Here is a 57,671-nt window from a genome sequence, read left to right on the forward strand (position 1 = left end):
CCCGCTGTCAGCCATGACAGACAGGAAAAAGATGCGTCCGTAGCTCAGTTGGTTAGAGCACCACCTTGACATGGTGGGGGTCGATGGTTCGAGTCCATTCGGACGCACCAAATTCCTGCAGCCGTTCAGTGCGTCCGTAGCTCAGTTGGTTAGAGCACCACCTTGACATGGTGGGGGTCGATGGTTCGAGTCCATTCGGACGCACCAATTCTTTTCGTTTGCTCTATTTCCACCCACCCTGTGACCTCTAAGCAATGACATCGCAATAGAGCATCGGCTATCATCTGCGCCAACGCGTATTCAAGGCCATTCCCATATGTTGACATTTAAAGCAGAAACCGCATTCGAGCCCCTCGACAATGGCCTTGCTCGCCGTGAAGGGCGTATGAGTGACCAAACGCCAGCAACGGAAGTCAAATTCACTGCGGGTGCCTTTGGCCAACTGCAGAAGCGGCCATACCCGCAGCGGATCCAGATCCTTTCCGGCGAGTTTGAATTCACCATCGGCAATAATATTCATACCGTTTTGGCTGGCGAAATCTTGCTGATCCCTGCTGCCACCCTCTTTGGTTGTTTTTGCCTGGCGGCAGGCAACCTGTTGGAAATTCCGCAGCCAGCTTAAACGGCGCAACCTCCTCATCAATAACATCTCTTTTCCCGCGGCACTCACCGGAATTGTTTACAGTCAGGTTATTTGCGCAACAAACCGCTACCGTAAATTTTCATTTGCGCCACATTTGCCCCTGTTTTAACTAAACCTGCCGCCCACATCGGTTTTTTGTTTTGTTTCCCACCATAGAGCCCTTATAATGCGCAACGTCTTTCAGTTGAATGGTTTCAGCCCTTGATCTGCGAAAACGCAATAACGACAATTTTTCCCCCCAGCAATATGCGCAGCATACCCGCGTCACGACAGCGGCTGAATTTTTCCACCTCATTTCTACTGTGGTCACCTATCCTTAACTATGTTTCACACTACCAGGCACGCTTCAAATCCCTTACCGATGGTTTAACCGCCGGTATCGTTCGTTTTATTATCCATCACAACTTGTAGAAAAAATCGTCATGAAAAAGACAAAAATTGTTTGTACCATCGGTCCTAAAACCGAATCGGAAGAAATGCTGACCCGCCTGCTGAACGCAGGTATGAACGTAATGCGCCTTAACTTTTCCCACGGTGATTACGAAGAACACGGCAACCGCATCAAGAATCTGCGCGCAGTGATGGCAAAAACCGGTAAAACCGCTGGCATCCTGCTGGATACCAAAGGCCCGGAAATCCGCACCATGAAATTGGAAGGCGGTACTGACGCCGCTCTGGTGGCTGGCCAAACGTTCACCTTTACCACCGACCAAAGCGTCATCGGCAACAAAGAACGCGTAGCAGTCACCTACCCTGGCCTCACTGCCGATCTGAAAGTGGGTAACACCGTACTGGTGGATGACGGCCTGATCGGCATGGAAGTCACCGCGGTCACTGAAAAAGAAGTGATCTGTAAAGTGCTGAACAACGGCGATCTGGGCGAAAACAAAGGCGTTAACCTGCCGGGTGTTTCCATCCAACTGCCAGCACTGGCAGAAAAAGACAAACACGATCTGATCTTCGGGTGCGAACAGGGTGTGGACTTCGTTGCGGCTTCATTCATCCGTAAGCGTTCCGATGTGCTGGAAATTCGTGAGCACCTGAAGGCACACGGCGGCGAGAACATCCAGATCATCTCCAAAATTGAGAACCAGGAAGGCCTGAATAACTTCGACGAAATCCTCGAAGCGTCTGACGGCATCATGGTGGCACGGGGTGATTTGGGCGTTGAGATCCCGGTTGAAGAAGTGATCTTCGCGCAGAAGATGATGATCGAAAAATGTAACCGTGCACGTAAAGTGGTGATCACCGCCACCCAGATGCTGGATTCGATGATCAAAAACCCACGCCCTACCCGCGCTGAAGCTGGTGACGTGGCTAACGCCATTCTGGATGGCACCGATGCGGTGATGTTATCCGGCGAAAGCGCCAAGGGTAAATACCCGCTGGAAGCCGTGACCATCATGGCCACCATCTGCGAACGTACCGATCGCGTGATGCCAAGCCGCATTGATACCCAGAACGACAATCGCAAGCTGCGCATCACCGAAGCGGTGTGCCGCGGTGCTGTCGAAACGGCCGAAAAACTGGATGCGCCATTGATCGTGGTAGCCACCAGCGGCGGTAAGTCGGCCAAATCAGTACGTAAATACTTCCCTAACGCCATCATTCTGGCGCTGACCACCAATGAAACCACCGCACATCAGTTAATCCTGAGTAAAGGCGTGGTCACCCAGATGGTGAAAGAGATCGCCTCTACCGATGATTTCTATCGCATCGGTAAAGAAGCGGCCTTGGCCAGCGGGCTGGCACAAAAAGGCGACGTGGTAGTGATGGTTTCCGGTGCCTTGGTGCCGAGCGGAACCACCAATACGGCTTCAGTTCACGTGCTGTAATTAATAAACGTGACAAAAGTGCTGTGACCCAAACGCCGCTTTGCGGCGTTTTTTTATCCTTCGCCAACTGTTTTCTAAAAAACGCAACCCCTAACTGCTCATTATTTAGCTAATTTCAATTAAGAGTAGTCCCGTGAAATGGGGCTGTTTTCCCTCGTTTTTTTAACTATTTTGTAAAACCAGATGCAAGTTTGAGCGAACGATCAAAATAAAGGGCCTCAATACAAAAAAATTATTCTCTTTCGAAAAAAGTTTGTGTAATACTTGTAACGCTACATGGAGATTAACTCAATCTAGAGGGTGTTATAATGAATCGTACTAAACTGGTACTGGGCGCGGTAATCCTGGCTTCTACTATGCTGGCTGGTTGCTCTAGCAATGCTAAAATCGATCAACTGTCTTCTGACGTTCAGACTCTGAACGCTAAAGTTGATCAGCTGAGCAACGACGTGAACGCAATCCGTTCTGACGTTCAAGCAGCTAAAGATGACGCAGCGCGCGCTAACCAGCGTCTGGACAACCAAGCTCACGCTTACAAAAAGTAAGTTAGCTTTGGTAATTAAAAACGGTGCACTTTGTGCGCCGTTTTTTTTACCTGCGATTCAGGATCTGCTCTTTTGATCGCTACCGCCTTTTCTACAGACAAAAAAAGAGGCCCAGCATGCTAGACCTCTCCATTCCCTACCCTAAACCCGATTTAATTTACTGAGCTGATCGGCGCCCCTGCTGGAGTGTCGCTATTTGCGCTCTGAGGTGCCTCAGGCGTCGCAGGAACCTCAGAAGGGTCCTGACCTACACTCACCAGCACCGGCATGCCAGAACGCCGTACAACGGCGCTGTCGAACACCGCTTTGTCAGTCTGCTGATCGCTGGCAAAGGCTTTCTGGTTTTTAGAAAGCGGGATTGGCATAGTCTGCGGATCGTCACTAGCGACCTTCGACAACGGCTGATGCACTTCCACATAGCGCTTACCGTCCGGTTCGACGGAAACCTTCACCGGCTCGTTGATGATTTGCACCCGCGTGCCTTGGGGGATCATATTGAACAAGGCTTCGATGTCGTCTGGACGCAAGCGGATACAGCCGGAACTGACGCGCATGCCGATGCCAAAGTTGGCATTAGTACCGTGGATCAGGTATTGGCCATGCCCCATCGACAGGCGCAAGGCAAACAGCCCCATCGGATTCTCTGGCCCAGCCGGGATCACCGCCGGAAGTATTTCGCCTTTAGCCGCATAGCGTTTACGGATGTTGGCCGTTGGCGTCCAGGTTGGGTTCGGGATCTTCTGGCTGACCGACGTCACCTGCAGCGGGGTGTTCATTCCGGTCTGGCCAATGCCGATCGGATAGACGATAACCTTGTCTTCCCCTTTCGGGTAGTAGTACAAACGCAGCTCTGCCAGGTTAACCACAATCCCTTCGCGTGGCGTATCCGGCAGCAGCATTTGGGTTGGGATCGTCAGCGTTGAACCCGGCGTCGGCAGATAGGGATCGGTACCCGGGTTAGCTTCCAACATTCCCAGCAGGCCTATCTTGTATTCAGCGGCAATCATCTCAAGCGAGCGCCCATCGTTCGGCACCTGATAAATAATATTTTCACCAATCAGGCGGCTACCTGCTGGCGGCAATGGATATTCGTTCGCGCTGGCAGCCTGGATGCCTGTCAGCGCGGTGGCGAAAAACATGCCTAGTAGAGTCAACGTACGTTTCATTCTCATCCCTATTCTTAATTACACCTTCGAATCTGCGGCCACAAGGCAGCAAAAGCTTTAGGTATACAGTTCAATCACAAGAGTATCTGGCGCTTGCCGGTGGGTAAATCGGATAAATGCTCGAACAATACTAGCAAGAACGGGGGCAAAGGCAATAAGTTGTCTAAAAATCAACACGTTATAACATAATCAATACGTCAGATTGTCAACGAAACGTCAATGACTAACTTGCTGAAATACCACTGATTTAGCCGAGGTAAACGGAGGATTTATCAGGATTGTAAAGGCTCATTGACATTAATATCTGGTCAATGAGCCTGGATATTAGGCTAACTGCGCGGCGCGGCTGCGAATGGCGCGGATCATCGCCTCAAGCCCCTGAGACCGGGAAGGCGTCAAATGCTGGCTAAGCGCCAGTTCAGCGAAGAATGGCAGCACGTCCAGATCGATAATCTGTTGTACCGTGAGCCGGTGATACAAAATAAAGACCACCGCCAGCAACCCCTTGACGATCGCGGCATCGCTGTCGCCATGGAACTCAACCCGCCCTTCGCCCGCATCGCGCAGCACAATCCATACCTGGCTCTGGCAGCCAGCAATCAGATTACCCGTCTGCCGGTCGGTTTCTGCTAACGGCGGCAATTGATTGCCCAATTCGATCACGTACAGGTACTTCTCTTCCCAATTCAGGCAGCGGGAAAAATTACGCACCAGTTTATCTTTGTCCGGTAAGTTTGCCATACGGCTCCCTTTGTGATGAAAGGCGTTAGCCAAGTAACCGCTGGATCCGTTGCAACCCGGCAACCAACCGATCCACCTCTTCCTGCGTATTGTATAGCGCCAAAGAGGCACGACACATGCTCGGCACGCCATAGAAGGCCATCAGCGGCATCGCACAGTGGTGCCCGGTACGAATGGCAATGCCGTACTGATCGAGAAAACTGCCCACGTCATAGGCATGATGTTCACCCAAATTAAAAGCAATAACGCCCGCCCGCGCCGCTGGGCCATAAATCTTTAGCGCTGGCACCTGCTGCAGCGCCTCCAGCGCGTAGTGCATGAGCGATTGTTCATAATCGTGGATCGCCTCCAGCCCCAGATCGTTCACATATTCAATCGCGGCCCCCAGTCCCATGATGCCCGCGCTGTTGGGCGACCCGGCTTCAAAACGCCACGGTGGTGCGGCAAAGGTGGTGCCTGCCGTCAGACTGACCTGCTGGATCATCGCGCCACCGCCTTCCCACGGCGGCATCTGTTCTAGCAACGCTTGCTTGCCGTATAAAATGCCGATGCCAGAAGGCCCGTAGAGCTTATGGCCGGAGAACGTATAGAAATCACAATCCAGCGCCCGGACGTCAACCCGCTGGTGCATCACCGCCTGCGCACCGTCCACCAATACCTTCAACCCAGCGGCTTTAGCCACAGGAATGATGTCACTCAGCGGATTGACGGTGCCCAGCACATTAGAAATTTGAGCGATCGCCAGCAGGCGGGTAGAAGCGTCGATCAGGTGCGGTAACTGCGCCGGATCCAAGGTGCCATCCGGCTGCAGTGGCCAGACGCGCAGCTCAATACCGCGCTCCTGTGCCAGCATCTGCCAAGGCACAATGTTGGCATGATGCTCCATTTCGGTGATGATGATACTGTCGCCCGCCGCCAGTAAATGGCGGCCAAAGCTGTTAGCCACCAGGTTGATGCCTTCGGTGGTGCCCTTCACAAACAGGATCTCTTCTGCCGATGCCGCATTGATAAAGCTAGCCACCTGCGCGCGCACCGCTTCCATCTGCTGCGTCGCTTCCGCACTCAAGGTATGTATGCCACGGTGCACGGCGGCGTAGCCGTGGCGATAAAAATCCAGTTCGCGGTCAATCACCGTCTGCGGTTTCTGCGCGCTGGCGGCGCTGTCCAGATAGGCCAGCGGTTGCCCGTTCACTTCGCGTGCCAGCAAAGGGAAATCGCTGCGCACCCGCTCCAAGGGGTAACTCATGCGCCCTCCTTTGGCAGGCGTTCAGCAATGCGTGCCAACACCTGGGCACGCACGATCGGGTTGACAATCCCTTCAGTCAGTTCAGCGGCGAAGGCAAAAATGATCATCCGCTGTGCCGCCTGTTGATCAATCCCGCGCGATTGCAGGTAGAACAGTTGTTCGCCATCAATGCGCCCCACGGTAGCACCATGGCTGCACTTGACGTCATCCGCATAGATCTCCAACTGCGGTTTGGTGTCCACCTCTGCCACTTTCCCTAACAACAGGTTATGGTTGGTCATCTGGCCATCGGTTTTTATCGCGTGTGGTGCCACTTTGATCATGCCGTTGAACACCGCCTTGGCGCGATCGCTCACCACCGTTTTATGCAACTGGCGGCTTTCGCCATAGCCGCGGTTGTGTTCCAGATAGGTTCGGGTATCACACACCTCTTTCCCCACCGGCAGCACCAGGCTGTTGATCACCAGATTAGCCCCTTCACCATTCAACTGTGCGCTGGTGTTATGACGAGTCAGCCCCGCGCCAAGCAGGAAGCTGTCACTTTTTACCCGCGCATCGCGGCCAACCTGCAGATCGTTATGCGCAAAGTGAAAACTGGCCTGGTTTTCAAACGCCAGTTTGCAATGCTGTAACACCGCGTTGTCGCCAATCGTCGCGGTCAGGCGTGTGCCGGTAAAATGAGCCGCTGGACCGAGGCTGACATAGTGCTCGATCACTTCCGCCTGCGCGCCCGATGCGATATCCAGGTGGTGCCGGTGATACAGGGTATTCGCTTCTCCTTCATCATCACGCCCAGCGCTGATATGCAGCAAATAGAGCGGTTTGCCGGGCACTTTCCCGGCAGGCAGGCGGATCACGCGGGTTTCCTGCGCCAGGCTTTCGGTCAGATGCAAAAAAATCTCCGGCTGAATCGGCTCCGGCAACCTGTGGGGTGCCTTCTCCAACTGGTAATCCCCCAAATCCTTGTCGCTCAACTGCGGGCAGAAACGCCCATCGATAAATACCAGGCGATAGGCATCAATCTTCAGCGCCAGGGCATCGCGCTGGGCAGAACTAAAGGTTTTCCCCAGAGGTTCCACAAACTGTTGATCCAGCAAAGCGTCCAGCGGGGTATATTTCCAGTTTTCCTGCTTGCGAGTCGGCCAGCCAAGGCACAGAGCCTGCTGCCAATGGGCCTGCGCGTGAGGAGAGAACTCGCCACCACGGGCAACGAACAGGTGGCGCATCTGCTGCAGCACCGGGGAATCATTGTTACTCGGAAAGCCAGCCATAGCCCTGCTCCTCCAGCTGTTTCACCAACGAGAAATCACCCGATTTAACGATGCGCCCTTGAGAAAGAACATGCACATAGTCCGGCTGGATATAATCCAGAATACGCTGGTAGTGGGTGACGATGATAAAAGCGCGCTGGCCGTCGCGCAGCGAGTTAACGCCGTTGGCGACAATCTTTAACGCATCAATATCCAGCCCGGAATCGGTTTCATCCAGGATGCACAAATCCGGCTCCAGCGCCGCCATTTGCAGGATATCGTTACGTTTCTTCTCGCCGCCGGAAAAGCCGACGTTTACCGAGCGGGTCAGCAGATCGGCGGGCATACTCAGCAAGGCGATTTTCTGTTCAATAAAGTCGGCGAAGTCGAAGCGATCGAGCGCCTCTTGCCCACGGTATTTGCGCACCGCATTAACCGAGGTTTGCAGGAAGAAATGATTACTGACGCCGGGGATCTCAACCGGATACTGAAACGCCAGAAAAATCCCTTCTCCGGCGCGTTCTTCAGGCGCCAGCGCCAGCAGATCTTTACCTTTAAAGGCCACTTCACCAGCGCTTACCTGATACTCTTCACGCCCGGCGAGCGTGGCGGCCAGCGTACTTTTGCCCGAGCCGTTCGGGCCCATGATGGCGTGAACCTCACCCGGTTTAATTTCCAGGTTCAGCCCCTTGAGGATCTCATTGCCTTCTGCGCTAACGTGCAAATTCTTGATGCTTAACATGCTGTATCCTCATTGGTGTGCTTAGCCGACGCTATGTTCCAGGCTGATCGCCAGCAGTTTTTGCGCCTCAACGGCAAACTCCAGCGGCAGCTCGGAGAACACGTCCTTGCAGAATCCATTGACGATCATCGAGATAGCATCATCTTCACTGATGCCTCGTTGCAGACAATAAAATAGCTGGTCGTCACCAATCTTCGAGGTGGTCGCTTCATGCTCCAACTGGGCGCTGTTATTGCGCACTTCCACATACGGGAAGGTATGCGCGCCACTATCCGGCCCGATCAGCATGGAGTCGCACTGGGTAAAATTGCGCGCGTTTTCTGCCCCAGGCAGAATCTTCACCAGCCCGCGATAGGTATTCTGGCTGTGCCCGGCGGAGATCCCTTTGGCAATAATGGTGGACTTGGTATTTTTGCCGATATGGATCATCTTGGTGCCGGTATCCGCCTGCTGACGGCCGTTGGTCAGCGCCACAGAGAAAAATTCACCGATGGAGTTGTCACCTTGCAGGATCACGCTGGGGTATTTCCAGGTGATCGCCGAGCCGGTTTCCGACTGCGTCCACGACATTTTGGAACCCGCCCCTTCACACAATGCACGCTTGGTGACAAAGTTCAGAATGCCGCCCTGGCTTTCGCCACCGGCAAACCAGTTCTGCACCGTGGAGTATTTCACCTCGGCGTCTTTATGCAGGATCACCTCCACCACCGCCGCGTGCAGTTGATAGCTGTCGCGCACCGGCGCTGAGCACCCCTCAATGTAGCTGACGTAACTGCCTTCATCGGCGATCAGGATAGTGCGTTCGAATTGGCCGGTTTTGGCCGCGTTGATGCGAAAATACGTGGAGAGTTCCATCGGGCAGCGAACGCCTTTCGGCACATAGACAAAGGTGCCGTCGGAAGCCACCGCAGCGTTAAGCGCGGCAAAAAAGTTGTCATTATGCGGCACCACGCGGCCAAGGTATTTGCGCACCAGATCTGGATGTTGTTGAATCGCCTCACCGAGCGAGCAGAAAATCACGCCGCTTTCCGCCAGCTTGGCTCGATAGGTCGTGGCCACGGAAACCGAGTCAAAGATCGCGTCCACCGCCACCTCGCTGCCTTCGCGCACCGGCACGCCCAGCTGATTGAACGCCAGTTCCACTTCGCTGGTCAGATAACTGTTTTCCACCACCGCACCGGGTTGCTGTTCTGCCCCCGGCTGAGAATCGCAGGTATCATCACAATGGCCGCAGGAAGGGGCCGAATAATAGCTGTAATCCTGATAGTTCAAGGCATCATAGTGGGCTTTCAGCCAATGCGGCTCGTCCATTTGCAGCCAGGCACGGTAAGCCTCCAGGCGGAACGCCAGCATCCACTCGGGCTCATTGCGCTTGGCAGAAATAGCGCGCACCACCTCTTCATTGATGCCCTTAGCTAACTCATCGGTGGCCAACTGGGTGAAAAAACCTTCCTTGTAACGCCCGTCGCTGACCCAAGCCTGTACATCATGAGTAACGTCTACCTTGCTTCGCGTCATGTTGGTTACATCGCTCAAACGCCAAAGCTCTCACCACACCCGCAGGCGTTCTGAGCTTTAGGGTTATTGAATTTGAAGATCTGATTCAGCCCATCACGGACAAAATCCACCGTGGTTCCATCAATAAACGGCATGGCTTTCAGTGGCACATACAGCACCGCGCCATCACGTTCAAAGCGCAGATCGTCCGCGGCGGGCTCACGGGTCAGATCCAGCACATAAGCAAAACCGGCACAACCAGACTGTTTCACCCCAAGCCGCAACCCCAACACCTGTGCGTCCTGCTGCATTAATTTGCTAATCTGCTTCACTGCGCTGTCGCTGAGCGAAATCCCCTGCCAGACCTGATCTGCCAAAGAGAAGGTACCGACATTTTCCGTTTGCATAAATTTGCCTCACCGTTGTGTTTCACCACCGCCAATTGAACATAGATATAAAATACCTATTTATGCATTTTATCTGTCGCAAAAATGCGCTTTTCTGTTTTAAGTTTAGTCGTTACTGAATTTTTTGAGCCGCCGGTGAGCAAATGGGCAACAGGAGGAAGAAAAGCGTGGGCTGAATTGCCCGCAGATCGGCTCTGCGGGCACGAGGATTAATCAATAACTGCCGTTGTGAGGCGAGAGGTGCAGCACAGACGATCGCGCTCGTCGAAAATTTCGATCTGCCAGACCTGATTACGGCGGCCCGCATGCAATGCACGGCAAACACCGCGCACCTGCCCGGCAAACACCGCCCGAATATGGTTGGCGTTGATTTCCAACCCAACCACCTTTTGCTCCCCTTCGGTACAGAGGTAACCGGCCATGGATCCCATCGACTCCGCCAGCACCACCGAAGCCCCACCGTGCAGCAGGCCGAACGGCTGCGTAGTGCGATGATCAACCGGCATCACCGCCTCCAGGTAATCATCCTCAAGGCGGGTAAACAGGATCCCCACATGCCCGACCATGCACCCTTCACCGGTGCGGTTGAGCTGTTCCAGCGTTGCTTCACGTTTCCACAATTTCACGCCATTATCTCCAGAAGAGCCTGTAACGGATGCCGCACGCCATTGCCTTCGATGCGTTTCACCTGGCTGCGGCAGGAATAACCGGTCGCCAAGCAACGTTGCCGTGGCAAACGTTGCAGCGCCTGGTGCCAAGATAGTTCATAAATCCCCAAGGAATTCTGCAGATTCTTGGCCTCATGGCCGTAGGTTCCCGCCATGCCGCAACAGCCGACGCTGACGTTCTCCAGTTTTGCACCAAAACGGCCAAATATCGCAGCCCACTGCTGGGTGCTGGCTGGCAGCGCCGTGGTTTCGGTACAGTGGCCAAACAGATACCAGGCCTCCCCCGTTGCCGCTTGTTCCGGGCGATCGGCCAACAACTGCTGCAACCACTCGTGCACCAACTGCACCTGGAAACTGCCGCGGGCAGCGCCGAGTATTTCTTGGTATTCATCGCGATAGCATAATACCAAGGCCGGATCGACCCCCACCATCGGCATACCGAGCTTCGCTACCCGGTTGAGGAAATCGGCCGTTTTACGCGCCGTCTTGGCAAAGCGAGCCAGGAACCCTTTGATATGCTGTGCCTTACCGTTGGGCGAGAATGGCAGCAATACCGGTTGGTAGCCCAGCTTTTCCACCAGCCGCACAAAGTCTGCCACCACCTGCGCGTCGTAGTAGCTGGTAAAGGGATCCTGGACGATCAGCACATGCTGTTCACGCTGTGCCTCGCTCAAGGCCTCAAGCTGTTCCAGCGTCATGGTAAAAGCACGGTGGCCGGAAAGCTGCTGACGCAAGGTCGGGCTGGAAAGCAGCGGTAAGTCCACCATGCCGATCGTGCTGCGGCTCAGGTTGCGCACCCACGGCTGTTTAAAGAAGAAGTTGAACACCTTCGGCGCTTTGGCCATCAGTGGCGTGTAGCTTTCGACACCGGCGACCATGTAATCGCGCACCGGGCGCAGGTAACGGGTGTGATAAAGCTGCAGGAAACGCGAACGGAACCCCGGTACATCGATCTTGATCGGGCACTGGGTCGAACAGGCTTTACAGGCCAGGCAACCGGACATGGCCTCTTTCACTTCGTGCGAGAAGTCATACTCGCCTTTACCCGCACGCCAGCTATTGCGGGTTTTCTCGATCAGGCTACGCAAGCTCAGGCGCTGCTGCGGCAGTTGCTGCTCCAACGCTACCGGATCGACACCCTGCTCGGCCAGCAACCGCAGCCACTCACGCACCAGCGCCGCACGGCCTTTTGGCGAGTGGATACGGTTACCGGTGATCTTCATCGACGGGCACATCGGGCTGCGCGTATCAAAGTTGAAGCACAGGCCGTTGCCGTTACACTCCAGCGCACCGCGGAACGAGGTGCGAACATCAAGCGGAATGCGGCGATCCAACGTGCCGCGTTTGGCGGCATCCACCTTCATCATCGGCTCATCCACGCCGATTGGCGGGCAGATTTTGCCTGGGTTGAGACGGTTCAGCGGATCAAACGCGGTCTTGATGCGGCGCAACTCCTCATACAGCACGTCACCAAAGAAGGCCGGGCTGTACTCCGCACGGAAGCCTTTACCGTGCTCGCCCCACAGCAACCCGCCGTATTTGGCGGTGAGGGCCACCACCCGATCGGAGATTTCCTTCATCAGCACTTCTTGCTGCGGATCGCACATATCCAACGCCGGGCGCACATGCAGCACCCCAGCATCGACGTGGCCGAACATGCCGTAGCTCAGGTTGTGGCTGTCGAGCAACTGGCGGAATTCGGTAATGTAATCGGCCAGATGCTGCGGCGGCACACAGGTATCTTCGGCAAACGGAATCGGCTTGGCCTGCCCTTTGGCATTGCCCAGCAGCCCGACGGCCTTTTTGCGCATAGTATAGATACGCTCAATGCCGGTGAGGTCGCTGCAGATCTGGTAGCCAATCACCCCAGACTGTTGCCTGGCGATCAAATCATCCAAGCGTTCACACAGCGCCGCCATCTGGCCGTCGATCAGCACTTGATCGTCACCGGCAAACTCAACGATGTTCAGCCCGAGCATCTCTTTATCCGGCACGTTGGTGATCAACTCGCTGACCGAATGCCAGACGATATCCTCACGCGCCAGATTGAGCACCTTGGAATCGATGGTTTCTACCGACAGCGCTTTGGCCTCCACCATCACCGGCGCATTGCGCAGCGCAGAGTCGAAAGAGTCATATTTGATGTTAACCAGGCGTCGCACTTTCGGCAGCGGCGTAATATCCAGCCGCGCTTCGGTGATAAACGCCAGCGTGCCTTCGGCCCCGGTAAGGATGCGCGTCAGATCGAAGGTTTGCAGATCGTCGCTCAGCACATGGCGCAAATCGTAACCGGTGAGGAAGCGGTTAAGCTTAGGGAATTTTTCCAGGATCAGCGCGCGCTGTTCTCGGCAACGGTTGAGCACCGTGGCATAAATACGCCCTTCCGGCGTATCTTCCTGGGCAATCGTTTCCGCCAGCGGCGTCGGCATGGCGCGAGTATCGATCATCTCTCCCCCCAGCAACACCGCCCGCAGCCCGAGCACGTGATCCGAGGTTTTGCCATACACCAGTGAACCCTGGCCGGAGGCGTCGGTATTGATCATCCCGCCAAGCGTGGCGCGGTTGCTGGTGGAAAGCTCTGGCGAGAAGAAATAGCCGAACGGCCGCAGATACTGGTTAAGCTGGTCTTTAATCACCCCGGCTTCAACCCGTACCCAGCCCTGTTCGACATTGATATCCAAAATGCGGTTCATATAGCGCGACATGTCAACCACAATGCCGCTATTCAGCGCTTGGCCGTTAGTGCCGGTGCCGCCACCCCGCGGGGTAAAGGTCAGCGCCTTGAAGCGCTCTTCTGCCGCCAAGCGGGTCAGCAACGCCACATCGCTGGTTGAACGGGGGAACACCACCGCATCGGGCAGGAGCTGATAAATGCTGTTGTCTGTCGCCATGGTCAGGCGATCGGCATAGCTGGTGGCAGTATCGCCGCTGAATCCGTTCTGTTTTAACGCTTCCAAAAAATCGAGCACCCGTTGAACGAGACCGGGTGCCTGAGAAATCTGTGGGATCATTCGCTTTTTTGACCCTGTTTGTCTAATTTTTAACTACCTAACCGGGCCTAGATGCAGACCCACCCCTATCTTTTATCGTCGGTAAAAACTAGCATACTTCGTTTCGTGGAGGCACTCACATTATCACAAACTCACGGCAACAGAAGCGCCGGCGGCAAAACGTGCGCTTGGCTGTGAAAGTTGCTCGAAATGCTCCATGATAACAAGGGATAGAAGATTTCACTGAATAGGATGAAAACGCATTCATGACACAACCGCAACGCCACTATGACTTACCCACGATTATTTTTGGCGTGTTGTTTATTGCCATTATGATCGTCGCCAGTTTTTGGGTGGTTCAACCGTTTATTCTTGGCTTTGCCTGGGCAGGCATGGTGGTGATCGCAACCTGGCCGGTATTGATTAAAGTACAGCGCCTGCTGTGGGGCCGCCGCTCGCTGGCCGTCCTGATCATGACCATTCTGCTGATCCTGCTGTTTGTGCTGCCTATTTCGCTGCTGGTCAGCAGCGTTGTCGATAACAGCGCCCCCATCGTCTCCTGGGTGAATTCACCGGGTAAGATCAGCATTCCCGATCTGGAGTGGTTACGCGCCATCCCGCTGATCGGCGACCGGGTGTATAACAGCTACCACCTGCTGGTGAGCACCGGTGGAGCTGCGCTGATCGCCAAAGTGCAGCCCTACTTCGGCCAGACGGCAACCTGGTTTGTCACGCAGGCCGCGCATATTGGCCGCTTCCTGATGCACTGTATGCTGATGGTGTTGTTCAGCGCACTGTTGTATGCCCGTGGGGAGCAGGTTGGGTTGGCTATCCGGCATTTTGCCGTGCGCTTGGGGGCCGAACGGGGCGATGCCGCTGTGCTGCTGGCCGGGCAGGCGATCCGCGCCGTAGCCCTGGGCGTGGTGGTCACCGCTCTGGTGCAGTCGGTGCTGGGGGGGATTGGTCTGGCGGTTGCCGGTATCCCTGCCGCTACGCTGTTGACGGTACTGATGTTTGTGTTCTGCGTAGCGCAGCTAGGGCCATTGCTGATCCTGATCCCGGCGATTATCTGGCTGTACTGGACCGGCGACACCACCTGGGGCACCGTGTTGCTGATCTGGAGCTGCGTGGTGGGCACCTTGGACAACTTCCTGCGCCCGGCGCTGATCCGCATGGGAGCCGATCTGCCCTTGATTCTGATCTTATCCGGTGTCATCGGCGGCCTGCTGGCATTTGGCATGATTGGGCTGTTTATCGGCCCGGTGGTGCTGGCGGTTTCCTACCGTTTAGTCAGTGCCTGGGTTAATGAAGCACCGCAACCCAATAGCGATATAAAAGAAGTGGTCAAAGATTTAGAACAACTGTAATCCCCCCGGCCTGCCCGACCACGGGCAGGCCATCAATCCCCCCATTGCTGTTTACTCCCCCTGCCTTTATGCCTTGGCACAAAAGCGTTGCACACGGAGATATTGCCAGCCGTTTTTATGCCCCGGCTTTTATTAGGATGAATCTTAATGACGCCTACAGCCTAAGTGCTTAGTGTTATTACTCTATTTGGTGTAAAACCTTGGCTTCTCCGCCACGCATCAAATCCAACATCCCATGTATATAAATTGCTGTGTGTAGTCTTTGCCCGTCACCTTCGATGGGCTTTTTTTTATCCTTTTCACGTGCCGGGCACCCACAGTTCTCACTGCGGGTATCCGGTATTGTTTCAGGATTATTCAACCGTAACGGGTTTTACTACCGGGAGGGGTTGGCTTGTGACGCGATGCTTAAGCACATAACAGGCAACGATGCCAAAACATGCCATCACAACGGTATAGCCAAAATAAAGTTGATAACCAGTTTTCTGATCGGGAGCATAATCCATAATATAGCCATTAATCAGTGGGATAAAGATATCCGGGCAATAGCCCACCGCAGAAATCACCCCGATTGCCAGGCCCAGCTTGGTCTCCGGCACCTTCAGGTTCTCAATAATCGCCCAGTATAGGCCGCGTACTGCATAAGTCAGCAGACCAACAAAGAGGATAAAGAAAACACAGAATCCAACCACCACACCGGAAGGCAAATGAGTAGCCGGGATAGCGATCAGGCCGACCAGGCCAAGCGCACTTAGCATTAACGCGTAGGTTAATACCTTGATATTCCCTAACTTGTCGCCCAGGAAACCACCGACTACCCCCCCGACTGGCCGCAGCCATAGCTTGATCGTGGTGATCGTCCCTGCCATCACGGCGGTAAACCCCCAACCGCCGGCCTGCAGATAGCCTGAAAAGCTGTAGGTAGACCAGAATAAGTGGTAACCGGAAGAGATGATAATTGCGATCAGCCACACCTCGGGCTGGCGCAGGATAAAACCCAGATCCTTAATCACGTTTTTATTGGTGGTTTTAGCCTGCTTTTCTTCTGTCTCATGTGGAGCGTTGGCTTCAAACCAGATACAGACAAAACAGACCACGGCTAAGGCTATGCAGAACCAAGAGTACAGGTGAATCACGTAGACCAGCCCCTGAACCACGTTTGCGTCATTCGGGCCAACCGTTACCGAGAAAATAAACAGCGCAATGCTGGCCAGGATCGATTCAACCAGGCCGCGACCGCCATCGTAAATCCCATAAAAGCGCCCAGCCTCATTTTTTGCCGCCAGCAGCTTGATGCGCTTCATCACCGCACCCCAGAAGGTCAAGCCGGTGGTTATTCCCCAGCCTGAAAAAATGATTAACAGTGCGGTATAGGAAGGCAAGGTGCTGTACCAAAGCCCTAACAGGCCCGTCCCCAATAGAGACAGGGTGATCAGCTTCATCGGTTTCACTCTATCGGCTAACCAACCGCTGGGTGTATAGCAGATAAAGAACAAAAAACCCATGATTGAATACAACTCACCGAGTTGCACATTAGTAATATTAAAGGCTTGGATCATCGTATCCTGATAAATCTGCCTCAAATATAGCATCGGATATATTGCACCGCCGGCGATGGTCAGCAGTAATATCTGTATATATCGGGTGCTATTTTTAATTTGCTCTGTATTTACTCTATTTTCCATAATAGTCATACCTGTATGATATCGTTTACCCTCTTTTATCCAAGCGGCACGGCGGCGCAAACCAGATGTTTATTTAACATCTGGGTGCACAACCGGAAACTTGCTGGAATAGACCAGAGAGATTTTTTATATTGATGGTCTATTAAGAAAATCATAGACCTCTGACAACAGTGGATCCGTATAACTACGTACTTTCATATAGACATTTTTATTGATGCCATCATAGTAAATATGATTTTTTTGATTAGGAATATACTTTTTCTTAATCTGCACCATATCTCTTTTTGCCTGATTAAAGTCCTGCACCACCCCTAACCCAACGGCAGTACACATAGCCGCCCCCAGGCAGGCTGAACTGTTGGCTTGCAGGGTATAGGTCTCTTTACCAAAAAGATCGCAGATAATCTGCACTAAAACATCGCTTTTTGCCCCGCCGCCAATAATACGAATGCTATTGATGGAGGATGCTGTTTCCTGCAGCATGGCATCAATATTGTTCTTTATCGTGTAGGCAATAGCTTCCAAAATAGAGCGATAAATATGGTACTTAGTATGGCGTTGATCAAAACCGAACATCATCCCCTTACGGAACTGATGGCTTGGCGGGCTCAGCCAATCAAGAATAGTGATCAACCCTTCCGAACCCGGGGCAATGGATTCGGCAATACGGTTTAATACATCTTCTTCACTGATGTTTTCCATCTCAGCAATCTTGCTGATATCTTCACCCGCTAAATGTTTAAACCAACTCACCGTCCACATACCCCGCCGGATCCCGGTGGATTCATAGACATATTTGAAAGGTTCACACGCCAGCGTCGGGAAAAAACTCTCGGCATGAGAGAAATAATCATGGCGGTACAGCATGGCCGAAATAAATGTCCCCAGCGAGATCATAATTTCATCAGCGGCGGTAATGCCCGCGCCAAGCACTTCAACAGCCTTGTCATTACCGGTAGCAAATACGCAAATATCCGCATTCAGACCAAAACGCTCGGCGAGTTCTGCCCTGAGCGGCCCGTAGCTCTCGCCGGGTTTGATCAGCTCAAACAGTTGGCTGCGCGTGAGCCCCTGGCGCTGGATCTCAGCATCATCTGCCCATTGCAGGGTCTGCCAATCCATAGGCCAATAAACTTCCTGATTAGAACAACTGTCTTTGAAAGCGCCGGTTAAGCGTAAACCAAGATAACCGGACGTGGTGGTCACATATTTTACCGCGTCATTCTGATGAACATAGGGCTGCGACATACGCATATCCATCCAACTGATGACCGGTTCAACCAGTTCACCCTTCTCATCCAGCAACACCCTGCAACAGCGAATAGTACACAACCCTATTCCCAGGATCTGACGCCGATCGCCGGTAAATTTATCCAGGCAATCTTCTATGGCGCGAACCAGGCTCTCCCAAAGATCTTCTCCGGGGTGGTAAACAACGCCCGGTGCCGGTGTTTCAGTATTCTGCAATAAATCACTGCCATAACAGATTTCATTACCCTGTTGGTCAAAAATACCTACCTTGGTACTTTGCGATCCACTATCAATACCCATAAATAGTTTTTTCATTATTCACTTCCATTATTCTTGATATCTATAGTGGGGATAGAGTGATTTATCCCTCTAGCCTGAGTTGCAGCCTTATTGACCGCAACTCGAAGCTCTTAGGATATTACACCGACCGCTCCCGTTCCCCTTGGGGATTGATCCGTGAAGGTTACTCGAAGAAATGCTCAGTGCCTGGCTGCGGATAAATACAGCCGAAATTCATGATGCCTTTCGGATCATAAACCTGTTTCAGCCCTTGCAGAATATAATAGGCGCTGCCATGCTCCTGCTCGGTCCATTCATTTCGATATTTACCAATGCCGTGATGGTGACACATAGAACCACCCAGTTTCAGCGTCTCTTCTACAATAATGCGCTGAATAGGATGATGATAAATACGCATTTCATCTTTCGGTTCACAGTGGATATTGTAGTTATAAACAAAGTACATATTAGTACCGTTAATATAACTGTGCGATGAGTGCCCCCCCAGCATGGTGAGATCTTCGCTGCGTTCAAATTCACTGCGAATACGCTGGATCACGCGATCGTAGATTTTCGGGATCATTTCCCAACTTGCAGAGATCTCGGTAGTGAAACCATCATGACGATTGTGATTCACCATCTCACTCACTTCTTGCTCGATGCGCGCCTGCGACCAGTTGAGATGATTGAACCAGTCTTCGATCAGTTGGCTTTTAACCGGTTTCAGGATCCCCGCAGCATGTCCCTTGATGATTTCGTTGATGCCATCAATGGTGGCATTCACGATACCGGAAGGCCCTTCCACCATAAAGATCAGAACACACTTGCCTTCATGGAAGGCCGAGAAATGCTGCGCCGCATCCTCTTCTGAATAAACCCGCGCCACCGAAGGGCGATAGCCTGCCACCATGACGTCACGCAGGATCTTGATACCCGAGGCAACATCCTTGATTAAGTGCCCGATAAACCGGTTATTCTCCGGGTAGAACTTGAACAGTTTCACCGTGACTTCGGTAATAAAACACAGGGTGCCTTCGTTACCAATCACCACATGGCGGATGTCCGGGCCGCCGGCGCGGCGTGCGACACTCTTGATGCGTGAAATGTGCCCATCAGGGAAGACACACTCCAGACCAAGCACCATATCTTCAATTCCGCCGTACAGGGTAGAAAACTGGCCGATACTGCGCGTGGCCACTAAGCCACCATATTGTGCAACCGGTTTGGACTGCGGCGAATGGCCGGTTGTCAGCCCCTGCTTGCGCGCTTCATCTTCCAGCGTTTGCAGGCAAACCCCGGCTTGCACCGTGGCTTCCATATTGTAGCTGTCGATCTTGATGATTTTATTCAGGCGTGCCGAGTCAATCACCAGGGTATTTTCTTTCCAGTTTTCCAAGCCACCTTCGGTCGCCGTCTTGCCGCTGCGTGGAATAACGTTAATGGCATTTTCATTACAGAATTTGAGGATCTCAGCCACTTCATCGGCACTTTCTGGCAGCACAATGGCGGTAGGGAGAGGAACATTAAGCTGCTCTTTAGCCTTGGCATATTTTTTATATCTGTCGGCTGCTGCATCATAGAGCTTGGCATGATCGGTCACGATCTGATCCGCTTTCAACAGGCTACGCAATTGCCTTAATGTGTCATGCTTATTCATAATTACCCTTATCATTATTGATTAACGCACTAAAAAACCACCGTCAACGGCTATCACTGAGCCGTTAACATAATTGGATGCATCTGAGGCCAAAAAGACTGCCGTCCCCATCAGATCGGCAATATTTCCCCAACGATTGGCCGCAATATGCGAAAGTACCCGCTTATTAGCATCAGGATCTGATCGTGTTTTTTCAGTTAATGGCGTTGCATAATATCCAGGCGCAATCGCGGTGACCTGAATATTGAATTGTGCCAATTCGTCGCAGTAGGCTTTCGTCAGCCCAACAATCCCGTGCTTACTCGCCGAATACGCCGGTGACCATTGCCCGCCCAAATAAGAGAACATGGAGGCAATATTGATGATCTTTCCACTCTGCTGCGGGATCATGTACTTGGCCACTTCGTGCGACATTTCAAAGGCGGCGCTCAGATTGAGGGCGATCATTTTATCCCACTGCACGCGGGTGAATTTGAGAACATCCGGTTCGTTAATGCACATCCCGGCATTGTTGACCAGTATATCGATGCGGCCAAAGCGAGCGGCGACCTGATCTATGGCCTGTTGGGGTTCCCCCTCACGGGTAATGTCCGCCAGAATAAAGTGATAATCCACCCCGCACTCTTCTACCAGACACCGGGTTTCCCCTTCGTCGTCCGCAATGGCGATAACGGCAACATTAGCCCCAGCTTTGGCAAACGCCAGGCTGTATGCCTGGCCCAGCCCGCTGTTGCCGCCCGTGACGATCGCTGTTCTTCCCTTTAGAGAGAACAGGTTCAAACTGAAGTCTGTGATTTTTTCCAACATGAGCGTTTCCTGATAATTTTTTAACGTTTCACTTTCATCACCTCTAACTCTGGACAACATTTATACCGATAATTTTCCATAAAAACATGCTTTAGATCCAATTTATGGAAAATTATCATCACAAAATTGAATAATTCTTGTTTTTACAATAAAATCGGAATAAATAATAATAAAATTGATTATTTACTGGTTTTTAATTCCAATTAATTTAATTAAATCAACGTTTTATACATTTAATGCGAACGGTTAACGCGCAGTGATCTTGCCGAGATGGTTATCTCTTCAGCAAGTGGGGTACTCATTGGGGGGATTTTCTCGTAACATTGAACGGGGATGTCTGGGCTTAACATCGGAAATAAATCATGATAAAAATTGATTACAAGAGTTTGAATGCGTTGGAAAAGAAACTATTAGACAGCACCAAAGAATGCATTCAGCATAACTCAACGGTTTCTATTACTGAGCTCAGCGCACAGTTTGATGTTTCAACGTCAAAAATCTCCAAGTTTGTCCGAAAACTGGGGTTTGAATCTTTCAAGCAATATAAAAAATTTATTATCAGCGAACATAATGATGCCCCCCCAGCAAAGCCATCAAGTGAATTACAGCGTATAGCAGACTACATCGCCAATTTTGATGATAACCTTGCTCATGACTTTTGGTTAAAGATAAAAGATTGTAATAAGCTGATTATCTATGGGCTAGGCCCCTCTTACATTTGCGCTGATTACTTCGCCTATCGCCTGCGGATTTTTTCGGATGTATTTACGCTAGCCACCAATGAAGTGACTACCGTCAGAAACTCTGACAGCAAGGACACTAAGCTCCTGGTGCTATCAACGACCGGATTATTCAAATCCTTTGATGAAGACCTCTCTGGCTTAAATTACAAAGAGATTATCTTTTTATTTGAAGAGTTCCGTTATTTCCCTAAGCTACAGCAGAACACGCTTTTTTATCTCACCAATAGCGGTGGTAACAGCGAGCTGAAGCCCTATGAAAAATCGCGGACGTTGTTTTTTATTTTCTTGGAAGAGGTGATACAAAAGTTCATGCCAAACAGTAAACTCGGCGAATGAAATTGCCTAGGGACACCTAATGGCGCCCCTAGAGAGAAGAGTTACTTTTTCTGCGCCAGATTCATCCAGGTTTGCACCACGGTATCCGGGTTAAGCGACAGGCTGTCGATCCCCTGCTCCATCAGCCACGCGGCAAAATCCTCATGATCCGATGGGCCTTGGCCACAAATCCCCACGTACTTACCATGACGTTTGGCAGCTTGGATCGCCATGGTCAGCAGCATTTTGACCGCTTCGTTGCGTTCATCGAACAGCTCAGAAACCACGCCGGAATCGCGATCCAGCCCCAAAGTCAGCTGCGTCATGTCGTTGGAGCCAATCGAGAAGCCATCGAAATATTCCAGGAACTGATCGGCCAGCAAGGCGTTGGATGGGATCTCGCACATCATAATCACTTTCAGCCCGTTTTCACCGCGCTTGAGCCCCTGACGCGCCAGCTCCTCTACCACCGCCTCAGCCTGAGCCACGGTGCGCACAAACGGCACCATAACTTCAACGTTGGTCAGCCCCATGTCATTACGCACCCGCTTCATCGCCTCACACTCCATGGCGAAGCAATCGCGGAAACTTTCGGCAACGTAACGGCCAGCCCCACGGAAGCCCAGCATCGGGTTCTCTTCATGTGGTTCGTACTTCTCGCCGCCCACTAAGTTGGCGTATTCATTGGATTTGAAGTCGGAAAGACGCACGATAACGCGCTTAGGCCAGAATGCCGCACCCAGCGTCGCGATCCCTTCGGTTAAGCGGCCAACATAGAACTCGACCGGATCGTCGTAACCCTGCATCAGCGTTCTGATTTCGGCCTGCAGTTCCGCCGGTTGCCGATCAAATTCCAACAACGCACGCGGGTGCACGCCAATCATGCGGTTAATGATAAATTCCAAACGCGCCAGACCTACCCCTTCATTCGGTAGACGGGCAAAATCGAAGGCACGATCCGGGTTGCCCACGTTCATCATGATCTTCAGCGGCAGTTCTGGCAGCTCGGTGACTTCAGAACTTTGTACGCTGAAGTCCAGCATGTCGCTGTAAACAAAGCCGGTATCGCCCTCGGCACAGGAGACCGTGACTTTCTGCCCATCTTTCAGCAGATCGGTGGCATGCCCACAGCCAACCACCGCCGGGATCCCCAGTTCACGGGCGATGATCGCCGCGTGACAGGTCCGCCCGCCACGGTTGGTGACAATCGCCGCCGCCTTTTTCATGATCGGTTCCCAGTCCGGGTCGGTCATGTCAGTCACCAGCACATCCCCTGGCTGAATGCGGTCCATTTCACTGATGTCGTTAATCACTTTCACCGGGCCTGCGCCAATGCGGTGCCCGATGGCGCGCCCTTCCACCAGCACGACGCTATTGCCGTTCAACTGGTAGCGCTCCATCACCTGCTCATTGGAACGCACGGTTTCCGGGCGCGCCTGCACAATCAATAGTTTGCCGGTGTGCCCGTCTTTTGCCCACTCGATATCCATCGGGCGGCCATAATGCTTTTCGATCAGCAAAGCCTGGTGCGCCAAAGCCTGCACTTCATCATCGTTCAGAGAGAAACGATTGCGCTGCGCTTCTGGCACATCTTCAATCCGAACCTGTTTGCCGTGATCCTGCGAAGGCGCGTACACCATGCGGATTTTCTTCGACCCCAGATTACGCCGCACAATGGCAGGTTTGCCTTTCAGCAGCGTCGGCTTGTGCACGTAGAATTCGTCCGGGTTGACCGCCCCCTGCACAACCATTTCACCCAGACCAAACGCCGAAGTGATAAACACCACCTGATCGAAACCAGACTCGGTATCAATGGTGAACATGACTCCTGACGACGCCAGATCGGAGCGCACCATGCGCTGCACACCGGCCGACAATGCCACGCCACGGTGATCGTACCCTTGATGCACCCGGTAGGAGATCGCACGATCGTTGAATAACGAAGCAAATACGTGCTTGATCGCCACCATCACGGCCTCAATGCCCTGCACATTGAGGAAAGTTTCCTGTTGGCCAGCAAAGGAGGCATCCGGCATATCCTCTGCCGTGGCGGAAGAGCGTACGGCGAAGGAGGCATTACTTTCACCGCCAGCCAGTTGCTGATAGGCCAACGTGATTTCACGTTCAAATTCTGCATGGAAAGGTGTGTCGATCACCCATTGGCGAATTTGCGCACCGGCCTTGGCCAGTTGAGCAACGTCGTCAACATCGATTTGATCCAGTAACTGATAGATGCGCTGATTAACACCGCTTTGCTCAAGAAAATCATTGAACGCCTGTGCGGTGGTAGCAAAACCATTCGGCACGGCCACACCTAAATCGGAAAGATTGGTGATCATTTCACCGAGGGAGGCATTTTTTCCCCCAACACGGTCAACGTCGTGCATGCCAAGCTGGTTGTACCAAAGCACATTACGCAAGTCTGGGCCATTGTTAGACATCGAGACAATCCTTATTGCTATCAGTAGGGTCTAAGCGAATTTAATTCGGTAAGCGAAGCGAAATCAGACTAGCACAATGACCCAGAGAAAATGGAAAGGTGAATCGATCAACCCAATGAAGAAAATGAGTTTTAAGAGAAAGACGCAGCGGCTTAATTTAAATGGGGATCGTTCCCTTTGACACTAATGGCTTTAAATTCAACAAATTAAATAAAATTTAAACTTTTTATTAAATAGCCCTCACAAACAAGCTGGGTTTGATCGAAATAGCCTGGTCAACGCGAGCGGATTGGCTAAAATCAGGTGCAATGGTTTTATAAAAAATAAAATTGCGTTTTATTAAGTTAAATAAGCCGTTATTTCTTCACTTATCTGATTAAAACATGACTTTATTTATCGCGTTTGCTCGTGCTATCACAAAATGCTGACCCGTTGCTTTACCCGCCAATCATTCACAGACCATGATATTTTGCTACAACAGGATTATCGTTTTCAGTGAGAGAGTGACGAATGGAAAGAAGCGTTTTTTATATTTCTGATGGTACAGCCATTACTGCCGAAGTGTTGGGACACGCGGTGCTGTCACAGTTTCCGATCGCGGCCACCACCTATACCTTGCCATTCGTAGAAACCGAAGCACGTGCCCGCGGCGTGTGCCAACAGATTAACGATATTTACCAGCAAACCGGGGTGCGCCCGCTGGTGTTCTATTCGATTATTTCCCCGGAAGTCCGCCTGGTGATCACCCAGAGCGAAGGTTTCTGCCAGGATATCGTACAAGCCCTGGTTGGGCCGTTACAGGGGGAACTGGGGGTAGAACCTACGCCCATCGCCAATCGCACCCACGGTTTGACCGAAAGCAATCTCGGCAAATATGATGCCCGTATCGCCGCCATTGATTACACCTTGGCGCATGATGATGGCATTTCGCTACGCAATCTCGATCAGGCGCAGGTGATCCTGCTGGGCGTTTCACGCTGTGGCAAAACCCCCACCAGCCTGTATCTGGCGATGCAGTTTGGCATCCGTGCAGCCAATTACCCGTTCACCGCCGACGATATGGACAATTTGCAACTGCCTGCCGCGCTAAAACCCTTTCAGCACAAGCTGTTTGGCCTGACGATTGATCCGGAACGCTTGGCCGCCATCCGCGAAGAACGGCGAGAGAACAGCCGCTATGCGTCAATCCGCCAGTGCCGGATGGAATTAGCGGAAGTCGAAGCCTTGTTCCGCAAGAATCAAATCCGCTACCTCAATACCACCAACTATTCGGTAGAAGAAATCTCCACCAAAATCCTCGATATTCTCGGCATGAGTCGCCGTATGTTCTGAAGCAAAAATGCGCGTGGCAGGCTTGCCTGCCTGCCACTTAATTTCAGCCTGCGCTGCTTTTTGCAGGTTTGCGCAAAATAACCGGCGCCCTACGGTTGAATTCAGCGATTTTTACGTTATTGTGATCCTCATCACTTCCCGGTATTCCTGCCGTAGCGAAGAACAGTTTTAGAGAAAATCATGCACAAAACAGATGAACTGCGGACCGCGCGCATCGACAACCTCGTTACGCCCCAAGCGTTAGCGGAAAAGTTGCCGATCTCAGACGCCATTGCCGATAATGTGACAGCGTCACGTAAACGTATTGAAAACATCCTGATGGGCGAAGATCGTCGCCTGTTAGTGGTCATTGGCCCCTGCTCCATTCACGATCTGGATGCGGCTACCGACTATGCACACCGCTTGAATGCCCTGCGCGAACGCTACCAGGATCGCCTGGAAATCGTCATGCGTACCTATTTTGAAAAACCGCGCACCGTGGTCGGCTGGAAGGGGTTAATCTCCGATCCCGATCTGGATGGCAGTTTTCAGGTCAACCGTGGGATTGAAATAGCCCGCAAGCTGTTGCTGGCCGTCAACCAGCTTGGCCTGCCTACCGCCACCGAGTTTCTGGATATGGTGATCGGCCAGTATATTGCCGATTTAATCAGTTGGGGAGCAATTGGCGCTCGTACCACCGAAAGCCAGGTTCACCGCGAGATGGCCTCTGCGCTTTCCTGCCCGGTAGGCTTCAAGAACGGTACCGACGGTAATACCCGTATTGCCATCGATGCGATCCGTGCGGCTCGCGCCCGCCATATGTTCCTGTCGCCCGACAAACATGGCCAGATGACCATTTATCAGACCAGCGGTAATCCGTTCGGCCACATCATCATGCGCGGGGGCAAAAAACCAAACTATCATGCCAGTGATGTGGTGGCCGCCTGCGACAGCCTGCGTGAGTTCGATCTCCCAGAACATCTGGTGATCGATTTCAGCCATGGTAATTGCCAGAAGATGCACCGCCGCCAGCTAGAAGTGGCAGAGAACGTCTGCCAGCAGATCCGTGCCGGTTCAATGGCCATCGCCGGCGTGATGGCGGAAAGTTTCCTGGTGGAAGGCACGCAGAAAATCGTCAGCGGCCAGCCGTTAACCTACGGCCAATCGATCACCGATCCTTGCCTGAGTTGGGCCGACAGCGAACAGTTGCTGGCCATGTTGGCAGATGCGGTGGATACTCGTTTCTGATCGCTTTGAGTGGGGTGTTTAGCGCGCCCCACCGGCAACGCGGAGCCTTGGCATGAGCAACTCACTGTTAACCATTCCCTGCGTTACCCTGCAGGGGGAGCACAAAACGCTGGCCGACTTCCCCGCACGGGTTTATCTGGTGGTCAACACCGCCAGCCGCTGTGGTTTTACCCCACAGTACCAGGGATTGGAAACTCTCTGGCAACGCTACCGCGCACGCGGCTTGGTGGTGCTCGGGTTTCCCTGCAATCAATTTGGCAAGCAAGAGCCGGGTGATGCACGCGAGATCGCCGACTTCTGCACCCTGAATTATGGCGTCAGCTTCCCGTTGTTCAGCAAGATCGACGTGAACGGTGCGGGTGCGCATCCGCTGTTCAGCGAACTGAAACGCCGAGCGCCCGGTCTACTGGGCGGTCAGCGCATCAAATGGAATTTCACCAAGTTTCTGTTCACTGCGGAGGGAGCCCGAATCGCGCGCTTTGCTCCGTTCACCAAGCCAGAACGGCTCGGTGAACATATCGAAAAACTGCTCTAACCTCAGCTTGAGCAGGAAATCTCCAGATGCTTACCCCATTCAGGGGGTAAGCCTGCCAGATCGTCATACTGCGGATCATCGGCAAACGGCTGCAGCAATGCCTGGTGCAGCCGCGCAAGTTTGCTGACATCATTCTGTTCGGCCGCTTCGATTGCCTGCTGCGCCAGATAATTGCGCAAAATCAGCTTGGGATTCACCGCCTTCATCGCCTGCTGGCGTTCAGCATCGCTCACCTGCTCTTGCTGTAAACGCAGGCGGTATTGCTGGTACCAACGATCGAACGCAGCACGATCGATAAACTCATCTCGCAAGGGGGAATGCGCCTGCCATTGCTCCACATCGCTCAGCAGGCGGAACGTTCGGGTATAATCCCGCCCTTCCTGCATCATCAGGCTCAACAGACCCGTCAATAGCTCGTTGTCCTGCACTGAGGGGGTAAAGAAACCCAGCTTCGCGCGCATCTGTTCACCATAGGCCTGCATCAACGCGGGTTCATACGCCGCCAGCGCCGCCTGTAACTGCTCAGTGGTCATCAGGCCAGAGAGCGTTTGCGCCAAGCGATGCAGATTCCACAGCCCAACTGCCGGTTGATTGTCAAAGGCGTAACGGCCCTGGTGATCGGAGTGGTTACAGATGTAGTTCGGTTGGTAATCATCAAGGAAACCGTAAGGCCCAAAGTCCAGAGTGAGGCCGAGAATTGACATGTTATCGGTATTCATCACCCCATGGGCAAAACCAACGGTCTGCCAATGGGCCATCAGGTGCGCGGTACGTTCTACCACCTCGGTAAACCACAGCGCGTAACGCTCTGTTTCCTCACGCCACTGCGGCCAGTGGTGCGCAATCACGAAATCTGCCAGTTGCTTCACCTGCTCTGGCTGCCTGCGGTAATAAAAATGTTCAAAGTGACCAAAACGAATATGGCTTTCTGCTACACGCAGCAACATCGCACCGCGCTCGGGCTGCTCGCGAAATACCGGTTGCTCGCTGGTTACGATGGTCAGCGCACGCGTAGTGGGTATTCCCAGGTGATGCAGCGCTTCAGAAGCCAAAAACTCCCGGATCACCGAACGCAATACCGCTCGCCCATCCCCCATGCGTGAATAAGGCGTCAGCCCGGCCCCTTTCAGATGCCAGTCCATGCTGCGCCCGTCGGCTAATTGCTGTTCACCCAGTAAAATTCCACGGCCATCGCCCAACTGCCCGGCCCAGGCACCAAACTGGTGGCCGCTGTAGACCTGTGCCAGGGGTTGCATGCCCGGCAGCAGCCTTTCTCCGGCCCAAACTGGCGTGTTTTCCGGCGTAAACCAGCTTTCATCCAGCCCTAATTCACGCGCCAGAGGCTGGCTGTAGTACAGTAAACGAGCACCGGTAAGGGGCGTGGGGTTCAACTCGGTGTAAAAACCGGGTAACTGCTGGTAATACGTATTGTCAAACTGCGGCATAGGCCCTCCATTACCTTCAGTGTAGAGCTTGCGCATGCGGATTAATACGGAGGAATTGCAGGGATAACGCCCTGCCCGTTAACCGGGCAGAGGCGAATGTGCTACCGGCGACGCCGGGTGATTTTTAATGATTTACTGCGTTGAGATAAAAAATGCTTGGCGAACGAAAAAAATGCGATAAATAACAGTACCGGGAGCGCGAAAACAATCATTCCGTCCATTATTAACCCTATTATATGTGTTAACAATATCAGTTATTGTTGTCGAATTCTGTAGAGGTCCTTCGCAGAGTTCGCAGATTATCCACACTTGTGACAGGCCATAAAAATCCCTGTAGCCCTAAAACACCCGCGTTTCTAAGCTTATTAAAGTATTCTTTTTTCCCTATTCCACAAACGATCACCCCCTTACAGAGCAGATTGATATTTTTCAATAATGAGTCTATGACCACGTCATAACCCGGATGAGTAAACAATTGCCAGTAAAAACGTTTATCTATCTTTACATAGTCAAACAAACCGTCATACAGCGCAGTGAGCGTCGTTTTACCCGAGCCGAAGTTATCCAGCCACAGCGTAAAATACTCACTCAATAACCTGATCTTTTGATTGTGTTTCCCCGCGGATAAATTAGGAAAACCCTCACTAATCTCAAAAGTAATAAACGGTAACTGTTGAATACGCTGGCGTAGCATAAAGTCGCCAAGTAGCAAATCAACCACGGTTTCGTCAATATTAATGGTCAATAATACGTCATTTTCAATAAACCATGTTGCCTGCTGTTCAGCCAGCAACATTTGTTCATTAAATAAATCAATCCGTTGCTCAGGGGATAATAAATTAACCCCAATGTCCATTGGCATGGCCAAATTGCCATCCAGGCTATTGAAACGGCTGAGGATTTCTACCGCCAGCAGTCTTCCCTCCATTGAGTAAACCGGTTGGAAAACAGAGTGACTAATAAAGTCAGCTTCAAATTGAATTTTCATTTTAATGCCAAAGCTTAACGGCGAGTATTTCATCCTATCTGAATATATTTTACCGATCAATCCCCCTAGGATTAATCGGAAACATCAATGTAATTACCAATAAGTTGTGAATTAATCAATAGCTTAAAGCTATGCTAAAAGTACAAATCCCCTCACTAGAAATTAATTTATCTTAAGGCTGGAATAACTAAAAAAAGCGTGTTTTTTATGCTATTCGCATTTATAGTGGCCTGCCACGCAATCCCTGATGGGTTACCGCTGATTTTGTTAGAAAAATCCCAACTGAATAATGCCGAGATGGTAACGTCGTGAACATTAACAGTGCTGAATGCCAACAATAAACATTAATTTTGCTTATGTAAAAATAACATCTGCTGCGCAACAAACCGCAACCACCATACCGTGAACGCCTTGATTTCTGCCATATCTGTACTAGCTATGCGCCTTACTCCATCGGGCAATAGATAACTACTGAGTATGGTATTTGGGAATTATCTTAATTGATAAAAACTGCCCCACAGATCAAGGAGAACGTGAGCCGCGTTTTTTCAGCTAATCATCAATACGATTCTGATTGGATGTTTATAATCGGCAATAACAGATAGAGTTGACTTGTGCGGCCAACAAGCCGCCGGAAGGTTGAACAGCTCCCTCTGCGAGCTGAACCGTGCCAGTGCCGTGTCTGCTATTTTTAGGTCATAAGTACGCTGTCTAGACGTCGCTCTTATGTTTGAAAGGCCAATCCTCACGGTGCCCCAATGGCGGTGATTCCCCCCTTCCAGACCATCAACGCCACCGACGCCCGATGAAACAGCACGCACGAAGTGAACTGCTATTGCGATCCGTTATGCTTCCCTTAATGTCAGGATCATTATTTAGTCATTTTGAATCGGGTTGAGCACTGCATATCCCAGCAAAATCAGTATCGCAAAGTAATATACTAATATGATTGCTAGTGATTTTTTTGTAATGTACAGATTCACCCATTTTTAATCACTAAGAAGTATGAACCAGTTGAGTTAATAGAAAGATAGCAAGTCAGTATGAACGCAGGTGATAAAAACATATCAATGGTTAACCATGAGTCTTTAATTTATTGAATCAAAGCATTTTTTACCTTATTGATGAAAGCTAGGGAATTTTCCTGCAATATTCTCAATTTAAATCCTGTACCAAGATAGAGGATAGCAACATATTTTACCCTGTGGTGCCATCCATGCGCTTGGCCAGCCCAAAAGGCGAATTAACAGGCGTTAACTCCCTGTCAGAAAGAATAAAAAGGGACAGGTTTCCCGATCCCAGTCTTTACGTATGGCTGGCTACGTCTACTTGATCGTTTCCATCAGCCAGTGCCGTAACTCAGCAAGCTCGCCTGACTGTTGTGGGAACTGCACTTGCAGACGATCACAGCAGGCGGCCAGCGCTTCGCTGCGATAAGCACAGCCCACCAGCATCTTGGCCAAGGCTTGCAAGGGGGCAGGATTAAGGCTATCGGTAAAAATCTGCGCCCGGACAAGGGTTCCCTTTTCAACATCAAAGAAAATATCCACCCCGCCCCAGCTAAAACGCTCATTCAGCAGATGGCTGAACGCAGGTGCTTTACCAAAATTCCATTCCCAACTGCTCTGTTTAGCAAACTGTTGTGCAAAGTCCGGCAAGTTGGGGAAAACATCCGGTGAAATCACCTCCGCAGGTGCACTTTCACCATAGTGGGCAAAAAAGGCCTGGCTGATGGCGTCACAAACCTGCTGATGGTTAATCTGTGGCAAGAATTCTGCCAGATTAGCCACGCGCGAGCGCACGGAAGTAATACCTTTAGCCTGCAGTTTTTTAGGATCGGGATTGAGGTAATCGGCCAAGCGATTGAGATCGGCATTCAGTAACAGAGTACCGTGATGGAAACCACGATCTTGTGTCTCACGATAGGCAGAACCGGATATTTTGCGGATCCCGTCGGCCGTATCCACCACCAGATCGTTACGCCCAGAAGCCGTTGCGCTAATCCCCAACTGGGTCAACGCTTGCAGAATAATACCGGTCGATACGGTTTTATCATAACCCGGCTTCCCCGCCATAAACGTGAAACAGGTATTACCGAGATCGTGAAATACCGCGCCACCGCCGCTGCTACGCCGTGCCAAGCGAATGCCGTCCTGCTCCATGCGCCGGGTATTACACTCTTTCCACGGATTTTGTGACTGGCCAATCACCACGGTTTCCGCATTGCGCCACAGAAACAGGATTTTCTGCGTCGTCATTTCGCGGAAGATACACTCTTCAACCGCCAGATTGAACCAAGGATCGTAAGAGTCGGAAATTAATAAACGTAAGGAATTCATGGTATTCACCGCGAGCAAGGGGATGAGGCCATGATACACCAGCGCAACGGGTTACACGCTAGATTCGGCGCGCTTGCCAATAGACTTTCCGCCAGTACACATTATTAAGCGAGGAACGGGTCACACCCTGGCTTGTGGAAGCATGGATAAACTGGTCGTTGGTATCGTAGATCCCAACATGCAGGCCATTGCCACCGCTGCCGGTTTTGAAGAAGACCAGATCCCCCGGCAACAGTTCGTCACGCGGTACTTGAGTACCGACACCGGTCTGCTGTTCTGTAGAACGTGGCAATTGCAGGTCAAAACGATCGCGGAAAGTACGGTAGACAAAACCAGAACAGTCAACTCCGCCGCGATCTAAACCACCATAGCGATAAGGGGTGCCATACCATTGGCGTAACTGTTCATTCAGTTGTGCGACAACAACGATTGAATCGGACAGGCGGCCATTCGGCGGTGGCGCATTGCTGCTGCAACCCGCCAGAATCAAGCTGACTAATAAAAACCACACACGCATCGCATCGTTCCCTTCACTGAATCATGCTACCCGCACATTACCACCGAGCCAGCACAGAGTAACTAAAGTAAGGATAGCGCTGTTTTGCGTTAATTTATCTCTCAAGAGAAGAAAAAGGCAAGCGTTGTGAAGGAGATATAGCGCCCCCTCCACTATTGAGAGGATTTATCCCTTGTCTTGCTGTTAATTAGCCAGACACCCAACAGAATAAATAAGGTTCCCAATGTTTTCAGCAACGTCGCTGGCTCATCAAACCAAGGTAGGAACACCGCGGCCAGATAAACCAACGCGTAGCTGACGCTCAACAACGGGTAAGCACGATTCAGCGGCAGGTGGCGCAAGGCAAAGAACCAGCACAGCATCGACAAGGCATAGCCGAAGATGCCACCACTGACGGCCAGTAGCGCCTGCCAATAGTGGCCTACCAGTTCCAGAGTAACCTCTGCCAACGATAATAATGGAATTTGCGCCATTCCCCATTTCATCAGCAGTTGCGCCAACGTCACCAGCAGAACGCTGGCGGCCCCCCAAGCGTAACCCCTCATGAATTAAGACTCATCAGCAGGATCCCCAGCATAATTGACGCCACTCCGCACCAGTGGCGCAGCGTAGTAGGCTCGTTAAACAGCCAACGTGCCGCCAGCGTCACCAGCACAAAGTTCAGGCTGAGCATAGGATAGGCCAAGCTGAGCGGCAAACGCTGCAGTACGTTAAGCCATAACAGCATGCCCAACCCCAGGAGAATGACCGCCAGAACCAACCAGCGCAGCGTCGTGCTCACGCGCTGGCTCCCCGCCCGATCCCAGCTCTGGGCAGCCTGTTTTTGGCATAACTGCCCTGCGCAGGTAAACAGGCTGACCAGAATAACCAGTATATAAGCCATCATGGCTGCTGTTTGTACCACAGCAGTGCCAAGCGGTGCAGAGTGGTCACTTTATCTGGTGTAGGGAGTTCCTGTGGTATCGATTCATCACGGGAAAGGTGCAGTACCAAAGACACATTACCTTGCTTGCGTGCCTGCTCCAGCCACATCGGCAAATCCTCGTTGCTGATATAGTGACTGCGCGAATCTTCATAATTCAGGCCGTAGGAAACCTCACCCCGCTGGCTGAACATCAAGATATCGCTGCGCTTCAGTTCCCAAGCCAACCCCGCCGCTACACCGACGTTATCAGCCAGAACATAGCGGCTCTGGCTCAGCAGCGGCATATTGGCCCGCACAAAGTTCTGCGGTTGTTTAGAATCGATCACTTGCTGCGGAATGGCATAACCAATCAGCAGGCAGAGCAGCAGTGGGCAGGCCGCAGCCCAGGTCCAGCGCCGTGCATTATTGCGCGCAGAAACCACGGCAAACAGTATCCAGCCGCCAAACGCGATGATACCCAGGATAATTTTCGGGTGTTCTTCTGAGGTGAACAAATGGACTTTAGGCAACAAATCAAAACCCATCAGCAGCAGTGCCAGGATGCCAACCACGCCAAACAGACCGTTCAGCACGGCGTTGAACTTGAGCACTCCGGTGCGCAAACGGGCCACACAATCCTCCGCATAGGCCGCCATCAACAGTGCCAACGGTGCCATACACGGCAGAATGTAGGTCGCCAACTTGCCCTTAGCGATGCTGAAAAAGATTAACGGCATCAGCACCCAGCTCAGCAGGAAAAACAGTTCTGGGCGCTGAGCGCGCTCACGCCAACCTTTGAGTAATGAGCCAGGTAATAGGCCCAGCCAAGGAAATACTGCAGCAATCAGGATCGGCAGGTAATACCAGATTGGCGCTTTATGCTGGGCGTTCTCTTCGGCAAAGCGCTGAATGTGCTCGATCCAGAAGAAATAGTTCCAGTAATCCGGCTCACGTTGGGCCACCGCCAGTGCCCACGGCAGGCTCAGCAGCACCGCCACCACCACCGCCACCGGCCCGTAAATCAGCAGTTCTTTGATTTTGCGCTGCTGGATCACAATCGGGATCACTGCAATCACCGGTACGGCCAGCGCCAGGAACCCTTTGGTCATAAAGCCCATACCACAGGCCAAACCGAGCAGTACATAACCTGCCAGCTTGCCTTTGGCAGTGGTGGCTTTCAGCGTCAGGTAATAACTGACCATCGCCGCCGTCAGCCAGAGCGAGATCATCGGATCGAGTACGCTGTAAGTGCCGACGCTGAACACCAGGAACATCGACAGGAAGATCAGCACCGCCAAGTAGGCACGGTGCGCGTTTTTCCACATCAGCCAAGCCAAGGCAAACACCAGCAATGCGGCCAGCCCGGTGCTGAATACGGAAGCAAAACGTACGGCAAAATTGTTATCGCCAAACAACCACTGACTGACGTTATTGAACCAGTAACCGGCGACCGGTTTTTCAAAATAACGCAGGCCAAGCAGATTGGGGACAACCCAATCCCCCTTCGCCAGCATTTCACGGCTAATCTCGGCATAGCGAGTTTCATCTGGTTGCCATAGCAGGCGTCCATTGAGCGGAATCAGATAGACCAGAACAAAAAAAATGGCCACGACAATGGCCCAGGTTCCTTTCAGCGCTTTCATGAAACGTCTTTTTCCTCTACTTCAGTTTGACAACCTAACCAGCCTTCACGGCCAGGGAACGGTGCCCGCGTAATGCGGCCTAACGGCAGCGAGGCCGGATCCGCTGGCAACAAGGCGCTCAACGGGCAGAACTCAATGCCCTGCTGCTGCGCACGCTGCAACAGATCTTCAAACATGCCCGCCTGCGACATGCCTTCCACCTCGGTGTGAATGGTGTACACCGGCACGCCCCGATCGTTTTCGATGGCGCGCAGAATGTAGTCATTGAAGCCCGCCATGCTGACTTCGCTGCCAATCACTTCATCAAAGGTGGGGAGTGTCACGGGGATTTGCACTGTTCCTGGTTGACCGTTGTTTAATAACGGACGAAACGGATGTGTGCCACGGCAATCGCTGTTGTATTGGAAATTAAAACCCTGCTTCACTTCAACGACCCGCTGATCGGCACGCCAACCTGCCACCGCCGAGCAGGTGACCGGTTGCCCGGTGCTCGCGGTCAGCGCGTCAACGCCCAACTGCACTTGTCGTTTCAATTCTTCTTCAGACCAGCGCGCGACACGAGCCTGCCAGCCTTGATGATCCCAGGCGTGCAGCCCCACTTCATGACCAGCCTCGGCGGTACGCTTCATCAGCGCCCCCAACGCACGGGAGATGTTACGCCCCGGCCAGGCGGTGCCGGCCAGCAAAATATCCCAGCCATACAGCGAAGCCGCGTTTGAACGCAGCATTTTCATCAGGAATTGGGGACGAAGGAGGCGCCACAAGTGGCGCCCCATATTGTCTGGCCCTACGCTGAAGAAGAAACTGGCCTGAATTCCATGCTTATCGAACAGCTCCAACAACCGCGGCACCCCTTCACGGGTACCGCTGAAGGTATCTACATCAACTCGCAGGCCAACCTTCTTCATGCACCATTACCTTCCTTCACCGTAGTACGCAGGAAGTAATCCAGGGTGTCGGCAACGGTCTGCTGCATCGCGATAGTAGGCTGCCAGTCCAGCAAGCGGCGCGCATTTTTGATGCTTGGCGTGCGATGCTCTACGTCCTGATACCCCTTGCCGTAGTAGCTGCTGCTTTCCACATCTTTGAAACCGGCAAACGGCGGGAAGTTGCCACGCAACGGGTGGTTGTTGAAGCTTTCCAACAGCATTTCCGCCAGCTCACGAATGCTCGCTTCGTTGGTCGGGTTGCCGATGTTGATGATCTGGCCGTCACACCGCCCATCACGGTTCTCAATAATGCGGTACAACGCTTCGATACCGTCATTGATGTCGGTAAAGCAGCGTTTCTGCGCCCCACCGTCAACCAGTTTGATCGGCGAACCTTCAACCAGGTTAAGGATCAACTGGGTGATAGCACGGGAAGAACCGATACGAGCTGCATCCAGGTTGTCCAGGCGCGGCCCCATCCAGTTAAACGGACGGAACAGGGTGAACTTCAGGCCTTCTTTAGCACCGTAGGCCCAGATCACCCGGTCCAGCAACTGCTTGGATACGGAATAGATCCAACGTTGTTTGCTGATTGGCCCAACGATCAGGCGTGAACTGTCTTCATCAAACTCTTTATCATCACACATGCCATAAACTTCAGACGTGGATGGGAAAATGATGCGTTTGTTGTATTTCACACAGTCGCGAACGATTTTCAGGTTTTCTTCGAAATCCAGCTCGAACACTTTCAGTGGATTACGGGTGTATTCGATCGGCGTGGCGATCGCCACCAGCGGCAGAACCACGTCACATTTCTTGATGTGATACTCGATCCACTCGGAATGGATGCTGATATCCCCTTCAACAAAGTGGAAGCGTGGGTTATCCAGGAAACGGCTGATGGCGTCGGAGCCGATATCCAGGCCATAAATGTCATAACGGTCTTCACGCAGCAAGCGCTCGGTCAGGTGGTTACCGATAAAGCCGTTAACCCCGAGGATCAACACGCGGGTTCTGCGCTTCATTGCTGCACTTGGCTTCGGAGCCAGGCGGACATCGGTCACAATGCCCATTTCCAGTGCCAGGCGTGAGCCCTGTACGTATAAACCGGATTCGCTTTGGCCTGCGACGATCTCCAACGCGCCATCGCCACAGGCAATGATCAGCGGTGACGTACTTAATACGGTACCCGGCTGCTTGTCATGCTGGGTGTCCAACACACGTGAGCGCCATACGATCAGCTTGCGCTGGCCGAGATAGCTGAATGCACCTGGGTAAGGTTCGGTGACTGCACGCACCAGATTGTCGATCTCGCGGGCAGACTTGTGCCACAGGATCTCGCCATCCGCTGCCGTGCGGCGGCCAAAATAGCTGGCATCCGCTTCATTTTGCTGGGTGAAGGTTGCTGTGCCGTTTTTCAGCTTTGGCAACTGCTCTTTCAGCAGTGCCTGTGCGGCTTCCAACACTTTCTTATGCAACGTCAGCGCAGTGTCGCTACTGGAGATCGCGACTTTATGCTGGCCAACGATATCCCCTGCATCTGGACGCTTAACCATTTTATGCAGCGTCACGCCGGTTTCTTTTTCCCCATTCAGCAGCGCCCAGTTCACTGGCGCACGCCCGCGATAACGTGGTAACAGTGAACCATGCAGGTTGAAACCACCCTTCGGTGCCAATGACAGCACTTCTTCACTCAGCATGTTGCGGTAGTAGAAAGAGAAAATGATGTCAGGCTGCAGTTCACGAATGCGCTCAACCCACAGCGGGTGGTTCACATCTTCCGGTGCATAAACCGGCAAATCCAGCTCAGCCCCTTGGCGGGCAACAGAAGAGAAGAAGTTGTTTTCACCAGGATCGTCGGTATGGGTGAACACCGCCTGCACGTCATAACCCGCTTCAGTCAGTGCCTGCAAACCAGCACAACCGATATCATGGTAAGCAAATACGATAGCTTTCATCATTCTTCTTCCTGAGTATTTTGGGTCCGCTTATCGCCGACCACTTTCTGAACAAAATAACGAGGGCGAGCGCGGACATCATTGTAAATCCGGCCGATATACTCCCCCAGCAAACCCATGCCAACAAACTGTGCGCCAATGAAGGTGAAAAGCACGGCAAACAGGGTAAACACCCCACCGGCAGCCCATTCAGGCCCCAGGATCAAACGCAGGGCGATCAACAGTACCGCCAAAATAAACCCGGATAACGCCACCACGCTACCGATCACGCTCAGCAAACGCAGCGGCGTGGTCGTCAGGCAAGTGATCAGGTCATACATCAGGTTGATCAGCTTCATCAGACTGTATTTGGAATCACCGAACTCACGTTCGGCGTGGCGCACCTCAATTTCAGTGGTGCGGCGGGCGAATGTATTCGCCAGAATCGGGATGAAGGTGCTGCGCTCGTGACAGTGTAACATCGCCTCAATGATATGACGGCGATAGGCACGCAGCATACAACCGTAATCCCCCATCGACTTGCCGGTAGCACGCTGAATCATCATATTGATTATGCGTGAAGCCGACTTGCGGAACCAGGAGTCCTGACGGTTGGCACGCACGGTGCCCACCACGTCGTACCCCTCTTCGGCCACATTCACCAAACGGGGAATTTCTTCCGGCGGGTTTTGTAAATCAGCATCCAGCGTGATCACCAGATCGCCGCTGACCTGGTTGAAACCGGCCATAATGGCAGAATGTTGGCCGTAGTTACGGTTCAGCAATACCGCAATGATGCAACTGTCTGGCTGCTCAGCGGCCGCCGTCAGCATCTCGGCGGAATTATCGCTGCTACCATCATCAACCAGAATAATTTCATAAGGTTGAACTAACTGCTTACAGGCGGCAGTGGTGCGTTCCAACAGGGCCGGCAGGCTTTCCTGTTCGTTGAATACTGGAATGACCACCGAAACTTTCTTGATCGGTTCAGCGCGCGACACGAGATAACTCCACAACAGAAGATAAGGCATTGACCACGCGATCGACATCGGCTTCGGTCATGTCAGGGAATAGCGGTAAGGTGCATAAACGCGCCGAATTCCATTCGGTATTAGGCAACGAAAGCTGCGGATAACGCTCGCGATAGAATTTTTGCGTATGGGCAGCGCGGAAATGCAGGCCGGTGCCAACGCCCACTTCTTTCAAGCGCTCCATCAGTTGATCACGCCCGATACCACAGCGCTCTTCGTCAACACGGACCATAAACAGATGCCAGGCGTGATCGTGCGGATAATCTGGCAACCCCAACGGCTGGAAAGGAGAATCTTTCAACGCATTGAGGTAACGTTCGGCCAGTATTTTGCGCCGCGCATTCAGCTCTGGCAGGCGCGCCAGTTGCACTACGGCAATCGCCGCATGAATATCCGAAAGGTTGTATTTATAGCCCGGTTCAACCACTTCAGCCTGCGGCTTGCGCCCTTGCAGCTGACGATCGAAGGCATCAACCCCCAAGCCGTGGAACTTCAGGCAACGCACACGATCGGCCAGTGCATCGTCGTCGGTAGCTATCAGGCCACCCTCGGCACAGGTCAAATTCTTGATCGCATGGAAAGAGAAAATTGCGGTCCCACGTGCGCCGACCCACTCGCCGTTAAAACGAGAACCCACCGCATGGGCCGCATCTTCGATCAGGGGGATATTGTGGCGTTGGGCCACCTCGCGCAGCGCATCCATCTGCAATGGCGCACCGGCATAGTGAACGGGGATAATGGCTTTGGTTCGTGCTGTGATGGCGGCTTCCACATCGGCTGCGCTCACCATCAGCGTATCGCGGTCAACATCAATCATCACCGGCGTTGCGCCCAGCAATTCGATCATGTTCAGGGTGGAAACCCAGGTCTGTGACGGTGTAATCACCTCATCACCTGGCCCGATACCCAGTGCCATCAGGGTGATATGCATACCCGCCGTCGCAGAACAAACGGCAACAGCATGTTTACATCCAAAAGTTTTACAAAACTCACTTTCCAACTGCTGATTCTGTGGCCCGGTGGTGATCCAGCCGGAACGCAGTACCTTTTCTACCGCCGCAATTTCTTCATCACCAATCGCTGGGCGTGAAAAAGGCAGGAATTGATCCATAGTTAGACCTCAAACGTCTTGATTTCTTTAAGCCACTGTAAAACTGTTTCATTTAACCAATGTTAAACGCCGAAGAATGATTCCTAGTAGATTCGCCGCCAATGTACGTCGGTAAGCTTAACAAAACCTTAAGCTGCAAGTGGCTATCTGGGAACTCTCTGAAAAGGATTGCCATTAACAGAAACTAAAATATTCAATACAGTCAAGATGTTGCTCTGTTTCAGTTTTTTAAAAACTCTAACCGAGCGTGTCTAGCGTAGCACGTCATTAACGCTTTTCAATGAAATAATCTTTTTTTGAGGGAAAAATCAGATGATAGATTGATGATTCGCAAAATATTCGCGCACAAACTTAACTGATTAAAATAACAGCAAAAAAAACAACTATGCCGTCTTAGTCATAATCCAGCGCTGATCGCCCAGCGCCTGTAAGTGAAATTCCACGTCATAAATGCGCGATAGCACCTCTGGCTTCATCACCTCATGCGTGCTCCCTTGCATCACCAATCGCCCGGCATGCAACAACCAGACCTGTTCGGCCTGTTGCAGAGTATGGTTCAGATCGTGTGCGCAAATTAACGCACTGCGCCCACTGTGGCAAAACTCCCGCAGCAAGCGATCCAGCGCCACTTTCTGCGCCACATCCAGGCTGTTGGTCGGTTCATCGAGCAGCAATAACTGACCGTGCGGGTTCACCGTAGGCCATACCTGCAATAAAACCGCAGCCAAACGCACTCGCTGCCATTCGCCACCGGATAGCTGAGTCAACATACGTGATAATTTGTCTGCCAGTTTCAAACTGCGGGACAAATAAAGGATGGTGTTTTCCAACTCTCTGGCGTCTGCACCCGCAGGCTGATGCAAAGCGAGGTATTGGAAGACCGGCATCAGAGCAACGGGTGGCTGCTGCTGGCAGAGATAAGCGCGGCGCTGCGCCAAGTCATGGCCTGAATAATCCCCCAGCGGCCGCCCCGACAACAGAACTTCTCCCTGGCCGGGCAAAACCCCTGCCAGCCTCGCCAACAGCGTACTTTTCCCTGCGCCGTTGGGGCCAATCAGGTGAACCTGCAACCCAGCCCCTATTTGCCCCGAAACCGGGGCGAAACGACCTTCTACTGCCACTTGGCTGAGTTGCAACATGTTCTGATAGCCCCTTTACTTCGCCAGCGCTGCTGTAACCGCTTGTACCAGCAGCGGATCTTCCGGCGTCATATCAGGAGAAAAACGCTGAATTACCGTACCATCACGGCCAATCAAAAATTTCTCAAAGTTCCACAAAATGTCACCTGCCTGTTTTGGCGCTCGCCCTTTGCTGCTCATACGTGCCAAAAACTCACTGCCTTCGGGGGCGATGGCCTGGGGTTTTGCCGTGACCAGTGCCTGATAAAGCGGATGGCGATTGGCACCATTCACTTCGATTTTGGCAAACATCGGGAATTGAACGCCAAAAGTACCGCGGCAGAAGGCCAGGATCTCATCATTGGTACCCGGTTCCTGCCCCAAAAATTCGTTAGATGGGAAACCCAACACGGCAAAACCCTGTTCTTGGTAGGTTTCATAGAGATTTTCTAACCCTTCATACTGCTTCGTCAGGCCGCATTCGGAAGCGACGTTGACGACCAGCAGAACGTTCCCTTCGTAGGCCCCAAGGGTCGTTGGCTGGTTCTCGATGGTTTGCAACGCAACGGCATAAATCGGTTTGCTCATCAGATTTCATCCTATTGTTTTATTTGCAGGTGAAGCAGAGAAAGTGCCAGTGGTTCACACCGCCACGGGTTTACCTTACGCTTTTTGACCGAGCCAGTAACCAGATAAATAACGGTGCCCCCAGCGTGGCTGTCACCACACCGATAGGCAATTCCGCAGCGAGCAGTGTGATGCGTGCAAGCACGTCAGCAATCAGCAAAACACCGGCCCCCGCCAGCGCACACCCAGGTAATAGAAAGCGCTGATTGGTTAAGCCACTGAGCCGCAGCATATGAGGGATAACCAACCCGACAAAGCCGATCACCCCAGCCAGTGCCACGCTGGTGCCCACCAGCCAGCCAATCGCCAGCACCAGCAGGTAGCGCCACAGATAGAGAGAAAGCCCCAGTTGGCGGGCCTGAACTTCCCCCAGAGCCATCAGGTTCAACACCTTGCCCTGAGCGCACAGCCACAGCAGCACCGGCAACATCAGCAGTAACAGCCACTTCTGTCGCCAATCCACCCCGCCAAATCCCCCCATCATCCAATACATCAGTTGCCGCAGATCGAGACTGGAACTGAAATAGACAGCCCAGGTCATGATGGCGCTGCAGACAATCCCCAAAGCCATTCCCACTAATAACAGGCGTGCATTGCTCAAGCGGCGACGGCGGGCAAAACTCAATAACAGGAAGGTCATCACCAACGCCCCGAGGATGGCACTCAGGCTCATCAGGGCAACCGGCAATAAACCGTTGCCAAACAGCACGACAAGCACCAGAGCCACTCCGGCCCCGTTCGCCACACCAAGCAATCCTGGCTCCGCCAACGGATTTTCAAACAGCGCCTGCATTGCCGCCCCGGCAACCGCCAGGCTGGCTCCGACTAGCATCACCGCTAACGCCCGCGGCAGGCGCAACTGCCAGACAAACAACCGAGCAGACTCACTCAACCATTGCGTAGGCCAGATCCAGACGTCCCCAGCGCTCAGGCTGAAGATAAAGGCCACCACCACGCCCAACGTCAGTAATGACAAATGGCATTTATCCCGTCGGCGTTGATTTTGCTGTAATAAAGTGAACGTCTGGCTGGTTGGCATAGGTCGTCAGCTTGGCCTGATGGTGAGTATCTTGCCGCAAATATTAGGGGGTTAGCGCCGTAAGGGAAAGGATTGTGTTACAGATAACAAGGAAAACAGCGGCTAACACTGCTATCACCCCATCGATGATGGCAAGGCTGACCGCTGCGGGGTCAGCTAGTGGCGCGGATCATTGTCGTTTTGCGGATAAGGCCGGCCATGGGCGCTAGCGTTATCACCACGCTGATTGCCACGATCGCCGTGACTTTGCGAATTGCGACTCGGGTTACGATCGTCATGAAATGGGTTCCTCCCACGCTCGGCCTGGTTACGACGGTCCACAGGTTGCCAACGCCCGCCGTCCCAATACATACCACGTTCATTACGTTCACCTACACCATGCCCCTGATGTGCATGCCACCACTGTGGCGGGCGCCAATCATAGCCATCCCAGTAGTAGCCTCGTCTGTCCTGGTCCCCCAGATGCACAGAAACGCCGGGGACGTTGACATCGACAGAGACATTTGCCTGAGCAACTCTCGGCAGCAGCAGCGGTAAACACACCAGCAACAGGATCTTTTTCATTGATAACCTCTCTTTATTTCGACGCTGGCATGGTTATATCAGGACGGTTATTTCACACCTATTGCCTGAAAGCCTATTTTCAAATCGTTTTCGCACTCTTTACACAACCCCTACACTGTCATTTCCTCTATGTTAATGAATATACGCGCTAACAGAACTTAACGAATAATTGACTCACTGACTGCATCTGAGCCATTTACAATTCGCCGACACTCATCAAGGGGTTTTTATTATGCTAAAGCATGTTGGGATTTTGCTCGCCGTGGCTCTGCTCACCTCAGCCCTTTCAGGCTGCTGCTTCGCCCCCCGTGGTGGTGGGCACGGCGGTGGTCATGGCCATTATTTTGGTCATTACTCACAACAGAGGAACGCTCCTGATTATTTGCACAATACACTTTTAAGAGCGACACAGGTACCTTCAATGAGAAAATGAAACCGCCCTTCAAAAAGGTGGCTTCATTTACTTTGATATTGTTATTCATGATTACTGATTCTTATCCTCCATTTTAGCGATGGAGAGTTCAATATATCTATCCGCACTCACTTTGTTTCTGCAACCCTTAATATAATAACGCCCCCGTTTATTAGCAGGTATAAAATCACTCTATTTATACTCGTAACCAGCTGGTGGTAGCGCGTTCATTATTGGTTCGTGATTGGATCTCACTCCACCCGCCTTATAGTAACCAAGGTGACTATTAATGTGATATCCATCCAATAAGCTTGAAATTAATTCTCACACTCTTCTATCACCTAAAGATTTTAATTTTCATTGCTGCTATTGCTATTCGAAAAAAGGCTGACTAGATTATTAATGACTGCTCGTATTTATGTTACATGGATGTGCCCTCCTTGCTTAAAGAGGTGTACCATGAACGCTTACAAGCTCGCCTGCATTTCAGCTTCAATGAGTCTCCTTTTACTCACCAACATCCCTCTCGCGAACAGCGCTTCAAGCGGCGTCATCAATTTTAGAGGGGCAATTGTTGCTGGCGGTTGCACGGTTGAAAACTCGCAAAGTGCTGTTGATATCGGCTGTTACAACGATAAGGGTAGAGTAGTACATACTACAGCGCCGATCAATGCAGCTAATGTCAATTTCTCCGGCGGAAAAACCTCGAGTATTAAATGGCTTAATCCTCAACATACTCTTGGAATTATGAATATAACGTATTCATAAATTTAAATCATTTGATGCCATGCCAACACCAGGGAATTAACACGCTTAATTATCTCGCCCTGAAGCTTTTTATTTTGCTTCAGGGCGCGCTTTCAATTAATACCGCAAACTCATTCCGCCATAAGCAATTATTGATATACCCGTCATACTTCAAGTTGCTTGGGTGTTGGCTGCCCTTGTTCACCCCAGTCACTTACTGATGTAAGCTCCTGGGGATTCATTCGGTTGCCGCCTACAAGCAACTCGAATTATTTTGGGTATAGCAAGAAAACGATTTACTTCAATGAATAACAGCACGGTTCATAAACCCACTCCATCGCACAACAGCCCCCACTCGCCACGTGCGCAGAAACCGGTATCAAGTCCCCCCAACTGCCAGCGCATAAGAGCTACACTGAAACCAACGGCACCTGGCTTTCCTGGTAAACAAGGTAGGCCTGTGCTGTAACGCACATTCGCAACGCATTTTATGCCAAATAAGGGTAATATCATCACCCTACAACAAAGCCTGGATCATGCAGTTTTAATAAAAGATCCCTCGCGCAAACAAGGGGATCTCGTCAGTGGAGAGTAACATGCAGCTTAAACGGGTGGCAGAAGCCAAACTGCCAACGCCATGGGGTGATTTCCTGATGGTGGGATTTGAAGAACTGGCAACCGGGCACGATCATCTGGCGCTGGTGTTCGGTGATATTTCCGGCGAAACGCCGGTACTCGCACGCGTGCATTCCGAATGTTTAACCGGGGACGCCTTGTTCAGCCTGCGCTGTGACTGTGGTTTTCAATTGGAGGCCGCACTGGAGCGTATCGCGGAAGAAGGCCGCGGTATTCTGCTGTATCATCGTCAGGAAGGCCGTAACATCGGTCTGCTGAACAAGATCCGCGCCTACGCCTTGCAGGATAAAGGGGCGGATACGGTAGAAGCCAACCACCAGCTCGGCTTCGCCGCAGACGAGCGTGACTTCACCCTGTGTGCTGATATGTTCAAACTGTTGGGCGTGGATGCCGTGCGTTTGCTGACCAACAATCCGAAAAAAGTTGAGATTCTGACCGAGGCTGGCATCAACATCACCGAGCGAGTGCCGCTGATTGTTGGACGTAACCCTAAAAACGAGCGCTACCTCGCCACCAAAGCCGCCAAAATGGGGCATTTGCTGGACCAAAAATAATTAGCGGTTATCAACAGGGCGCCAGAACGGCGCCCTGATTGTTTTTACAGCATCTTACGGATGACATAGTGCAGAATACCGTCGTGCTGGTAGTAGGTCAGTTCATTGCCAGTATCAATACGGCAACGGGTATTCACTACCTCTTGTCGGCCATCGGCGTAGGTAATACGGACCGGCACCCGCTGACCCGGCGTTAAGGCTTGCAAACCACTCACGTCGATCTGTTCTTCCCCCGTCAGCCCCAGCGTTTTGCGCGTTACGCCTTGTGGGAACTCCAGCGGCAGAATACCCATGCCAATCAGGTTGGAACGGTGGATACGCTCGAAGGATTCGGCGATCACCACACGCACGCCAAGCAGGCGCGGGCCTTTAGCCGCCCAGTCACGGCTGGAACCGGAACCGTATTCTTTACCGGCAATGACCGCCAGCGGCACCCGTTCTTGCTGATAGCGCATCGCGGCATCATAGATCGACATCTGGTTTTGCGACGGCAGATGGCGGGTATACCCCCCTTCCACACCCGGCACCATTTCGTTGCGGATGCGGATATTGGCAAAGGTCCCCCGCATCATCACTTCATGGTTACCACGGCGCGAGCCGTAAGAGTTGAAGTCATTCACCTCAACGCCGCGCTCGCTCAGGTAACGCCCTGCCGGGCTGTCGCGCTTGATGTTACCCGCTGGCGAAATATGATCGGTGGTCACTGAATCGGCGAGGATCGCCAGAATTCGAGCATTTTTGATATCCTGCACCGGATCCGGCTGCGCTTTCATGCTGCTGAAAAACGGCGGATGGCGAATATAGGTGGAATCTGCCTGCCACTGGTAGGTTGCCGAACCGGTAACCTGGATCGACTGCCACTCCGCATCACCGTCAAACACCGCGCTATATTCTTTATGGAACATCGCAGTACGAACTTCTTCCACCGCCTGCGCAATTTCTTTACCGGTTGGCCAGATATCTTTCAGGTAGACCGGCTTGCCATCATGCCCTTCGCCCAACGGATCCCGGGTGAGATCCACCTTCATGTTACCCGCCAACGCATAGGCCACCACCAGCGGCGGTGAGGCCAGCCAGTTGGTTTTCACCAGCGGATGGATGCGCCCCTCGAAGTTGCGGTTGCCAGACAGCACCGCTCCAACGGTCAGATCGGCCGCCTTGATCGCCTGCTCAATCGGCTCAGGCAACGGCCCAGAGTTACCGATGCAGGTAGTGCAACCATATCCCACCAGGTTAAAGCCCAAGGCCTTCAGATAAGGCGTCAACTTAGCGCTGTTGAAATATTCGGTGACCACCTTGGAACCGGGAGCCAGCGAGGTTTTCACCCAGGGCTTCGTCTTCAGCCCCTTCTCTAACGCTTTTTTCGCCAGCAGGCCAGCGGCCATCATCACGCTTGGGTTAGACGTATTAGTGCAAGAGGTGATCGCTGCAATCACCACCGCGCCGCTCTGCAGTTCATGCTGCTCGCCGTTCAGCGTGAAGCTCTTGCCCTCCAGCTTATCTTTCTGGCTACCTAGCTCCAGCTCGGTGGCCGCATTGAACGCCTGTGGCACCTGCGGCAAGGCAACGCGATCCTGCGGGCGCTTCGGCCCGGCCAGGCTGGCTTCAACCGTCGACATATCCAGGGCCAAAGTGCTGGTAAAGACCGGTTCGTCGCCAGGCTTACGCCACATGCCTTGCGCTTTGGCATAAGCTTCGACCAGTGCGATCTGCTCGGCGCTACGGCCGCTCAGCTTCAGGTAACCCAGGGTGACATCATCCACCGGGAAGAAACCGCAGGTCGCGCCGAATTCCGGTGACATATTGGCGATGGTCGCACGATCCGCCAGTGGCAAATCCGCCAGCCCATCACCGTAAAATTCCACAAACTTACCCACCACCCCGTGCTTGCGCAGCATTTGGGTGACGGTCAGCACCAGGTCGGTGGCCGTGATCCCTTCACTCAGTTTACCGGTAAGCTTGAACCCCACCACGTCAGGGATCAGCATCGACACCGGCTGGCCCAGCATGGCGGCTTCCGCTTCGATGCCCCCGACGCCCCAGCCTAGAATGCCTAAACCGTTAATCATGGTGGTGTGAGAATCGGTGCCAACCAAGGTATCCGGGAACGCAATACGCTGGCCGTTCTCTTCAGTATGCCAGACGGTTTGCCCCAGATATTCCAGGTTAACCTGGTGGCAGATACCGGTGCCCGGCGGCACCACGCGGAAGCGGTTAAAGGCTTTTTGCCCCCAACGCAGGAAGGTATAGCGCTCGTGGTTGCGCTCCATTTCGATGCGCACGTTCTCGGCAAAGGCTCCGTCATCGCCAAACTCATCAACGGTGACCGAATGGTCAATCACCAGATCTACCGGTGACAACGGGTTTACCTGCTCGACGTTGCCCCCCAAACGCTGTACCGCTTCACGCATCGCCGCTAAGTCCACCACCGCCGGCACGCCGGTAAAGTCTTGCATCAGCACCCGTGCCGGACGATAGGCAATTTCACGATCGGCATGGCCGCTTTGCAGCCAACCGACGATCGCCTGCAGATCCTCCTGCTGCACCGTATCGCCATCCACATGGCGCAGCAGGTTTTCCAGCAACACCTTCATTGATTTCGGCAGCCGGTCGATATCCCCTAACTGTCTGGCCGCCAGTGGCAAGCTGTAGTAGTGATACTCACTATTCAGCACCACCAACTTATCCATACTTGTTTCACGAATATTGGGTGACATAGCTCCTCCATTTTTATTATGTCAAAACAGGGTAATGACTGAGGTCTGTTTAAAGATAACACAGACTGAGTTTTAACATTTTTATAACAACACGATTTGCACATAATGGCAGAGAGTACGGCGGGCTGGTGGGAATGGCAGGAGAGCGGGCTGGTAAAGCACCAGCCCGTTGGAAACATTACTTCACCGGCAGTTTGATATCGTTGAACATGGCTTCGATATCTTCATTCGAGCGCAGCGCCACGGCGGTGTCCACCACGTCGCGGGTCAGGTGCGGTGCGAAACGCTGGATAAAGTCGTACATATAGCTGCGCAGGAAGGTGCTGCGGCGGAAGCCAATCTTGGTGGTGCTATAGGTAAAGATATCGCTCGCATTCACGGTGACCAGATCGGGATCCTGTACCGGATCCACCGCCATGCTGGCAATCACCCCTACCCCTAATCCCAAGCGCACATAGGTTTTTATCACATCAGCATCGGTAGCGGTAAACACGATGCGCGGCGTCAGCCCGGCACGGTTGAACGCCGTGTCCAGCTCAGAGCGGCCGGTAAAACCAAAGGTATAGGTAACAATCGGGTAAGCAGCCAGTTCTTCAATGGTGATGTGGCTCTTTCCCGCCAAAGGATGATCGGGCTTCACAACCACAGCACGATTCCAGTGGTAGCACGGCAACATGATCAAATCGTCATACAGATGCAACGCTTCGGTGGCAATGGCAAAATCGGCTGACCCCTTGGAGACTGCTTCGGCGATCTGCGTCGGCGACCCCTGGTGCATATGCAACGACACGCGCGGATAACGATCGATAAAGCCCTTAATCACGTTGGGCAACGCATAGCGCGCCTGGGTATGCGTTGTAGCAACGTACAGCGAGCCTTTATCGGGATAGGTATGTTCACCGGCAACGGCCTTAATGGCATCGACTTTCGACAACACCTCACGAGCAATACGAATGATTTCCAAACCGGCGGGCGTCACCTGAGTGAGATGCTTGCCGCTGCGGGCGAAAATCTGAATGCCAAGCTCATCTTCCAGCATTCTCACCTGCTTACTGATACCCGGTTGAGAGGTATAAAGGCCTTCTGCCGTAGAAGAGACGTTCAGGTTATGATTCACCACTTCTACGATGTAACGCAGTTGCTGCAATTTCATATCTTAATACCGTCCTAGGTTAAGCACTGCGGCAGGCCGCAGCCAGGTATCTCGGTGTCGTTCCGGTGGGGGCAATCGCCAAAGCGTTAAACACAGTGATTTCGCCCAGATGATGAAGAAAACGCCGTTATTAATAAGCTTTAATCATAAAAAAATTTTTTATATAACTACTATATCATGTTGCTGTATCAAGTATAGATCCGAGCCACCGCGAAATAACGATTATTTCGCATGAATAACGGCTCTTCAAGTGAGCAAAAAGCAGTAAAGAAAGCCCTGCTAGCCTGCTTGAGCCAAGAAAAAACCAGCCACGTTGGGCTGGTTTCTGATAAAGCGACCATGACCGGTTTATTTCTTACCTTCAACCCATTTGCCATCAACATAGAAGGCAGACCAGCCAGTGGCTTTACCGTCTTTTTCTGAGGAGACATATTGCTGCTTGGTTTTCCGGCTGAAACGCACCATGGCCTTGTTACCTTCGGCGTCAGCCAGCGGCGCATCGGCCAGATAACGCAGTTTTTCCGGCAGACGATCCTTGAAGCGCCGCAGCTCTTCCACCAGTGGCGCACGAGTTTCACGCGATTTCGGGAAGGTGTTGGCCGCCAGGAACACGCCCGCTGCGCCGTCACGTAAGACAAAGTAGGCGTCTGATTTCTCACACGGCAGCTCTGGCAGCGGAACCGGATCTTCCTTCGGTGGTGCCACATCGCCGTTACGCAGAATTTTACGCGTGTTCTTACAGGTTTCGTTGGTGCAGCCCATATATTTGCCGAAACGCCCCATTTTCAGGTGCATTTCAGAACCGCATTTTTCACATTCTACGATCGGGCCATCATAGCCTTTCAGGCGGAATTCGCCTTCTTCGATCTCATAACCGTCACAGGCCGGGTTATTACCGCAGACATGCAGTTTGCGCTGGTTATCGATCAGATAGCTGTCCATCGCGGTGCCGCATTTCTGGCAACGGCGACGGGCGCGCAGGGCGTTGGTTTCCGCATCATCCCCTTCGAGGATGTTCAGCACTTCCGCTTCCGGCACCAGGTTGATGGTGGTCTTGCAGCGCTCTTTTGGCGTTAACGCATAGCCGGAACAGCCGAGGAAAACGCCGGTACTGGCGGTGCGGATCCCCATTTTGCGGCTACAGGTCGGGCAGTCAATGCTGGTCATCACCATCTGGTTCGGGCGCATACCGCCTTCTTCCGGATCTTTTTCCGCCGTTTCCAACTGTTCACTGAACTCAGCGAAGAACCCATCGAGCACCGCTTTCCATTCAGCCTGGTTGTTGGCGACCTGATCCAGGCCATCTTCCATCCGCGCGGTGAAATCGTAGTTCATCAGTTCACGGAAGTTCTCTTCCAGGCGATCGGTAACGATTTCACCCATTTTTTCCGCATAGAATCGACGGCTTTCAACCCGCACATAGCCACGATCCTGAATGGTCGAGATGATCGACGCATAGGTGGATGGGCGGCCGATGCCACGTTTTTCCAGCTCTTTCACCAGTGATGCTTCACTGTAACGCGCCGGTGGCTTGGTAAAGTGCTGGCTTGGGATCAGTTTTTGCAGATCCAAGTCAGAGCCGATCTCAACAAACGGCAAGGTACGATCTTCATCACCCTTGCGCAGTGCCGGCATGACCTTGGTCCAGCCGTCAAAACGCAGCGTACGGCCTTTGGCACGCAGTTGGAAGTCACCGGCCTTCACCGTCAAGGTGGTGGAATCGTACTGCGCTGGCGTCATCTGACAGGCGACAAACTGGCGCCAAATCAGTTGATACAGCTTCTGCGCATCCGCTTCCATGTCTTTCAACTGCTCAGCCAACACGCTGACATCGGAAGGACGAATCGCTTCGTGCGCTTCCTGCGAGTTTTCTTTGCTGCTGTACTGGTTCGCGGCTTTCGGCAAGTATTTATCACCGAAGTTGTCGACAATGTAACCACGCACCATGTTGAGCGCATCCTGGCTCAGGTTGGTGGAGTCGGTACGCATATAGGTGATGTGGCCCGCTTCATACAGGCGTTGCGCCATCATCATGGTTTTCTTCACGCCAAAACTCAGGCGGGTGCTGGCAGCCTGCTGCAGCGTAGAGGTAATGAAAGGCGCCCCTGGCTTGCTGCTGGTCGGTTTGTCTTCGCGATCCAGCACCGTATAACGGGCTTTTTCCAGCAGCTTGACTGCCGCATGGGTTTGCTCACGGTTAACCGGCTTGAAGGGCTTGTCGTGAACATGGGTGACCTCCATCTGCAGCGCGGTTTCATTCTTGGCCAGCAGATCGGCGTGCAACTCCCAGTATTCTTCCGGTACGAACGCTTTGATCTCGCGCTCGCGCTCCACCACCAGACGTACCGCTACCGATTGCACTCGCCCTGCCGACAGGCCACGCGCAATTTTCTTCCACAGCAGAGGTGAAACCATATAACCCACCACGCGGTCCATAAAGCGACGCGCCTGCTGGGCGTTAACACGGTCAATATTCAGTTCACCCGGGGCTTTAAATGCCTGTTGGATGGCGTTTTTGGTGATTTCGTTAAACACCACGCGGCTGAAACGTTTGTCATCCCCACCGATCACTTCCCGCAGGTGCCAAGCGATGGCCTCCCCTTCGCGGTCAAGGTCGGTTGCGAGATAAATGTGGTCGGCGTTTTCGGCTAACGATTTTAGCTCGGCGACCACTTTTTCTTTACCCGGCAGAATTTCGTAATGCGCCTTCCAGCCATGATAAGGATCGACGCCCATACGGTTGACCAGCGCCGTCTTTTCATCCTTCTTAACTTTCTTCTTGGCTTTGTCTTCGGTTGATTCAGCGCTCTTTTTACTGGCTGAGCCACTGGTCGGCAAATCACGGATATGACCGACGCTGGACTTCACCACGTAGTCACTTCCCAAATATTTATTAATAGTTTTGGCTTTTGCCGGGGACTCAACTATTACGAGAGCTTTGCCCATATTTACCTTTACCTAATTTTATTTCTTCTAAAAAGAAGCCATTTATCTCGCCATACCGCGGCAATTCGTATCTCTTTTTTATATTGCGGCACTCTGGCAAGAGATCAACCTGTTTTTTCTCATGGTTGCCAAATTGCTCAACCTAACCACAGATTACCGATCGATGTCTGCTTATCGCCCGCGCCCAGAAGCTTGCCCCCACGGGGCCTCGCGAAGCGTAAACAAATCCTTCCACCAGAAGCTACAAAATCCCACACTGTACCTGATAAAAGATGACACGCAACCTAATTAGCACGGAAAGCGATATTTCGCTAATGACTGCCTGCCATTGACACCCGCCAGATGGCAAGTAAACCTTAGTCGGTTTGCGGATAAACGCGAACCAGCGTTAGAATAGCGGCAGAATTTTTTGTCTGGAGTGTAATAAAATGCGAACGACGACTCAGCCTATTGCACGGGAAGCACTGCTGGCAGAGGCAAATAACATCATCCGCCAGCACGAAGATTATCTGCACGGCATGATCGCTACCGATGTTGAGCAAAAAAGCAACGTTCTGGTTTTCCGCGGCGAATTCTTTTTAGACGCCGATGGCCTGCCGACCGCCAAAACCACCGCAGTGTTTAATATGTTTAAACATTTAGCTCATGTGCTTTCCGAGAAATATCATCTGGCCGATGAAGCATGAAAAACGGGGGCCGAAGCCCCCGTGAGGTTGCTTCTTGCGCGATTCAGAGCAACGGTTTCTCACCGCGCTGCCACCAGCGCAGCAGCAAGCGATCAACACTCTCTGCCGCACTGCCGGTAAAACGATCGATCAAACGTTTGCGGCGGGTATAGCGCACACCAATTACCTCATGATTTTCCATCTCGGCAATCAGCAGATCGTCGCTGGTGCCTATCGCATCAATCAGCCCTTTTTCTTTCGACTGGATGCCGAACCAATGTTCACCGGTCGCGACGCTGTCGATGTCCAATGAAGGCCGTTGTTGCTGGACAAACTGCTTGAACAGTTGGTGGGTCTCATTCAGTTCTTCGCGGAATTTTTCACGGCCTTGTTCGGTATTTTCGCCAAACAACGTCAGAGTGCGTTTAAACTCCCCGGCAGTGTGCAGCTCAACGTCAATCTCATTCTTCTGTAACAAGCGATGAAAATTGGGGATCTGCGCCACCACGCCGATTGAACCGATAATGGCGAAAGGGGCCGCCACGATGCGATCGGCCACGCAGGCCATCATGTAACCGCCGCTGGCAGCCACTTTATCCACGGCGACCGTCAGACGGATGCCACCTTTGCGCAGGCGCTCCAACTGCGACGCGGCCAGGCCATAACCGTGTACCACGCCACCGGGGCTTTCCAGGCGCAGCAGCACTTCATCCTGCGCCGTTGCCACCGCCAATACCGCTGAGATCTCTTCACGCAGTGAAGTCACCTCGTGAGCATCCATGCTGCCTTTGAAATCCAGCACATACAGGCAAGGTTTGCTGGCCTCCACCGCACCAGACTTGGCACGGTGTTTTTTCAGTTTTTCATCGGCTTTGGTTTGTTTCTTAAACTGCTTGCTCCAGGCTTTCTGTTCCGCCGCCCCCATGCGTGCCAGGCGCATCTCGCGCTGCATCTCACGATACTGCTCACCCAGATCGGTCAGCTGTAATTCCCCTTTGTGCTGATTTTTACGCTGCCCCAGGCTGACCGCCAGTAATACCAATGCAGCAATGGCAATCACCACCGTGGCAACTTTGGCCAGAAAAAGGCCGTAAATAGATATAAACTCCACAGATTCCGCCTTTATTTACAGGTTGTTAGTATGATCTTGATTTATTTTAACCAATTGCTGCTACGGCTGTCGCGGCCAAATGAAAATTCCTTATGTGACCACTTCACTATGGTTTTCTCTCCGGGACAAGCAAGCCGTTTTTGTTACAAAAGAATGCCGATTCTGCGGGCTAATCATTGAAAATGCGATCCATTTCAGGCATATAACACGCATTATTAATCAAACCGATGATACACACTCATCACTACCGGCACTCCCTGCGCGAGGAGCTATTGTGCATTACCAACCGAAACATGACCTACTCGATCAACGCATTATCCTGGTGACTGGCGCTGGTGATGGTATTGGCCGCGAGGCGGCGCTGACCTACGCACGATTTGGTGCGCAACTGATCCTGCTGGGGCGCACAGAAAGCAAACTGCAGGCGGTACAGGCGGAAATCGCTGCGGGCGGTGGTGCCCCCGCACACATTGTGACGCTCGATTTATTGCAGGCCACGCCTGAACAGTGCCAGCAGATCGCCAACGCATTGCAGGCCTGCGTACCGCGTCTTGATGGTGTGCTGCACAATGCCGGGTTACTGGGGGATATCGCCCCCATGGCTGAACTTTCGCTGACGATGTGGCAAGACGTGATGCAGGTCAACGTCAACGCCACCTTCATGCTCACTCAGGCACTGCTGCCGCTGCTGCTGAAATCCAGCTCGGGCTCGCTGATCTTTACCAGTTCCAGCGTTGGCCGCATGGGCCGTGCCAATTGGGGCGCTTACGCGGTTTCCAAATTCGCCACTGAAGGCATGATGCAGGTTTTGGCTGACGAATATAGAACTCGGAATCTGCGGGTAAATTGCATCAATCCGGGGGGAACTCGCACGCAAATGCGCGCATCTGCTTTCCCCGATGAAGATAAAAGCAAGTTGAAAACCCCAGCCGACATTATGCCGTTATACCTGTATCTGATGGGGGATGACAGCCGTCGCAAGACCGGTATCAGTTTTGATGCCCAACCTAACCGCAAACCCGGCGCAGCCGAATAAGGAGTTACTTGAGATGGCTGAAGATCGTCACCAACAGCGTCAGCAACGTTTAAAACAACAGGTGGATGCACGTATTGCCGCCGCTCAAGACGTGCGCGGTTTATTAATGGTATTTACCGGCAACGGCAAAGGCAAAACCACGGCAGCTTTCGGCACCGTCACCCGCGCGGTGGGCCACGGCATGAAAGCTGGCGTGATCCAGTTTATCAAAGGGCAATGGCCAAACGGTGAGAAAAACCTGCTGCAACAGCACGGCGTAGAGTTTCAGGTCATGGCGACCGGTTTTACCTGGGAAACTCAGGACAGAGAGAATGATACTGCTGCCTGTCAGGCCGTTTGGCAGCATGGCAAGCGCATGCTGGCTGACAGCAGCATGGATCTGGTGCTGTTGGACGAGTTGACCTATATGGTGAGCTACGGCTATCTGGAGCTGGAAGAGTTGCTCACCGCGTTGCATCAGCGCCCAGCGCATCAGACCGTGATTATCACCGGGCGCGGTTGCCACCGTGATTTATTGGAATTGGCGGATACCGTCACCGAAATGCGGCCGGTGAAGCACGCGTTTGACGCTGGGATCAAAGCACAGCAAGGGATCGATTGGTAACAGAACGCGCTAGCCCCGCCGTTCAGGCAGGGCTATGCGGGGAGATCTTAACTACGTTTGGCAGGCTTACCCGGTTTGCTGCCCGGTGCACCGCGGCGACTGCCGGTTGCAACCTGGCTGTGGCGCTTGACCGCACGGCGGATCTGATTGGCTTTCACACGGCGGCGTTCACGTTCAACAGGCAGCTTGCTGACGGTTTCCGGCTTCAGTTCCACCAGTTCACGCAGGTAGTTGATCGCCTTTAAATCCAGTTCTGTCCAGCCGCCACGTGGCAGCCCTTTAGGCAGATCGATGTCACCGTAGCGAACGCGAATCAAGCGGCTGACCTGAACGCCAACGGCTTCCCACAGGCGACGAACTTCACGGTTGCGCCCTTCGGTCAGGGTAACGTTGTACCACTGGTTGATGCCTTCGCCACCCTGAAAAGTGATGGTACGAAAAGCCGCCGGGCCGTCTTCCAACTGCACACCACGGCTCAGCAGTTTGATTTTTTCGTCATCGATCTGGCCGAATACGCGTACCGCATATTCACGCTCGACTTCGCGGCTTGGGTGCATCAGGCGGTTTGCCAATTCACCGTCGGTGGTGAACAGCAGCAGACCTGAGGTGTTGACGTCCAAACGCCCTACCGCCACCCAGCGCGAACCCCGCAGCTTTGGCAGGCGATCAAACACCGTTGGGCGGCCTTCGGGATCGCTACGCGTGCAAAGCTCGCCTTCCGGCTTGTAATACGCCAATACGCGGCACACCGCTTCTTCGGATTCTTTGATAGAAACCACATGACCATCCATACGAATTTTCATCGCAGGATTCACTTCGACACGATCGCCCAGCTTGGCAATTTTGCCATCAACGCTGACGCGGCCAGCTTCAATCATGGTTTCGATTTCACGACGCGAGCCATGGCCGGCGCGCGCTAAAACTTTCTGTAACTTCTCGCTCATTGAGCAACCTCTAGTGTCGCCTTCACAGGCGTCGGGGGGATTCTGTGGCCGCATTCCGGCGGAGTGCGGCCACAAAAGTCATCTCTTGGTTAAAACCAACCGCTCATTATACAGGCTTTATCCGAGGTTGGAACCGCCTTCGTCGGGCACTTCATCGAAAGGGAGCAGGATCGCCCGCCCCCTCGCGCACCACTTCTGGCGCAGACTCGGTCAGATCGATCACCGTGGTCGGTTGCTGGCCGAGGAAACCACCGTGGATCACCAGATCCACCTGCTTGCCCAAGTGCTCACTGATCTCTTCCGGATCGGACTCGGCAAAGTCATTGCCCGGCAGCATCAGCGTAGTTGACATCATTGGCTCGTTCAACACGTCCAGCAACGCCAACGCGATAGGGTTTGAAGGCACACGCAGGCCGATGGTTTTACGCTTGTCGTTCATCAGGCGGCGCGGCACTTCTTTGGTGGCTTTCAGAATAAAGGTGTAATTACCCGGCGTATTGTTCTTAATCAGACGAAACGCCGTGTTATCCACATAGGCATAGGTCGACAATTCCGACAGATCGCGACACATCAGGGTGAAATTGT

Annotated in this window: 49 protein-coding genes and 2 tRNA genes (1 of these 51 running past the window's edge); 15 read left to right on the forward strand and 36 right to left on the reverse strand. The window is 52.6% G+C overall.

The genetic code is table 11. The features are described 5' to 3' along the window. Positions 1-33 precede the first annotated feature (33 nt). From WG891_RS10555 to WG891_RS10575, 5 genes are all read left to right on the forward strand, one after another. Positions 34-110: transfer RNA gene (locus WG891_RS10555), tRNA-Val, on the forward strand. Between the two features lie 20 nt (positions 111-130). Continuing rightward, positions 131-207, forward strand: a tRNA-Val gene (locus WG891_RS10560). A gap of 109 nt (positions 208-316) precedes the next feature. After that, complete coding sequence (locus WG891_RS10565) at positions 317-622, forward strand: cupin (RefSeq protein ID WP_337262410.1); 306 nt, start codon at positions 317-319, stop codon at positions 620-622. A gap of 443 nt (positions 623-1,065) precedes the next feature. Then, on the forward strand, positions 1,066-2,478 hold the full coding sequence (gene pykF, locus WG891_RS10570; protein WP_076940165.1) for a pyruvate kinase PykF: 1,413 nt from the start codon (positions 1,066-1,068) through the stop codon (positions 2,476-2,478). 308 nt (positions 2,479-2,786) lie between these two features. Then, positions 2,787-3,023, forward strand: a complete 237-nt coding sequence (locus WG891_RS10575) for a major outer membrane lipoprotein (RefSeq protein ID WP_005165631.1) — start codon at positions 2,787-2,789, stop codon at positions 3,021-3,023. A gap of 152 nt (positions 3,024-3,175) precedes the next feature. Here the strand turns inward: WG891_RS10575 and WG891_RS10580 are convergent, their stop codons facing one another. The 9 genes from WG891_RS10580 to ydiJ all read right to left on the reverse strand — a co-directional run bounded on the left by WG891_RS10580 (position 3,176) and on the right by ydiJ (position 13,751). Continuing rightward, positions 3,176-4,189, reverse strand: a complete 1,014-nt coding sequence (locus WG891_RS10580; protein WP_443006095.1) for a L,D-transpeptidase family protein — start codon at positions 4,187-4,189, stop codon at positions 3,176-3,178. Positions 4,190-4,513: 324 nt separating this feature from the next. Then, on the reverse strand, positions 4,514-4,930 hold the full coding sequence (gene sufE / locus WG891_RS10585) for a cysteine desulfuration protein SufE (RefSeq protein WP_337262409.1): 417 nt from the start codon (positions 4,928-4,930) through the stop codon (positions 4,514-4,516). 25 nt (positions 4,931-4,955) lie between these two features. Continuing rightward, positions 4,956-6,176 carry a cysteine desulfurase SufS gene (sufS, locus tag WG891_RS10590; RefSeq protein WP_337262408.1) on the reverse strand — a complete coding sequence of 407 codons (1,221 nt, stop codon included), beginning with the start codon at positions 6,174-6,176 and terminating at the stop codon, positions 4,956-4,958. Continuing rightward, positions 6,173-7,447, reverse strand: a complete 1,275-nt coding sequence (gene sufD, locus WG891_RS10595) for a Fe-S cluster assembly protein SufD (RefSeq protein ID WP_337262407.1) — start codon at positions 7,445-7,447, stop codon at positions 6,173-6,175. Before sufD ends, sufS begins: the two co-directional genes overlap by 4 nt. Next, positions 7,428-8,168, reverse strand: a complete 741-nt coding sequence (gene sufC, locus WG891_RS10600) for a Fe-S cluster assembly ATPase SufC (protein ID WP_337262406.1) — start codon at positions 8,166-8,168, stop codon at positions 7,428-7,430. The genes sufD and sufC overlap by 20 nt, the downstream gene beginning before the upstream one ends. 21 nt (positions 8,169-8,189) lie before the next feature. Continuing rightward, entirely contained in the window at positions 8,190-9,686 is a 1,497-nt protein-coding gene (sufB, locus tag WG891_RS10605) for a Fe-S cluster assembly protein SufB (protein WP_337262405.1), read from the reverse strand. A 14-nt stretch (positions 9,687-9,700) separates the two neighbouring features. After that, positions 9,701-10,072, reverse strand: coding sequence for a Fe-S cluster assembly scaffold SufA (sufA, locus tag WG891_RS10610; RefSeq protein WP_076940172.1), 372 nt, complete (start codon positions 10,070-10,072; stop codon positions 9,701-9,703). Positions 10,073-10,281: 209 nt separating this feature from the next. Beyond that, a complete protein-coding gene (menI, locus tag WG891_RS10615; RefSeq protein WP_076940173.1) occupies positions 10,282-10,698 on the reverse strand; it encodes a 1,4-dihydroxy-2-naphthoyl-CoA hydrolase in 417 nt (138 codons plus the stop codon). Next, positions 10,695-13,751 carry a D-2-hydroxyglutarate dehydrogenase YdiJ gene (gene ydiJ / locus WG891_RS10620; protein WP_337262404.1) on the reverse strand — a complete coding sequence of 1,019 codons (3,057 nt, stop codon included), beginning with the start codon at positions 13,749-13,751 and terminating at the stop codon, positions 10,695-10,697. Before ydiJ ends, menI begins: the two co-directional genes overlap by 4 nt. A gap of 245 nt (positions 13,752-13,996) precedes the next feature. Here ydiJ and ydiK point away from each other — a divergent pair, with 245 nt between their 5' ends. Beyond that, positions 13,997-15,097: an AI-2E family transporter YdiK gene (gene ydiK, locus WG891_RS10625; protein WP_337262403.1), complete on the forward strand. Its 1,101-nt coding sequence runs from the start codon at positions 13,997-13,999 to the stop codon at positions 15,095-15,097. 353 nt (positions 15,098-15,450) lie between these two features. Here ydiK and WG891_RS10630 read toward each other — a convergent pair whose 3' ends face one another. The 4 genes from WG891_RS10630 to WG891_RS10645 all read right to left on the reverse strand — a co-directional run bounded on the left by WG891_RS10630 (position 15,451) and on the right by WG891_RS10645 (position 20,776). Continuing rightward, a complete protein-coding gene (locus WG891_RS10630; RefSeq protein WP_337262402.1) occupies positions 15,451-16,656 on the reverse strand; it encodes an MFS transporter in 1,206 nt (401 codons plus the stop codon). A gap of 252 nt (positions 16,657-16,908) precedes the next feature. Then, the gene (locus tag WG891_RS10635; RefSeq protein WP_337262401.1) at positions 16,909-18,348 is read right to left on the reverse strand and encodes an FGGY-family carbohydrate kinase; all 1,440 of its coding nucleotides are present in this window, start codon (positions 18,346-18,348) and stop codon (positions 16,909-16,911) included. A 148-nt stretch (positions 18,349-18,496) separates the two neighbouring features. Continuing rightward, positions 18,497-19,969 carry an FAD-binding oxidoreductase gene (locus tag WG891_RS10640; protein WP_337262400.1) on the reverse strand — a complete coding sequence of 491 codons (1,473 nt, stop codon included), beginning with the start codon at positions 19,967-19,969 and terminating at the stop codon, positions 18,497-18,499. Positions 19,970-19,990: 21 nt separating this feature from the next. Next, entirely contained in the window at positions 19,991-20,776 is a 786-nt protein-coding gene (locus tag WG891_RS10645) for an SDR family oxidoreductase (protein WP_337262399.1), read from the reverse strand. Between the two features lie 362 nt (positions 20,777-21,138). On the opposite strand from WG891_RS10645, the gene WG891_RS10650 reads away from it, so the two are divergent. Beyond that, positions 21,139-21,855: a MurR/RpiR family transcriptional regulator gene (locus WG891_RS10650; protein ID WP_337262398.1), complete on the forward strand. Its 717-nt coding sequence runs from the start codon at positions 21,139-21,141 to the stop codon at positions 21,853-21,855. Between the two features lie 41 nt (positions 21,856-21,896). Here the strand turns inward: WG891_RS10650 and ppsA are convergent, their stop codons facing one another. Continuing rightward, positions 21,897-24,275: a phosphoenolpyruvate synthase gene (gene ppsA / locus WG891_RS10655; protein ID WP_337262397.1), complete on the reverse strand. Its 2,379-nt coding sequence runs from the start codon at positions 24,273-24,275 to the stop codon at positions 21,897-21,899. Between the two features lie 510 nt (positions 24,276-24,785). On the opposite strand from ppsA, the gene ppsR reads away from it, so the two are divergent. From ppsR to WG891_RS10670, 3 genes are all read left to right on the forward strand, one after another. Beyond that, positions 24,786-25,607: a posphoenolpyruvate synthetase regulatory kinase/phosphorylase PpsR gene (ppsR, locus tag WG891_RS10660; RefSeq protein WP_337262396.1), complete on the forward strand. Its 822-nt coding sequence runs from the start codon at positions 24,786-24,788 to the stop codon at positions 25,605-25,607. Between the two features lie 180 nt (positions 25,608-25,787). Beyond that, complete coding sequence (locus tag WG891_RS10665) at positions 25,788-26,834, forward strand: 3-deoxy-7-phosphoheptulonate synthase (protein WP_337262395.1); 1,047 nt, start codon at positions 25,788-25,790, stop codon at positions 26,832-26,834. A 52-nt stretch (positions 26,835-26,886) separates the two neighbouring features. After that, complete coding sequence (locus tag WG891_RS10670) at positions 26,887-27,369, forward strand: glutathione peroxidase (protein WP_337262394.1); 483 nt, start codon at positions 26,887-26,889, stop codon at positions 27,367-27,369. A gap of 2 nt (positions 27,370-27,371) precedes the next feature. Here WG891_RS10670 and WG891_RS10675 read toward each other — a convergent pair whose 3' ends face one another. From WG891_RS10675 to WG891_RS10750, 16 genes are all read right to left on the reverse strand, one after another. Beyond that, entirely contained in the window at positions 27,372-28,814 is a 1,443-nt protein-coding gene (locus WG891_RS10675) for a protein adenylyltransferase SelO (protein ID WP_337262393.1), read from the reverse strand. Positions 28,815-29,064: 250 nt separating this feature from the next. After that, positions 29,065-29,802 (reverse strand): EAL domain-containing protein, encoded by a 738-nt coding sequence (locus WG891_RS10680; RefSeq protein ID WP_337262392.1) that lies wholly within the window; start codon positions 29,800-29,802, stop codon positions 29,065-29,067. 1,325 nt (positions 29,803-31,127) lie between these two features. Further along, positions 31,128-32,141 carry a lipoate--protein ligase A gene (locus tag WG891_RS10685; protein WP_337262391.1) on the reverse strand — a complete coding sequence of 338 codons (1,014 nt, stop codon included), beginning with the start codon at positions 32,139-32,141 and terminating at the stop codon, positions 31,128-31,130. 58 nt (positions 32,142-32,199) lie between these two features. After that, positions 32,200-32,658: an NlpC/P60 family protein gene (locus tag WG891_RS10690; protein WP_337262390.1), complete on the reverse strand. Its 459-nt coding sequence runs from the start codon at positions 32,656-32,658 to the stop codon at positions 32,200-32,202. Between the two features lie 152 nt (positions 32,659-32,810). Beyond that, a complete protein-coding gene (gene arnF, locus WG891_RS10695) occupies positions 32,811-33,203 on the reverse strand; it encodes a 4-amino-4-deoxy-L-arabinose-phosphoundecaprenol flippase subunit ArnF (RefSeq protein WP_337262389.1) in 393 nt (130 codons plus the stop codon). After that, positions 33,200-33,544, reverse strand: a complete 345-nt coding sequence (gene arnE, locus WG891_RS10700; RefSeq protein ID WP_337262388.1) for a 4-amino-4-deoxy-L-arabinose-phosphoundecaprenol flippase subunit ArnE — start codon at positions 33,542-33,544, stop codon at positions 33,200-33,202. Before arnE ends, arnF begins: the two co-directional genes overlap by 4 nt. Beyond that, on the reverse strand, positions 33,541-35,205 hold the full coding sequence (gene arnT, locus WG891_RS10705; protein WP_337262387.1) for a lipid IV(A) 4-amino-4-deoxy-L-arabinosyltransferase: 1,665 nt from the start codon (positions 35,203-35,205) through the stop codon (positions 33,541-33,543). The genes arnE and arnT overlap by 4 nt, the downstream gene beginning before the upstream one ends. Then, positions 35,202-36,113 (reverse strand): 4-deoxy-4-formamido-L-arabinose-phosphoundecaprenol deformylase, encoded by a 912-nt coding sequence (gene arnD / locus WG891_RS10710; protein ID WP_337262386.1) that lies wholly within the window; start codon positions 36,111-36,113, stop codon positions 35,202-35,204. Before arnD ends, arnT begins: the two co-directional genes overlap by 4 nt. Further along, the gene (arnA, locus tag WG891_RS10715) at positions 36,110-38,092 is read right to left on the reverse strand and encodes a bifunctional UDP-4-amino-4-deoxy-L-arabinose formyltransferase/UDP-glucuronic acid oxidase ArnA (protein WP_337262447.1); all 1,983 of its coding nucleotides are present in this window, start codon (positions 38,090-38,092) and stop codon (positions 36,110-36,112) included. The genes arnD and arnA overlap by 4 nt, the downstream gene beginning before the upstream one ends. Continuing rightward, positions 38,092-39,072, reverse strand: a complete 981-nt coding sequence (gene arnC / locus WG891_RS10720) for an undecaprenyl-phosphate 4-deoxy-4-formamido-L-arabinose transferase (RefSeq protein ID WP_337262385.1) — start codon at positions 39,070-39,072, stop codon at positions 38,092-38,094. The genes arnA and arnC overlap by 1 nt, the downstream gene beginning before the upstream one ends. Further along, the gene (arnB, locus tag WG891_RS10725; RefSeq protein ID WP_337262384.1) at positions 39,059-40,213 is read right to left on the reverse strand and encodes a UDP-4-amino-4-deoxy-L-arabinose aminotransferase; all 1,155 of its coding nucleotides are present in this window, start codon (positions 40,211-40,213) and stop codon (positions 39,059-39,061) included. Before arnB ends, arnC begins: the two co-directional genes overlap by 14 nt. A 383-nt stretch (positions 40,214-40,596) precedes the next feature. Further along, positions 40,597-41,352 (reverse strand): vitamin B12 ABC transporter ATP-binding protein BtuD, encoded by a 756-nt coding sequence (gene btuD / locus WG891_RS10730; protein ID WP_337262383.1) that lies wholly within the window; start codon positions 41,350-41,352, stop codon positions 40,597-40,599. A 15-nt stretch (positions 41,353-41,367) separates the two neighbouring features. Next, positions 41,368-41,919 carry a glutathione peroxidase gene (locus WG891_RS10735; protein ID WP_337262382.1) on the reverse strand — a complete coding sequence of 184 codons (552 nt, stop codon included), beginning with the start codon at positions 41,917-41,919 and terminating at the stop codon, positions 41,368-41,370. Between the two features lie 70 nt (positions 41,920-41,989). Then, the gene (btuC, locus tag WG891_RS10740; protein ID WP_337262381.1) at positions 41,990-42,997 is read right to left on the reverse strand and encodes a vitamin B12 ABC transporter permease BtuC; all 1,008 of its coding nucleotides are present in this window, start codon (positions 42,995-42,997) and stop codon (positions 41,990-41,992) included. A gap of 156 nt (positions 42,998-43,153) precedes the next feature. Beyond that, positions 43,154-43,561 (reverse strand): DUF2502 domain-containing protein, encoded by a 408-nt coding sequence (locus WG891_RS10745; RefSeq protein WP_337262380.1) that lies wholly within the window; start codon positions 43,559-43,561, stop codon positions 43,154-43,156. Positions 43,562-43,833: 272 nt separating this feature from the next. Beyond that, positions 43,834-44,043: a hypothetical protein gene (locus WG891_RS10750; protein ID WP_337262379.1), complete on the reverse strand. Its 210-nt coding sequence runs from the start codon at positions 44,041-44,043 to the stop codon at positions 43,834-43,836. A gap of 389 nt (positions 44,044-44,432) precedes the next feature. Between WG891_RS10750 and WG891_RS10755 the strand changes: the two genes are divergently transcribed. Both WG891_RS10755 and ribA read left to right on the forward strand, forming a co-directional pair. Then, positions 44,433-44,741 (forward strand): hypothetical protein, encoded by a 309-nt coding sequence (locus WG891_RS10755; protein ID WP_337262378.1) that lies wholly within the window; start codon positions 44,433-44,435, stop codon positions 44,739-44,741. Between the two features lie 575 nt (positions 44,742-45,316). Continuing rightward, complete coding sequence (ribA, locus tag WG891_RS10760) at positions 45,317-45,910, forward strand: GTP cyclohydrolase II (RefSeq protein ID WP_076940198.1); 594 nt, start codon at positions 45,317-45,319, stop codon at positions 45,908-45,910. A gap of 44 nt (positions 45,911-45,954) precedes the next feature. On the opposite strand, the gene acnA is transcribed toward ribA, so the two are convergent. The 3 genes from acnA to topA form a co-directional block, all read right to left on the reverse strand. Next, positions 45,955-48,627, reverse strand: a complete 2,673-nt coding sequence (gene acnA / locus WG891_RS10765) for an aconitate hydratase AcnA (RefSeq protein ID WP_337262377.1) — start codon at positions 48,625-48,627, stop codon at positions 45,955-45,957. Between the two features lie 178 nt (positions 48,628-48,805). Then, positions 48,806-49,780, reverse strand: coding sequence for an HTH-type transcriptional regulator CysB (gene cysB, locus WG891_RS10770; protein ID WP_337262376.1), 975 nt, complete (start codon positions 49,778-49,780; stop codon positions 48,806-48,808). Positions 49,781-50,128: 348 nt separating this feature from the next. Then, a complete protein-coding gene (gene topA, locus WG891_RS10775; protein WP_337262375.1) occupies positions 50,129-52,726 on the reverse strand; it encodes a type I DNA topoisomerase in 2,598 nt (865 codons plus the stop codon). A 428-nt stretch (positions 52,727-53,154) separates the two neighbouring features. Here topA and WG891_RS10780 point away from each other — a divergent pair, with 428 nt between their 5' ends. Continuing rightward, entirely contained in the window at positions 53,155-53,412 is a 258-nt protein-coding gene (locus WG891_RS10780; protein WP_156294392.1) for a YciN family protein, read from the forward strand. 43 nt (positions 53,413-53,455) lie between these two features. Here the strand turns inward: WG891_RS10780 and sohB are convergent, their stop codons facing one another. Continuing rightward, a complete protein-coding gene (gene sohB, locus WG891_RS10785; RefSeq protein ID WP_156294393.1) occupies positions 53,456-54,502 on the reverse strand; it encodes a protease SohB in 1,047 nt (348 codons plus the stop codon). A gap of 274 nt (positions 54,503-54,776) precedes the next feature. Here sohB and WG891_RS10790 point away from each other — a divergent pair, with 274 nt between their 5' ends. After that, the gene (locus WG891_RS10790) at positions 54,777-55,538 is read left to right on the forward strand and encodes a YciK family oxidoreductase (RefSeq protein WP_337262374.1); all 762 of its coding nucleotides are present in this window, start codon (positions 54,777-54,779) and stop codon (positions 55,536-55,538) included. 13 nt (positions 55,539-55,551) lie between these two features. Further along, positions 55,552-56,142 carry a cob(I)yrinic acid a,c-diamide adenosyltransferase gene (gene cobO / locus WG891_RS10795; protein WP_337262373.1) on the forward strand — a complete coding sequence of 197 codons (591 nt, stop codon included), beginning with the start codon at positions 55,552-55,554 and terminating at the stop codon, positions 56,140-56,142. A 47-nt stretch (positions 56,143-56,189) separates the two neighbouring features. Here the strand turns inward: cobO and rluB are convergent, their stop codons facing one another. Next, the gene (gene rluB / locus WG891_RS10800; protein ID WP_337262372.1) at positions 56,190-57,086 is read right to left on the reverse strand and encodes a 23S rRNA pseudouridine(2605) synthase RluB; all 897 of its coding nucleotides are present in this window, start codon (positions 57,084-57,086) and stop codon (positions 56,190-56,192) included. Between the two features lie 151 nt (positions 57,087-57,237). Further along, on the reverse strand, positions 57,238-57,671 hold the 3' portion of the coding sequence (locus WG891_RS10805) for an L-threonylcarbamoyladenylate synthase (protein WP_337262371.1). The gene runs 187 nt beyond the window's last position; 434 of the gene's 621 nt are visible here — the last part of the coding sequence; its start codon lies off the right edge, out of view — the gene reads right to left on this strand; its stop codon occupies positions 57,238-57,240.

It is taken from the genome of Serratia sp. MMO-28, assembly GCF_037199905.1.
Taxonomy (GTDB): Bacteria; Pseudomonadota; Gammaproteobacteria; order Enterobacterales; family Enterobacteriaceae; genus Chania; species Chania oryzae.

What these genes read in the sequence shown, in the direction of transcription:
- ribA (WP_076940198.1), top strand. Translation starts at nt 45,317, where the DNA reads ATGCAGCTTAAACGGGTGGCAGAAGCCAAACTGCCAACGCCATGGGGT.
- topA (WP_337262375.1), bottom strand. Translation starts at nt 52,726, where the DNA reads ATGGGCAAAGCTCTCGTAATAGTTGAGTCCCCGGCAAAAGCCAAAACT.
- rluB (WP_337262372.1), bottom strand. Translation starts at nt 57,086, where the DNA reads ATGAGCGAGAAGTTACAGAAAGTTTTAGCGCGCGCCGGCCATGGCTCG.
- arnA (WP_337262447.1), bottom strand. Translation starts at nt 38,092, where the DNA reads ATGAAAGCTATCGTATTTGCTTACCATGATATCGGTTGTGCTGGTTTG.
- arnE (WP_337262388.1), bottom strand. Translation starts at nt 33,544, where the DNA reads ATGATGGCTTATATACTGGTTATTCTGGTCAGCCTGTTTACCTGCGCA.
- WG891_RS10690 (WP_337262390.1), bottom strand. Translation starts at nt 32,658, where the DNA reads ATGCGTGTGTGGTTTTTATTAGTCAGCTTGATTCTGGCGGGTTGCAGC.
- WG891_RS10685 (WP_337262391.1), bottom strand. Translation starts at nt 32,141, where the DNA reads ATGAATTCCTTACGTTTATTAATTTCCGACTCTTACGATCCTTGGTTC.
- btuD (WP_337262383.1), bottom strand. Translation starts at nt 41,352, where the DNA reads ATGTTGCAACTCAGCCAAGTGGCAGTAGAAGGTCGTTTCGCCCCGGTT.
- acnA (WP_337262377.1), bottom strand. Translation starts at nt 48,627, where the DNA reads ATGTCACCCAATATTCGTGAAACAAGTATGGATAAGTTGGTGGTGCTG.
- WG891_RS10675 (WP_337262393.1), bottom strand. Translation starts at nt 28,814, where the DNA reads ATGCCGCAGTTTGACAATACGTATTACCAGCAGTTACCCGGTTTTTAC.
- WG891_RS10640 (WP_337262400.1), bottom strand. Translation starts at nt 19,969, where the DNA reads ATGAATAAGCATGACACATTAAGGCAATTGCGTAGCCTGTTGAAAGCG.
- WG891_RS10780 (WP_156294392.1), top strand. Translation starts at nt 53,155, where the DNA reads ATGCGAACGACGACTCAGCCTATTGCACGGGAAGCACTGCTGGCAGAG.
- WG891_RS10635 (WP_337262401.1), bottom strand. Translation starts at nt 18,348, where the DNA reads ATGAAAAAACTATTTATGGGTATTGATAGTGGATCGCAAAGTACCAAG.
- ppsR (WP_337262396.1), top strand. Translation starts at nt 24,786, where the DNA reads ATGGAAAGAAGCGTTTTTTATATTTCTGATGGTACAGCCATTACTGCC.
- WG891_RS10680 (WP_337262392.1), bottom strand. Translation starts at nt 29,802, where the DNA reads ATGAAAATTCAATTTGAAGCTGACTTTATTAGTCACTCTGTTTTCCAA.
- sufC (WP_337262406.1), bottom strand. Translation starts at nt 8,168, where the DNA reads ATGTTAAGCATCAAGAATTTGCACGTTAGCGCAGAAGGCAATGAGATC.
- WG891_RS10665 (WP_337262395.1), top strand. Translation starts at nt 25,788, where the DNA reads ATGCACAAAACAGATGAACTGCGGACCGCGCGCATCGACAACCTCGTT.
- WG891_RS10670 (WP_337262394.1), top strand. Translation starts at nt 26,887, where the DNA reads ATGAGCAACTCACTGTTAACCATTCCCTGCGTTACCCTGCAGGGGGAG.
- WG891_RS10745 (WP_337262380.1), bottom strand. Translation starts at nt 43,561, where the DNA reads ATGAAAAAGATCCTGTTGCTGGTGTGTTTACCGCTGCTGCTGCCGAGA.
- ydiK (WP_337262403.1), top strand. Translation starts at nt 13,997, where the DNA reads ATGACACAACCGCAACGCCACTATGACTTACCCACGATTATTTTTGGC.
- cobO (WP_337262373.1), top strand. Translation starts at nt 55,552, where the DNA reads ATGGCTGAAGATCGTCACCAACAGCGTCAGCAACGTTTAAAACAACAG.
- WG891_RS10645 (WP_337262399.1), bottom strand. Translation starts at nt 20,776, where the DNA reads ATGTTGGAAAAAATCACAGACTTCAGTTTGAACCTGTTCTCTCTAAAG.
- WG891_RS10650 (WP_337262398.1), top strand. Translation starts at nt 21,139, where the DNA reads ATGATAAAAATTGATTACAAGAGTTTGAATGCGTTGGAAAAGAAACTA.
- arnF (WP_337262389.1), bottom strand. Translation starts at nt 33,203, where the DNA reads ATGAGGGGTTACGCTTGGGGGGCCGCCAGCGTTCTGCTGGTGACGTTG.
- WG891_RS10755 (WP_337262378.1), top strand. Translation starts at nt 44,433, where the DNA reads ATGAACGCTTACAAGCTCGCCTGCATTTCAGCTTCAATGAGTCTCCTT.
- WG891_RS10750 (WP_337262379.1), bottom strand. Translation starts at nt 44,043, where the DNA reads ATGAATAACAATATCAAAGTAAATGAAGCCACCTTTTTGAAGGGCGGT.
- sufE (WP_337262409.1), bottom strand. Translation starts at nt 4,930, where the DNA reads ATGGCAAACTTACCGGACAAAGATAAACTGGTGCGTAATTTTTCCCGC.
- btuC (WP_337262381.1), bottom strand. Translation starts at nt 42,997, where the DNA reads ATGCCAACCAGCCAGACGTTCACTTTATTACAGCAAAATCAACGCCGA.
- WG891_RS10735 (WP_337262382.1), bottom strand. Translation starts at nt 41,919, where the DNA reads ATGAGCAAACCGATTTATGCCGTTGCGTTGCAAACCATCGAGAACCAG.
- sufA (WP_076940172.1), bottom strand. Translation starts at nt 10,072, where the DNA reads ATGCAAACGGAAAATGTCGGTACCTTCTCTTTGGCAGATCAGGTCTGG.
- pykF (WP_076940165.1), top strand. Translation starts at nt 1,066, where the DNA reads ATGAAAAAGACAAAAATTGTTTGTACCATCGGTCCTAAAACCGAATCG.
- WG891_RS10630 (WP_337262402.1), bottom strand. Translation starts at nt 16,656, where the DNA reads ATGATCCAAGCCTTTAATATTACTAATGTGCAACTCGGTGAGTTGTAT.
- ydiJ (WP_337262404.1), bottom strand. Translation starts at nt 13,751, where the DNA reads ATGATCCCACAGATTTCTCAGGCACCCGGTCTCGTTCAACGGGTGCTC.
- arnD (WP_337262386.1), bottom strand. Translation starts at nt 36,113, where the DNA reads ATGAAGAAGGTTGGCCTGCGAGTTGATGTAGATACCTTCAGCGGTACC.
- sufB (WP_337262405.1), bottom strand. Translation starts at nt 9,686, where the DNA reads ATGACGCGAAGCAAGGTAGACGTTACTCATGATGTACAGGCTTGGGTC.
- sufS (WP_337262408.1), bottom strand. Translation starts at nt 6,176, where the DNA reads ATGAGTTACCCCTTGGAGCGGGTGCGCAGCGATTTCCCTTTGCTGGCA.
- cysB (WP_337262376.1), bottom strand. Translation starts at nt 49,780, where the DNA reads ATGAAATTGCAGCAACTGCGTTACATCGTAGAAGTGGTGAATCATAAC.
- WG891_RS10575 (WP_005165631.1), top strand. Translation starts at nt 2,787, where the DNA reads ATGAATCGTACTAAACTGGTACTGGGCGCGGTAATCCTGGCTTCTACT.
- WG891_RS10580 (WP_443006095.1), bottom strand. Translation starts at nt 4,189, where the DNA reads ATGAAACGTACGTTGACTCTACTAGGCATGTTTTTCGCCACCGCGCTG.
- arnB (WP_337262384.1), bottom strand. Translation starts at nt 40,213, where the DNA reads ATGGATCAATTCCTGCCTTTTTCACGCCCAGCGATTGGTGATGAAGAA.
- sufD (WP_337262407.1), bottom strand. Translation starts at nt 7,447, where the DNA reads ATGGCTGGCTTTCCGAGTAACAATGATTCCCCGGTGCTGCAGCAGATG.
- WG891_RS10565 (WP_337262410.1), top strand. Translation starts at nt 317, where the DNA reads ATGTTGACATTTAAAGCAGAAACCGCATTCGAGCCCCTCGACAATGGC.
- arnT (WP_337262387.1), bottom strand. Translation starts at nt 35,205, where the DNA reads ATGAAAGCGCTGAAAGGAACCTGGGCCATTGTCGTGGCCATTTTTTTT.
- ppsA (WP_337262397.1), bottom strand. Translation starts at nt 24,275, where the DNA reads ATGTCTAACAATGGCCCAGACTTGCGTAATGTGCTTTGGTACAACCAG.